We start from the raw sequence: 56446 nt of genomic DNA on the forward strand, positions 1-56446 counted from the left end.
ATGGGGTTTTTTTGTTGTCTGCTGTTTGCCTGTGAGGGCTCTCCTGAGTGGGACAAATTCGTCGGGAACGAATTTGCACAGCACACAGTGCTGCCCGGAATACAACTGCCAGGCATCAAACAAGTGAAGAACCCCGACCATCCGGTCGGGGTTTTTTGCGTTTATACCCGAGCCAACCACAGATATATCCACAACTCTTCTTCCTCTACTCCCATTTTGGCCGTAACCCCCTCGCATTGCTGAGCATGCTAATGAAAATCGTGATATACATCTCAAATAAAGATATAACAATTATGTAACATGTTGTTCACTAATTGTTCGGCTATGACGATGAGGATAGCTTCGTCATCGCCGACCTGGTTTTACGCTGGAGCATAATAACAATGACTGAGAATACACTTTCAGCCCGTGAGTCATTAACGGGAGATGGCACCCGACGCCGGGTCTGGGCTATCGTTGGAGCCTCATCCGGGAACCTGGTTGAATGGTTTGATTTTTACGTCTACTCATTTTGCTCACTCTACTTCGCTCATATTTTTTTCCCAACAGGCAACACAACTACGCAACTGCTGCAAACAGCAGGGGTCTTTGCGGCCGGATTTTTGATGCGCCCTATTGGCGGTTGGCTGTTTGGCCGAATTGCCGATCGTCATGGTCGTAAAAAATCCATGCTCATCTCGGTGTGTATGATGTGCTTTGGTTCCCTGGTGATTGCCTGCTTACCGGGCTACGCAGTCATTGGTACCTGGGCTCCGGCCTTACTTTTATTGGCTCGCCTGTTTCAGGGGCTGTCAGTGGGCGGTGAGTATGGCACTAGTGCAACTTACATGAGTGAGGTGGCAATAGAGGGGCGCAAAGGTTTCTTCGCCTCTTTCCAGTATGTGACGCTAATCGGCGGCCAGCTGCTGGCGTTACTGGTGGTCGTGATCCTGCAGCAGATGCTCAGCAGTGACGATTTACATGCCTGGGGCTGGCGTATCCCCTTCGCGTTGGGGGCGGTTCTGGCGCTGGTTGCGCTCTGGCTTCGCCGTCAGCTGGACGAAACCTCACAGAAAGAAACGCGCATACTGAAAGAGGCGGGGTCGTTTAAAGGGCTGTGGCGAAATCGCAAAGCGTTTCTGATGGTGCTGGGCTTTACGGCCGGTGGATCGCTTGTTTTTTATACCTTCACAACCTACATGCAAAAGTACCTGGTAAACACGACGGGCATGAGCGCCAGCGTTGCCAGCATTGTGATGACCGCGGCACTCTTTGTTTATATGCTCGTTCAGCCGCTGTTTGGTGCACTCTCTGACAGAATGGGTCGCCGTACGTCAATGCTCTGCTTCGGCGGCCTGGCAACGCTCTTTACTGTACCTATCCTCACGGCGCTTCAGCATGTCCATTCGCCTTATGCGGCGTTTGCTCTGGTAATGTGTGCTCTCCTCATCGCGAGTTTTTACACATCAATAAGCGGGATCCTGAAAGCGGAAATGTTTCCGGCGCAGGTTCGTGCGCTGGGTGTGGGATTGTCTTACGCCGTGGCGAATGCGTTGTTTGGCGGCTCTGCTGAATATGTTGCGCTTTCCCTGAAATCCGTCGGTTTCGAAAGTGCATTCTTCTGGTATGTGACCCTGTTGAGCGCGATCGCATTTCTGGTGTCGCTCATGCTGCACAGCAAAGGGAAGGGGTTACGCCTGTAAGTTTACTGATGCGCCATTTGCCAGACCGCATAGCCGGTTGTGGCCCCGGCGATATCCCAGGCAAAGTCTTTCCAGCTCCAGCCGCTGCCAGACGGGCGGCTGTCCCAAAGTTCTTTACCGGCACCGAGACTTATCGAGAACATCAGTCCGTAGGCCGCGCTGCGATCCTTATTGTATCCCTGATGCTGAGCGTATTCGTTACCGGCAGCAGAGAGCATCGCTGAAGCAATGAAATGCTGTGCTTTGTCCTGGCCGCTCCAGGCGTCGTTTGCCATATGGCTACAGCCGCATAGCCATAAGGAAGACAATAGAACTAAAGCACGCATAGTTTCTCCCAAAAAAAGCCCCGACGATGCGGGGCTGGGATTACAGAATACGGCTGATAAGTCTGTCGATGCGGATTCTCCGCAGACGGCGAATCAGCTTGCGAACTTTCACCGGGTAATCGGCAATACTTTGCAGGTCACGGTAGTGTTTTACCACCGTGGTGTGAGTACGAATCAGCGCCAGCTCTTTCTCACGTGCTTCAGCCAACTGCTGTTTAGGATCGTGAATGAGAACGGCATTCTCCAGATCGAGACGCCAGGCGCGCGGGTTGAGGTTGTTGCCGGTCAGCAGCATCCACTCGTCGTCCACCCACATACCTTTCAGATGATAGCTGTTGTCCTCATCTTTCCACAGGCGCACCACCAGCTGATCTGTATTCACGTAATACTGCAGACGGCTCAGGAAGCGGCGCAGATTGATTTCATACAGATAGGGGAGCGCACCGATAATTTTGAACGGCTGATCTTCCGGAATATAGAAGTCGTTTGCTGTTTTATCCCCGACGATGATCTCAACCTTCTTGCCCTGACGCAGAAGATGAATAATGTTACGCACCAGCACGGCGGGCAGATTGAAATACGGTGTGCAGATGGTCAGCTTCTCTTCAGCACACGGCATCAAATGGAAAATAGTTTTATTGAGCATGCTTGATTTGCCGAGCCCGACCAGCGGTGTAACCGACAGCTGTTCGTTATCTGCGTCGCCATGGAAATGATATCCGCTATCGCGAAGCTCCTGGCGATAGAGACGAATATCGTTCTTGATTTCCGGGCTCCTGGGGCGCTCGCAGCTGTCGAGACGATTCACGCCGCGGCCATGCACAAGATTCTGTTCAACCCAGTCAAACATGATATCCGCCATCCGGGCGTTACGGATGGCCTGGTAGCGGTCATAGCGATATTTATCATGCTGATGGAGATAAACGTCGTTCAGACTGGCGCCGCTGTAAAGCACGCAGTCATCAATGATAAAACCTTTGAAATGCAGAACGCCGAGCGCTTCGCGGGTATTGACCGGAACGCCGTAGACGGGCACGTTCACGCCAGGATTTTCCTGCGCCATGCGGCAATACCAGTCGGCATTGGTGTTTGAGGCAGCAGCACCAATACGGCCACGCTGTGCACGGTGCCAGTCAACGAGAATGCGTACGTCGAGCTCAGGCCGTTGACGTTTGGCGTCATAGATCGCCTGCAGAATCGCTTTACCACCGTCATCCTGTTCCAGATAGAGGGCAATAATGCAGATGCGGCGCGTGGCATTGGCGATCTTTGCCAACAGCGCCTGGCGGAAATCCGCAGGGGCGTAAAAGAACTCGACATCATCAACTGACTGAGAAAGCTTGGGTAGTTGAGCAAGGTGTTGTTGATGCTTGTTGCGCTTAAATTTTGACAACATCACAGTGCGATTCTTCTCTGATTAATCAAGGGTCCTCTGTACCATGCAGACGACAGAAGCGAGCAATAATACCACCAGTGCCCGCGAAAGTGGTCAACATTTCCAGCAGCTTAGTCACGAAGGCGGTGAGGATAGTCTCAATGTTAAACCCACAATGCCGTCTTCCAGCTGGATATCCACCTCAAAACCCAGCTTACGCGCCAGGGCAATCATCCCCTGATTATTCGGCATGGTAATGCCATTTAACTGGGTGAGCCCATGTTCACGGGTGTAATCGATCAGTTTCTCAAGCAGCCGACGTCCGAGTCCGAGCCCTTTTAGATCCGATCGCACCAGCACGGCAAATTCAGCATCAATATTGTCCGGATCGGAAATAGCGCGTGTGACGCCAAGGATTTCGCGAGTCTCGCCCGAATCCAGAACTGCGACAAAAGCCATCTCACGATCGTAGTCGATCTGGGTCATGTTGGCTAAATCGTCGTGGGTAAATTCATTGATTTCACTGAAGTAGCGGTAGTACAAATCTTCTTTAGTGACCCGGGAAATAAACTGCATCAGCAGGGGTTCATCTTCAGGCAGGATAGGGCGGAAAAGGCAGCGTTCGCCATTCTTCATCTCCACCCACTCCTCAAATTGTTGCGGATAAGGCCGAACGGCCAGTCGGCTTTCAGCATTGCCTTCAAAAGGCGCGATTTCCAGCGTTACGTCCAGCGCAGTAAATTCGTTAGCCGAAGCCAGCAACGGATGAATATCCAGCCGCTGGATCTCCGGGCAGTCCACAATCAGATTCGACACCTGCACCAGAAGCTGGCTAAGCCCTGCCACATCCAATGGACGAAGCGCGCTCCGGCCACGAATTTTTTTATTTTTGATTGCCTGAATAACCAGGTAGCGGGCGAGGTTCATATTGAGCGGAGGCAGAGCTACTGCAGCTTGATCTTCAGCACGCCACTCAACTCCGCCTTCGCCTAACATGATCAGTGGACCAAACAGAGGATCGTGTTCTACCACCACTCGCAACTCTTGCGCTCCGGCACGATTTGCCATGCTTTGCACCAGAAGCCCGTGGATCCTTGCCTGCGGCCATGCCATTTTCACGCGATCGAAGATGGCGTCAGCGGCTTGTTGTACTTCAGTTGCTGTGCGCAGGTACAGCATCACGCCCTGAACTTCTGATTTGTGGGGAATGTCCGGCGATCGCAGCTTCAGCGCAACCGGATAACCAATCTGCTCGGCAATGTGCACGGCTTCCGCGCTGTCGGCAGCGATCCATGTCGGCAGCGTTTGCATACCGTAGGCCTGGAGGATTGGCTGAACTTCATGCGTATCCAGCGATCTGGCGCCGTCGGTTATCGCCTGCTGTAGCAGGATATGGGCTTCTGCGGTGTTGGCCGTCAGATTGTCCGGCAGAACGGGCGTTTCGCGCAGCTGCTTCTGGTTACGGCGATACTCGACCATATGCATAAACGCGGTGATGGTGCCTTCCGGTGTGCGATAGGTTGGAATACCCGCGTCGCTGAACAGGCGCCTTGCTTCCTGCGAGGAATGCTCTCCGCACCAGTTGGTTAAAATAGTGACGTATTTCCCGCGAGCATGGCGGTTAAGTGTTTCAATCAGCGCCTGCGCGCTTTCGGTGCCGGGGGCAGCGGCGCTCGGAGAGTGAATGACCAGCAGGGCATCATAGTCCTGGCTGTCGAGCAAAATGCTCAGCGCTTTTTGGTAGTGCACACTGCTGGCGTCATCACGCAGATCGAGCGGGTTTGCCGCATTGACGCTGGCGGGAAGCGCTTCCTGAAGTGCTGCGAGTGTGTCTTCGCTGAGCGAGGCCAGCTTACCGTTGCGAAGCCAAAGCTCATCCAGCGCCAGCGCTGCCGGCGCGGCGCCGTTGCTGACGATCATCAGTTTCTCGCCGCGAAGCGGACGCATATGGCTGAGCGTTTCGACGGCGGAAAAGAGCTCGTGTGTATCCTGCACGCGTAACAGACCTGCGCGCTGGATAGCCGCATCCCAGGCGGGATCCATCCCGGAATTGACATGCAAAAGACGCTGAGCCGCCGGGCTGCGGCCGCTTTTGATCACCAGTATTGGCTTATTACGAGAGGCGCTACGCGCCGCTGAAACAAAACGCCGGGCATCGCTGAGATGTTCCAGATAGAGCAGAATGGCGCTGGTTTTGGTGTCACGGGCGAGAAAATCGAGCAGGTCGTCAACGTCGATATCCAGACTGTCGCCGAGCGCGATAAAGTATGAAAACCCCATTTCCCGCTGCTGGGCCCAGTCGAGAATGGTATTGGAAACCGCTGCCGACTGCGAAATAAAGGCCAGCTTGCCGCGCCGAATAGGCACGGGTGAGAAACTGGCGTTCAGCCCTTGCCAGGGGGCGAGCAGACCGAGGCTGTTTGGTCCAAGCAAACGCATCTGATAGCGGGCGGCGCACGCTTTGAGATCGCTAAACTGTTCAGGTGGGGCGGAAAGGATAATACAGGTTTTGCAGCCTTTCTGCCCAAGGGCGTCAAGCAGCATCAGGTTGCGTCTGGCGTGGGTGCAGATAACGGCTAAATCGGGCGTAAAGGGCAGGCTTTCAATGTCCGGCCAGGCCAGTACGCCCAGAACCGCTTTCCAGTTTGGCGTCACGGGTAACACCGGGCCGCCAAACCCCCCCGCCAGCAGGTTGCGCATCATCAAATAGCCTGCGCGCTGAGGCTTCATCGATGCACCGATGACGGCAATAGATTTCGGTCTCAGTAACGCTTCCAGTCCCCGTTGGCTCATCGCACTCTCTCCCGGACGATCGTTCCTGAATGATTTTAAACGCTTTCCGTCTCTGGCACTGTGATGTTTCCCTTATGCTGGGTTTTTCCTGCCAGATAGCGGGTACGGAAGCGCTGAAAATGCTCACCGAGCGCGCTGGCGGCATCGGTATCACGCGCCAGGTCCAGCAGGGCAATGGCCACTTCTGCCGTACAGTATTGACCTTCAGCGTGGACTTCACGCAGGCGATAAGCCGATACGCGTGATAAATCGACGGAGATCACTGGCAGCGAGTCGAGATAAGGGCTCTTGCGGAACATTTTACGGGCTTCCGTCCAGGTACCGTCGAGCATGATAAACAGCGGCGGTTTACCGGAAGGAGGTGCGGTTATCACCTCTCTTTCGGCACCCGCGTAAGAGGCCGGGAAGACCACCATTGGCTGATAATCGGGATGCTGAACCAGATCCAATAAGGCCTGAGGAGGCTCGGTTCTGGACCACTGAAAAGCTTCAGTGTCGGGCAGAATATCGGCAATCAGGCGTCCTGTATTGCTGGGCTTCATCGGCTCAGTATCAAACATCACCAGGCAAAAACGGCTCCGTGCAGCGGAAGGTGCTAAGGTTTCACACAGGCACTGTTTAAGCGGCAGCAGGCAACGCTGGCAGCGGCGGATACGGTTACCACGGGCGAGAAACGGGCGAGTGGCGCGAGCGAGGCGTTCGGCGCGCAGACGAAGTACGGCGTTTTCAGTCATCGGGAAGCTATGCAGGAAAAACGCTATTGTCGCAGAGGGGAAAGTGGGGCACAAGACGTGCCCCGGCAGATTAGGCCTGAGTGGCTTCGTTCAGCCAGCTGTCAAACGGGGCTTTTGGCACAGCGCCGTTCAGCATGTCGATGACTTCGCCTTTATGGAAAATCATGATGGTCGGAATGCTGCGAATGCGAAAACGTGCGCTCAGCTCGCGTTCCGCTTCAGTGTTCACTTTCACAAAGCGCATTTTTCCGCTGCGCTCTTCCGCCACATCTTCAAAAATAGGCGCAAAATTGCGGCAAGGTCCGCACCACGGCGCCCAGAAATCAACCACGACCGGCAAATCATCTTTCAGTAATTTATCCAGCGTGGCGTCGGTTGCGTTGATCACATCGCCGTCAAACAGCTCATGGCCACAGCGACCACATTTTGCCGCATCATTAAGACGATCGTCGGGGATACGGTTAAGCGCCTGGCAACTGGCACAAACGGTATTCATAGCTAACCTCTGGGTAATCGGGTTCAGGAAACGGCCTGTATAGCCGAGATGTTTCTGTAATGTTACGTATTATCGATGAGACTGTTTTAAAGGACAATGTGGTTTATTCGATGAATACAATAGTCGCGGTCTTTGGTACGAAATCATGGCGAAGCCTGGCCACATCGGGTAATCTTCGCGCTTCGCGCAGCGCAGGTGGAGAATTAAGATGAACGACGAACTGAAAAACAAAAGCGGCAAGGTCAAAGTGATGTATGTCCGCAGTGATGATGACTCGGATAAACGCACGGCGAACCCGCGCACCGGTAAAGGCGGAGGCCGCAGCGGTCCGTCCCGTACTGAAGGTGGTCGTCGTCCTGCGCGCGACAGTCGTGATGGTAAACCTCGCGACGGCAAACCTCGTGGCGATCGTTTCCGCGATCGCGACAGTGCTTCCCGCGACAGCCAGCCGCGTGAAAATTCACCGTGGCGCACCATTTCACGTGCGCCTGGCGAAGAAGCGGCAGAGAAACCCGATCACGGCGGGATCAGCGGCAAAAGCTTTGTCGATCCTGAAGTGATCCGCCGTCAGCGTGCGGAAGAAACCCGCGTCTACGGCGAAAATGCTTGTCAGGCCCTGTTCCAGAGCCGCCCGGACTGCATCGTACGTGCCTGGTTTATCCAGAGCGTCACGCCTCGCTTTAAAGAAGCCCTGCGCTGGATGGCGGCGAACCGCAAAGCTTATCACGTGGTCGACGAAGCGGAGCTGGCGAAAGCGTCCGGCACCGAACATCACGGCGGCGTTTGCTTCCTGATCAAAAAACGTAACGGCACAAGCGTAATGCAGTGGGTGAGCGAAGCGGCAGAAGAGGATTGCGTACTGGCGCTGGAAGATGTGGGCAACCCGCACAACCTCGGCGCTATCATGCGTAGCTGCGCGCACTTCGGCGTGAAAGGCGTAGTGGTTCAGGATGCGGCGGTGCTGGAGTCAGGCGCGGCAATCCGCACTGCGGAAGGCGGTGCAGAGCACGTCCAGCCAATCACCGGCGACAGCTTCATCGACGCGCTCGCTCAGTTCCGTAAAGCAGGTTACGCCATTGTCACCACCTCCAGCCATGAGGGTACGCCGCTGTTCAAAGCGACCATGCCGAAGAAAATGGTGCTGGTACTGGGCCAGGAGCGCGATGGTCTGTCCGATGCCGCACTCGATTCGTCCGACCTGCGCGTTGCTATCAACGGCACGGGCAACGTTGAAAGCCTGAACGTCTCGGTAGCAACCGGTGTGCTGCTGGCCGAATGGTGGCGTCAGAATAAAGCCTGATAAGGAAACTCGCGTAGGCCCGGCAAGCGGAGCGCCGCCGGGCATTTTAGCCGGGTGACGACGATGTCTTACCCGGCCTACGATTAATCTCTACTCTTCCTCTGTCGGCAATACCGGCATCCAGTCAATTGGCGGCTCCCCACGCCGGGCAAGCCACTCGTTCGCCTGAACAAAATGATTCGAACCAAAGAAGCCGCGATGGGCAGATAGCGGAGACGGGTGCGGTGCTTTCAGCACGTGATGGCGCTGGCGGTCAATGATGGCCCCTTTCTTCTGCGCATGCGATCCCCAAAGTAAAAACACTACGCCTTCGCAGTGTTCATTGATGAGGCTAATGACCTTATCGGTGAACGTTTCCCAGCCCAGGCTTGCGTGCGAGTGTGCCTGTCCCGCGCGTACCGTCAGCACCGTGTTAAGCAGCAACACGCCCTGTCGCGCCCAGCTTTCCAGATAACCGTGCGTCGGTCGGGTAAAGCCTGGAATGGTGCCTTCCAGCTCTTTGTACATGTTCAACAGGGAAGGCGGGATGCCCACGCCGGGGCGAACGGAAAAGGCCAGACCGTGTGCCTGCCCCGGGCCGTGGTAGGGATCCTGACCGAGGATGACCACTTTTACATCGCTCAGTTCGGTGTAACGAAATGCGTTAAACACATCCTTCTGCGGTGGGTAAATCGTCGTTCCGGCCTGACGCTCGCAGGCCACCGTTGCCAGCGTATTGATGAAATAAGGCTGTTCTTTCTCACTGGCCAGCACGTCGTGCCAGGTTAAGGGCGTCGTCATCTCGCTCTCCTGCGAATAGTTTGGCGTTAGCTTAACGACTTCTCTCTTTAGCGCAAAATTTTGTGACGATTGGCGGTGAACCAGGAATGAAAAACGATCGGTATACGTGCTTTTTATACGCCGGGAAAGTTGATGTAAAACAATAAAATTCATAGATGGACTGAGTACACCTACTAATTCTATTGATTTAAATCAATGATTGCGGGGTGTCAGACTGATATATATACACTCAAGCAACAATGGTTTTACCAATTGGCCAGCGTATGGCCAACGCAAAACGAATAGACGATCCTAAGAGAGGCATCAAATGATTACAGGTATCCAGATTACTAAAGCTGCTAATGACGATCTGCTGAACTCTTTCTGGCTGCTCGACAGCGAGAAAGGCGAAGCTCGCTGCCTGGTGGCAAAAGGCGGCTTCACTGAAGACCAGATTGTTGCTGTCAACAAGCTGGGCGAAATCGAATACCGTGAAATTCCGGTAAACGTACAGCCAGAAGTCCGCGTGGAAGGCGGTCAGCACCTGAACGTGAACGTGCTGCGTCGTGAAACGCTGATGGATGCCGTTGAGCACCCGGAAAAATACCCACAGCTGACCATCCGTGTTTCCGGCTATGCGGTTCGCTTTAACTCCCTGACCCCGGAACAGCAGCGCGACGTTATCGCTCGTACTTTCACTGAAAGTCTGTAATTTCTCAGGGGTGGGAAATAAAAAAGCCGGAGAACTCTCCGGCTTTTTTTTACTCTTCAGTCGTCTTCTTTTCGGTCGCCACGGCGACACTTGGCTTACGACGTTTACCGATGTTTTTAGCATCGCGGTGGCGTTTCTTCACGCGCGGCTTTTCCTGCTCCGCTTTTTTCTTCTCGTCACGCTTCGCCTGCACCTTCTTCGACGGTTTGCCTTTCAGCTTCACGCTTGGTGCCCGCGTGGTCGGACGCAGTTCGTCGATCACACGCGCCTTGAGCGGTTCTTCGATATAGCGACCGACTTTCTCCAGCAGCAGATAGTCGTGCGCTTCGACTAAGGAAATGGCGGTGCCTTTATTACCTGCGCGACCGGTGCGACCGATGCGGTGCAGGTAGGTATCGCCGCTTAGAGGCATATCGAAGTTAAAGACGTGGCTGACGTCAGGAATATCGATCCCGCGAGCAGCAACGTCGGTTGCCACCAGAACGTTTACGCGGCCGTCAGTCAAACGCTTAATGGCTTCGTTACGTTTGATCTGCACCATTTCGCCTTCGAGATAGCAGTTGTTGATGCCTTTATCACGCAGCCAGCCTGCCAGCTCGTGCACGCGTTCACGTTTACGCACAAACACGATGGAGCGGGTGACATCATCCTGCTGCAGCAAATTGATCAGCAGGGCCGTTTTATGTTCGATGTCGTCTGCACGGTAGTACCACTGGTGAATTTTTTTACGCTCGCGGGTGGATGGCGTTGCAGAGACTTCAACAGGATCTTCAAGCAGACGCTCGGCAAAATCTTTAATGGCATCGCCTTCCAGCGTGGCCGAGAACAGCATGGTCTGCTTGCGCCAGCGGGTTTCCCCGGCGATGGTTTCGATATCCTGGGCAAAGCCCATATCCAGCATACGATCTGCTTCATCGAGGATCAGCGTTTCTACTGCGCGGCAGTCGAAGTTTTCTTCCTTAATGTATTGCAGCAGGCGGCCGGTGGTGGCCACCACGATATCCTGGTTTTCGCTGAAGACTTCAGCGTGGTTCATATACGCCACGCCGCCGGTGATGGTGGCGATATCCAGATGGGTATTTTTCGCCAGCTCGCGAGCGTGATCCGCCACCTGCATCGCCAGTTCGCGAGTTGGGGTCAGAATAAGAATACGTGGCGGGCCCGATTTTTTACGCGGGAAGTCGAGCAAATGCTGCAACGCGGGCAGCAGATACGCCGCCGTTTTACCGGTGCCTGTCGGCGCAGAACCGAGGACATCACGGCCTTCGAGCGCAGGCGGGATGGCTGCAGCCTGAATGGCGGTCGGGCGTGTGAAGCCTTTCTCCTGGAGCGCGTCCAGCAGGCTATCGTCGAGTTCTAGCTCGGAAAAAGTCGTTACAGTCATGATCTACCTCTGTGTGGGCCGCTGATTATAGACGGAATGACCGTAATCTTCATCTGTTTGTATGGCTATCTGTTCTCGGGTATTGTGCTCTCCCCGACGCCAGAGGGATTTTTCTGAGAAGGTTGTTGATGATGAGTCAGTCTCCATCCGTGCTTCGTCGCAACGGATTTACGTTTAAGCAGTTTTTTGTGGCCCACGATCGTTGTGCAATGAAAGTAGGGACGGACGGGATCCTGCTGGGTGCCTGGGCACCTATCGTGCGGGTAAAACGCGTCCTGGATATTGGTACCGGCAGCGGACTTCTGGCGCTGATGGTCGCGCAACGTACCGAGGGTTCAGTGGTCATTGACGCCGTCGAGCTGGATGCCGACGCAGCAGCTCAGGCGGCTGAAAACGTGGGTGAATCGCCATGGGCCAGCCGCATTCACATTCATACTGCGGATATTCAGCAGTGGCTGAACGAAGAAAATAGCCGGTATGATTTAATTATCAGCAACCCGCCCTATTACGAGCAAGGTGTGGATTGCGGTACGCCGCAGCGTGAGCAGGCGCGCTACACCTTATCCCTTGATCATGTGACCCTATTGAATTGTGCGGCCAGTGCCATTACGGAAGAGGGATTTTTCTGCGTGGTGTTGCCGGAGGGCATTGGCAACACCTTTACCGAACAGGCGCTGTCGATGGGCTGGCATTTACGTCTGCGAACTGATATTGCAGAAACGGATTTGCGCCCCCCGCATCGGGTGCTGCTGGCCTTTTCGCCACGGCCTGGAGAATGCTTCAGCGACAGGCTGGTGATTCGCGGGCCAGAGCAGCAGTATTCCGAAGGCTACACCGCGCTGACCCAGGCCTTCTATTTGTTCATGTGAACCAGCGGAGAGAGCACGGACGGCAGCGGGTTTTCCAGTAGCTCAGGATAGTCCAGCGTGTAGTGCAGGCCGCGGCTCTCTTTACGCATCATCGCGCAGCGGACAATCAGTTCAGCAACCTGAACGAGGTTGCGTAGCTCGAGCAGGTTGTTGGACACCCGGAAGCGGGAATAATATTCGTCCAGCTCCTGCTGTAGCAGCGTAATGCGGCGCAGTGCGCGCTCGAGGCGCTTCGTTGTCCGCACAATCCCGACGTAGTCCCACATAAAAAGCCGCAGCTCATGCCAGTTGTGCTGAATCACGACCAGCTCGTCCGGATTCTCAACCCGGCTTTCATCCCAGGCGGGCAGCGTTTTAACATCACGCGCATACGGCATGCGCTTTTTGATGTCTTCCGCCGCCGACCAGCCATACACCAGACACTCCAGCAGCGAGTTAGACGCCATACGATTCGCGCCATGCAGGCCGGTGTAGCTGACCTCGCCGATCGCATACAGCCCGTCGACGTCGGTGCGCCCAAAATCATCCACCATCACGCCGCCGCAGGTGTAATGTGCGGCCGGAACGATGGGAACAGGTTCTTTGGTGAGGTCAATCCCGAGGCCCAACAGCTTCTCGTGGATCATCGGGAAATGCTGGCGCACAAACGCTTCCGGCTTATGACTGATGTCGAGATACATACAGTCCACGCCCAGACGCTTCATCTCATGGTCGATGGCTCGGGCGACGATATCGCGCGGGGCGAGCTCGGCGCGTTCATCGAAATCGGGCATAAAGCGTGAGCCGTCAGGGCGTTTAAGCAATGCACCTTCGCCGCGAAGGGCCTCCGTCAGCAGGAAATTGCGCGCCTGAGGGTGATACAGCGCCGTTGGGTGGAACTGATTGAATTCCAGATTGGCGACCCGGCAGCCCGCACGCCAGGCCATCGCAATTCCGTCGCCTGAGGAGATGTCCGGGTTGGTGGTGTACTGATACACCTTCGAGGCGCCACCCGTTGCCAGAACAACGGATTTTGCCGCGCAGGTTTCAACAGTTTCTTTATTGCGATTCCAGATCCACGCTCCGACGACCCGGCGAGTGCCGGGCAGGCCGATTTTATCGGAGACGATCAGGTCCACTGCGTTGCTTCGTTCGAGTACGCGAATGTTAGGATGGCTTAAAGCTTTTCCGACGAGGGTCGTTTCGACTGCTTTCCCGGTGGCGTCTGCTGCGTGGAGAATACGTCGGTGGCTGTGTCCTCCTTCACGCGTCAGGTGGTAGCTGGCTTCGCCATTAGCCTGTACTTCGGTATCGAACAGCACGCCCTGATCGATGAGCCACTGTACGCACGAGCGGGCATTGCTGGCGACAAACGACACCGCGTGGCGATCGCACAATCCTGCCCCGGCAATGAGCGTATCTTCCACATGCGACTCAATGCTGTCCGTTTCGTCAAACACGGCGGCAATTCCGCCCTGAGCATAAAAGGTAGAGCCTTCGCTAATCGGGCCCTTGCTCAGCACAATCACCGAGCTGTGTTCAGCCAGACGTAACGCCAGGGATAAACCGGCAGCGCCACTGCCGACGATCAGCACATCACAGGAGAGATCAGGTGTCGTTGTCATGATTTGTGTTTAATTTACTAAACAATGTCTGGCGAATGTAGCACTGCACAGGGCGGTTTAGCACGCTATTTTTTCATGGTGGTTGTAATGGCTAAACATGCAGGGGAGGGCCGGTGGTTTGTCAATCAACGAAAATTATTGCGAAGCGGGTCGTTAGTCTCAGATTTTAGGATGAAAAAAACGTTTCGTTACGGTACTCTGCGAGTTAATTTCAGACGTTTATTGCGTGCCTGACACTTCATTTAGCGGTGATAGACTTATAATGAGTGATAATGAACTGTCTATTCGCGATCGATAAAAAGCAAAGGCGTAACGGAACTTTACGATAATAGCCCGCTCTAAGCTGTTGCTTGCTCATAGTGCAGTGTACGGAGTGGCGTTCTGATTACGCATGGGAATTAGGTTTGAGGAGACATTACCTCGGATGAGCGAGCAGTTAACGGATCAGGTCCTTGTCGAACGGGTCCAGAAGGGAGATCAGAAGGCCTTTAATTTGCTGGTGGTGCGCTATCAGCACAAAGTGGCGAGCCTGGTTTCCCGTTACGTACCGTCTGGCGACGTGCCTGACGTAGTACAAGAGTCTTTTATTAAGGCCTATCGTGCGCTGGATTCGTTCCGGGGAGATAGTGCTTTCTATACCTGGCTGTACCGTATCGCCGTGAACACGGCAAAAAACTACCTGGTTGCTCAGGGGCGACGCCCGCCGGCAAGTGATGTGGATGCAATTGAAGCAGAAAATTACGAAAGTGGCGGTGCGCTGAAAGAAATTTCGAACCCTGAGAACTTAATGTTGTCAGAAGAACTGAGACAAATAGTGTTCCGTACCATTGAGTCGCTCCCGGAAGATTTACGCATGGCAATCACGTTACGGGAGCTGGATGGTCTGAGCTATGAAGAGATAGCCGCTATCATGGATTGTCCGGTGGGTACGGTACGTTCGCGCATTTTCCGTGCACGAGAAGCTATTGATAATAAAGTTCAACCGCTTATCAGGCGTTGACGATAGCGGAATACTGGAAAAGGTATTAGGCATGCAGAAAGAAAAACTTTCCGCCTTAATGGATGGTGAAACGCTGGATTCGGAGCTGCTCAACGAGCTGACCCGTTCTGCTGAAATGCAAAAAACCTGGGAGAGCTACCATCTCATCCGCGACACAATGCGCGGTGAGACAGCACAGACTCTCAACTTTGATATTTCAGCCCGCGTGATGGCTGCCATTGAGAATGAACCTGTTCGCCTGGCGACGCCGCTCATTCCTGAAGCCCAACCCGCACCGCACCAGTGGCAAAATATGCCGTTCTGGAAGAAGGTTCGCCCTTGGGCTAGCTCTCTGACGCAAATGGGTGTTGCTGCTTGCGTTTCCCTCGCGGTGATCGTCGGGGTTCAGCACTACAATGGTCAATCGGATGCGACTCAGCAACCTGAAACGCCAGTGTTCAATACGCTGCCGATGATGGGTAAAGCCAGCCCGGTTAGCCTGGGTGTTCCGGCTGATGCCAGCGCTCCTGTGGGTTCCGGCCAGCAACAGCAGGTGCAGGAGCAGCGTCGTCGTATTAATGCGATGCTGCAGGACTACGAATTACAGCGTCGTCTGCACTCCGAACAGTTGCAGTTTGAACAGGCACAGACTCAGCAAGCCGCTGTTCAGGTGCCAGGTTATCAAACGTTAGGAACGCAACAGCAGTAATGAAGCAATTTTGGTGTGCCATGTCACTTGTGGCTGGTAGCCTGTTCTTCTCCGCCAACGCCTCGGCTGATGTTTCGTCCGGGGCGTTGTTGCAGCAGATGAATCTGGCCAGCCAGTCTCTCAACTATGAGCTGTCGTTCGTCAGCATCAACAAGCAGGGCGTAGAATCGCTACGCTACCGCCACGCGCGTCTGAACAATCAGGCCCTGGCGCAGCTGCTGCAGATGGACGGCCCACGCCGGGAAGTGGTCCAGCGTGGGAATGAAATCAGCTATTTCGAGCCAGGCCTCGATCCCTTTACCCTGAACGGCGATTACATCGTCGATTCACTGCCTTCGTTGGTGTATACCGACTTTAAGCGCCTTGCACCCTACTATGATTTTATCTCCGTAGGCCGTACTCGCATTGCCGACAGGCTGTGTGAGGTGATCCGCGTTGTCGCCCGCGACGGCACCCGTTACAGCTATATTGTCTGGCTGGATTCAGAAACTAAGCTGCCGATGCGCGTCGACCTGCTGGACAGAGACGGCGAAACGCTCGAACAGTTCCGCGTCGTGGCGTTTAACGTCAGCCAGCAGGTGAGCAGTAATATGCAAACGCTCGCTAACGCCAACCTGCCACCGCTGTTGTCGGTGCCCGCCGGAGACAAAGTCAACTTTAACTGGTTGCCGGGCTGGCTTCCGCAAGGGTTTGTTGAGGTAGCCGGCAGCCGTCGATCGTTGCCGACGATCGAAACCCCGGTTGAATCACGCCTCTATTCCGACGGCCTGTTCAGTTTCTCAGTCAACGTGAACCGTGCCAATGCCAACAGCATTGAACAGGTGCTCCGCACCGGGCGTCGCACGGTCAGCACCTCCGTGCGCGACAACGCAGAAATTACCATCGTCGGTGAACTGCCGCCGCAAACGGCAAAGCGCGTAGCTGACAGCATTAAATTCAAGGCAGCACAATGATTAAAGAGTGGGTCACGGTAGTCTCCTGGGGCGATGGCTTCGCTCAGGTAAGCTGTGACGTAAAATCTTCCTGTAGCAGCTGCGCCTCGCGTGCCGGATGCGGAAGTCGCGTGCTCAATAAATTAGGGCCGCAGACGGAGCATACCATCACCGTGCCAAGCGCAGCGCCTCTGGTTGTTGGCCAGAAAGTGGAGCTTGGCATTAGCGAGGGTAGCCTGCTGACGTCAGCCATGCTGGTCTACATGACGCCGTTACTGGGATTGTTTGTTATGGCTGCGGTATTCCAACTGCTGTTCAGCAGCGATCTTGCCGCGTTTGCTGGTGGCATTCTCGGTGGCGTGGGCGGTTTTCTGGTTGCCCGTGGACTCTCCCCAAAACTCGCCTCCCGCGAAGCCTGGCAGCCGGTGATTATCAGCGTCGGCCTCCCGCCGGATCTGCTGCGAGTAGACGCATCCTCTTCTGAATTGAGCCAGTAATTACGCTGGCTTTTATCTTTATTTACATCTCCAACAGGATCTCCTCCACGCTAACCGCTAAGCTTGCCGGAAGAGCATTTCCTGGCGACGGAGATGTAGTGTAGAATGCGGCGTTTTCGAACGATAAAACGTCAGGCGCAGACCCGCGGCCTCCAGGAATTCGTAAGGCATAATTAACTCTAACTATGAAGAATATACGTAACTTTTCGATCATCGCTCACATCGATAATTGACACCTCGTCACCCTCCGCAAACCTCCGACAAAATCCCCTGAAGATCCCTACCAAATAAGCTCTCACGAAAACAATACTGGTTGCATGTACAGTCAACCTACGACATCATAAGTCATGGTTTTTGTGTCCACCAGTGCGTCCATATCCTATGATGGACACGGAACCTCTCGTTCTGATGGACACACGCAGGGATAAATCATGGCTATTTCAGATAGTTATCTAAAGTCGTGCCTAGGGCGCGAACGCGACAAAGTTGAAGAGAAAGCAGACCGGGATGGACTGTGGGTGCGCATTTCCAAAAAGGGCGCCGTTACCTTTTTCTACCGATTTCGCTTCCTGGGTAAGCAGGACAAAATGACGATCGGCAGCTACCCGGAGTTTGGGCTCAAGGCTGCGCGAGACGAAGTGACGAAGTGGGCCGCGATTCTCGCCCGTGGCGAAAACCCGCGCGTCAGGCAAAGCCTCGATAAAGCCAAAATTAACAGCCAGTACACATTCGAGGAACTGTTCCGCGAATGGCACTCCATGGTCTGCATTCAGAAAGAAACGGCCGGGCAGATCCTCCGCACGTTCGAACTACACGTTTTCCCTAAGCTCGGGAAGTACCCGGCGCATCAGCTGACGCTTCACAACTGGCTCACTGTTCTGGATCGGTTGGCGCAGGGGTACACCGAGATTACCCGGCGTGTAATCAGCAATGGCCGGCAGTGTTATTCCTGGGCGGTTAAACGCCAGCTGCTGGAGGTCAACCCACTGGCTGAGATGTCGGGCCGTGACTTTGGCATCCAGAAACAGATGGGCGAGCGAACGCTGGACCGGAAAGAGCTGGCGATTGTCTGGCGCGCGATAGAGGATTCCCGCCTTATCGAGCGTAACAAGATCCTCTATAAGTTGTCGCTGTTGTGGGCGTGCAGGGTCGGCGAACTCCGGCAGGCTGAAAGCGCGCATTTCGATTTTGAGGAAGGTGTCTGGACTGTGCCGTGGGAAAACCACAAGACAGGCAGGAAAAGCAAAAAGCCGATCATCCGTCCTATCATCCCCGAAATGGTCCCGATGCTCAGGCGGGCCATTGAGCTGGCGCCGGGCCGCTTCGTTTTCTCAAAATACGAAGACAAGCCGATGAGCGAAGGCTTCCACATGAGCATCAGCAGCAACCTGGTGAAGTTCATGCTGAAGGCCTATAAAGAGCAGGTTCCGCACTTCACCATTCATGATCTGCGCAGAACCGCGCGAACGAACTTCTCTGAACTGACAGAACCACACATTGCTGAGATGATGCTCGGCCACAAATTGCCTGGCGTGTGGGCGGTGTACGACAAGCACACTTATATCGAAGAGATGAGGGAGGCATACGGAAAATGGTGGGCCCGACTGATGAGCATCATCGAGCCCGATGTTCTGGAGTTCACGCCGCGTCAAATCGGTTAAACAAATCGCGTCATTTTAGGACATCCTAGGACATCTTAAGACACTATGATGTTGACCCAGTATAACTGCGGTTATAAACTGACTCTAAAATCACCAACGGTGATATGGAGGAAGGTATGACACAGAAACGCGAAGTAAGAACCAGTGACAAACAGCGCCAAACGGTGCGGCGTTCTGCTGAGTACAAAGCACGACTGAGTGCTGCTTCTGCCATGCTGGCCGAAAAAATGGAAGAGAAGCGTAACGCATGGGTTTCAAAATAAGCCGATCGCAAGCACTGACTGATGTCATTACTCAGTTTCCTGTTACTGAGCTTCCAATTGAAGAGTTTGAACAATATAAGCGGGAATGTATTGAATATGATGACATTCCCGCTCCTGCCATTCATATTCAGCTCGAACACCCTGCACACATAGAAACAATTGGCCGAGATAAGCTAATGGAGCGGCCGGTTGAAGCTCGCGCAGAAGAATTACATCATGTTCATATCTGGCAAGAAGGGTGCTGCTGGGAAGATGGTGATGGTCTATTGGTTCAATGGGCTTCGACGAGCGACAGCTATGTTGTTTATTCGTATTTCGTTGACAGAGATAATGATCATCATTTCTACGTCATTGATTACTGCAACGACAAGGCCCATGTATTAATTGAAGACCAGCGGCAGGTTGCCGAGTGGACCCGGCAGGCCAAAGAGTTCAGGATCCAGAACATTTAAACGCCCTTGCTCGGGGCGTTTTTTATTCGTGTGACTCCCGATCCCGTGTGCCACTATCTACTATCGTCTGTTGGGCGACAAAGGCGGCCTTTCTCATCACGAACAAGGTTCAAGTGGGACATGGGGAGGCGGGTTTTACGGCGCATCTCCTTTTTCTGCCACTCGATAACTTTACTCGCCAGCCACTTGTTAGAGCCTCCCATATAAGCGCAGTCAGGATCCGGAAACGGATTTTCGCTCTTTTTGCGTTTACGATAGCGATCAAGTGTTCTTGGCGTAATACCCAGCTGTGAGCAGATATCGCGAGTTTTCATCAGTTCAAGTTCGTTATTCATCATCTTCCTCGATGGCCTCGCGGGCCGTAATTGGTTCAGTGCGCCTGCGCCGGCAGGTTGCGAAGTTTACGAACGCCGATCATTGCGGTCGCGACATAGCTGGTGGCCCGGTTAACCACCTCGACAGTGACTTTTATCCCGTCGACAACGACGGTGTAATTGGTCCTGTGCTTTTGCCTGCCGTAATCACCGTATTTCGCGTGGTGCGATGCCAGCGCGGCTGCGCACGCCCGGCGACCAATAGGTGATTGCTTACTGCGATTAATCAGCTTCATCATCAATGCACTCCCAAAGTGGCTACGACATCACTCGCTGTTTCGCGGGTACTGCCTTTGCTGGATATAGCCCGGCGAGCACTGACGCGGTGCAGAGTGAAGCCGTGCTGTTCGTAAAGTTCAATTACTCGCGGTGCGGTAGAATTGCTGATTACCACTTTTGCCCCCCGCTGGTGGGCTGCCACACAGCTTTCCACAAGCTCTATCTGGCTATCCCATGAGAACCCACCAGCCGCGTAGTTAGTGAAACCAGCGGTGCCGGGAAGCGGTTCATAAGGCGGATCGCAGTAAACGACGTCACCATCACCTGCCAGCGCGAGCGTGCGCCTGAAGCCTGCATTCATGAATACGCATGCGCGAGCCTTCCGCTTAAATGCCTTGATCTCTTCTTCCGGGAAATATGGCGCTTTATATTTCCCAAAGCCGACGTTAAAAAAACCATCCAGGTTGTAACGGATCAGGCCGTTGAAGCAGTGCCGGTTGAGGTAAAGGAATGCTGCTGCGCGCTCGACCGCATCCAGCCGCTGCGCGTTGAATGCTTCACGAATTACCGTGTAGTTTTCGGCATCATTCAGATGTCTGAATGCCTTCATTGCCTCATAGATCACCGAATCGGGGACCACCGCCAGCATCTGATACAGGTTAATCAGGTCAGCGTTAACGTCAGCCAGCAGAAAGCATTCGTGCCTGTCTGAGTTAAGGAACACGGAGCCGCCACCCACGAAAGGCTCGACGAGGCGTTTACCTGCGGGGATCAGGCGATCCAGTTCCGGCAGCAGCGAATATTTGCCACCAGCCCATTTCAGGAACGGACGCTGCCAGTTGCGCGGTGTAGGTTTTTCGACTGGAAGCGCAGCGGCGATACGTTCGCCTATCCAGCGCATGACCGGTACTGCCATGCTGTTGCCGATCGCCTTGTAACGTGGACCGTCCGGACAATCAGCCGCGACTTTTCCGCGCCACGAAATCAGAGTGTGGTTATCGGGAAAACCCTGGAGTCGCTCGCATTCAACGGGCGTTAGGCGGCGAACCTGCATGCCAAACTGAACGACGTCAGCAGATGCACGCGAATCCTGCGTAAAGGCCACGTCTTCCTGATAGCCTTTACCTTGAGGGCCAGCAGCATCGTGGCGACCAATAGACGCGTGCTGGATGCAAATAGCGGGCGGCTGACCGCTGTTTGCATGGCTGGTATCGTGATTACCGGCTCTCAGCGTTGGTGACATATCCACGGTCGCATCAGCGCCATGGTCTTTGTAGCTGAAAGCTATTGCCGGGAAGCCTTGTCCTGGTTTACCTCCGCCAGTGGATAGAGGGCCTGCTATTTGCCCGTCGCCGCCCTGCAAACGAATCTCACCACGACTGTTCTCCGCGAAAGCAATGGCTGGGGCCAAATTGGTGCCTGATTGTGCTGAAGTCAGCGTAGGGGCTTTTTCTTCAGCCCAACCAATGCCACCGGCTTTACTGCCCTGACCGGGTTTAAACCCATAACACACGGCGTTTTCCTGACCATGATTACGTCCCAACGTATGAGCCAACTCGTGATTAGTGTCAGGATCTTGCGTGCCATGGACAGCGAAGGTCTCTGTGTCAAAGTCGATTCTCACACCGTGGGCGGTGCATGCGGTTGCTACGTCGATACTTCCGCCAGTATTGCCTCCGCCATACGACAAAACGTAGGTGTCCAAATCTTCTGCGGTGCTGTCGTTTTCTTTCGCCAACAATGTGCGGGAAATATCGGAATAAGCGTCTGATACAAGTCCAGATCCGCGCTGGCTGAAAATTTCCTGATTGCTGGCGCCAATACCACCAATATTGTTGGACTGGTTCAGGGTTGGGTGTGGATTTGCTGGATTGTCCCAGTGACTACCGCCATCAGAGCGTTTTCCAGCATAGCTGGCAATTTCCGGTTGCGTTTCTCGGCGCGGCGGAGTATCCCGGCGCACGCTGTTGAGCTCAAAAAGTACCGCTGTGGGATCGAAGTCTTTTCGAGAACTTGCGACAACGAACACACGGCGGCGGCGTTGGGCCACTCCGAAAAATTGAGCATCAAGCACGCGCCAGGCGATAATCCTTTGTGGTCCAGACACACAACCTGCGTGCGTCCATTTTCCCCCTGGTGGCTGCAACTCGCTGCTTTCTCCGGCAAGTCCTGCCAAAAAGCAACCAAAGGCGTTGTCTTTGCTGCTGAGGACGCCCGGGACGTTTTCCCAGACGATGATCGCTTCATCTTCTCCGCGCTCGCGGCGTTTGTCGTCGATTGCATTCGCTAATTCCACGTAAGAAAGGGTTAACTGTCCGCGCTCGTCGTCCAGACCATTGCGCAGGCCAGCAATACTGAAAGCCTGACACGGCGTGCCGCCCACCAGCACATCTGGTGCCGCAATATCACCAGTTCGCACCGCAGCGGCGATTTTTGTCATGTCGCCGAGGTTCGCCACCTGCGGCCAGTGATGAGCCAGGACAGCAGACGGAAACGCTTCAATCTCAGCAAACCATGCTGGTTGCCATCCCTGCGACTCCCATGCGACGCTGGCGGCTTCAACCGCAACGACCTGGCCTACGGGATTATCACGAAGGGGCTGAAGAATCTGGCGAAGGAACTGAACTGCATCGTGGTGTTGCTTACCCAGCTGAACCGCGATCTGGAGAAGCGTACCAACAAACGTCCGATGCCGAGCGATTCCCGCGATACCGGGCAGATCGAGCAGGATTGCGATTACTGGATCGGCATTTACCGCGAAGGCGCTTACGACGAGAACGCGAACCAGAGCGAAACCGAGTTACTTCTGCGGCTTAACCGGCATGGCCCGACAGGCGTTGTTTATTGCGATCAGCGCAACGGTGCGATTTACGACTGCGACCAGGCGGCTGCTGAGCAGAAGCGCCGCGCAAATGATGCTAGACCAAACAAAAAGAGGGATTTCTGATGAGCAAAACCAAAGAGCTCGTGGTTGCCGGTCATGCACTGGTTAAAGAACTGCATTGCGCTGAGTCTGCCGCGCTGGTGCGCGAACTGGCTATGCAGCTGGATGTACAGTGCGCACGGGCAGATGCGCTGGCGGTGGAGAATGTGGGGCTGAATAAGTTCATCGATGACGAATGTTACGTTTACGGCCCTCACTACGTTGAACCTGTTGACGCCGCAACTGAGAAACCAGAAACCCCGGCCACCGACCGCTTCGTTGCAGAGATGAAAGCTCAGTACCGCGCAGAAGGCATTAACTATGCCGCTGGTCGCTGCGCTGCTGCGTTCAATCACGGTTTCATCGACAAACCGATGAAAGAAGTTGGTGACGTTGTGCGCATGATTCTGGACACAAAGGCTGAGTTGGCAGATTCACCGGAGCCTGCAGATGATGGTCTGTCTGGTGATTATGCGGAAAAGTCGCTGAAAGATTGGGAAGAGCAGCTGCGGGAGGTGGGCCAGTGAAAGAGCGCGGAATGATTTTTAACGCTGAAATGGTCCGGGCTTTGCTAGACGGGCGGAAAACACAGACGCGGCGGCCGATGAAATCTGACTGTATGGATATAGGCGAGAGGGATGATGGTTCCCGTTGGCCGTGGCGTGAGCACAACGATGGCGGCGATTACTGGTATCCATGTCCGTTTGGTGAAGTAGGCGATCGCATCTGGGTGCGCGAAACGTGGTCTGTTGTGAGCCACTCATTTAATGACGGTGGCCTGATGATTGATTACGTCCCAGATCGCCCGGCAAAGGCAGTGCATGAGCAGCCATTCGGCAATGGTTATTACTCAGGACATGCTATCTACGCTACTGACGGTGACTTTACATGGGGAGATGATGACGGTTGTGTTGATGGTCGGTCATGTTGGAAACCATCCATCCACATGCCGCGCTGGGCCAGCCGTATCACGCTGGAAATCACCGACGTGCGGGTGGAAAGGCTGAACAGTATCAGCCAGGAAGATGCACAGGCTGAAGGCATGGAGTTGACCGGATGGCGGCCAACATACTCTGACCCGGACAGCGGCGGGGAAGTCTGGACTCCATATGACAACTTTGCGCAGCTGTGGGAATCAATCTACGGCGAGGAAGGTTGGAAGGACAACCCATGGGTTTGGGTTATCGAATTCAAACGCGTGAAAGGAGCAACAGCATGACTTCACAACTGACGCCAGAACAGATTGCAGAGCTGCGGGAATTGGCTCAGGCCGCATGGGGTAAGTGGCAGGCTTACAAGCCGCATAAAGGCGCTCGCGGGTATGAAGTTAAAAACGGCGTTGAAGCAGTTGCACAGCACGCGCTGAAGCGAGACGCCGAGTTTATTGCAGCCGCTGACCCTGTAACCATTCTGGTGCTGATGGATGCGCTGGAGGCCAGAGATAAGCGCATTGCTGAGCAGAGAATGCTGCTGAAAGGCGCTGACGCTATCCAGACAGATTACGCCGAAGCGCTCGAATGCCAGGACGATAACGACTCTGTTCTCGCGGCTATCGTCGCACTGAAGAAACGCGCCGAATCAGCAGAGCAGGCGCTGCTGCTGGAGAAGCAGAAAGGGGCAGGAAAGATATTGCCGATTGCACTGCCACCCTCAAAATTCTGCCCGGCGGAATACGCTGGTAGCGTGCTGTGGAATGAAACGGAGATATGGAACAAAGCGATTGAGGCCTGTTCAGACGCTCTTCGCGCGGCTGGCATCAGCCTACAGAAGGGAGATGAGTGATGATCCACTTCCACGGTGGGCCAATCACTCCTGACACATGCGCACTGAAAGCGTGGAAAGGACGACACGCATTCATCTCGTTCGCAAACCCCGGGCAACTCAACCTGGCCTCGGAAGTCACCCAGTCTTTTGCGCTTGATAACGGAGCGTTCAGCTTCTGGACAAAACAGCGTGTTGTTAACTGGGCAGAGTATTACGATTTTGTCGCCCGCTGGAGTAATCATCCGCGTTTTGCATTTGCGGTTATTCCTGACGTCATCGGCGGCACCAGTGAAGAGAACGACGCGCTGATAGATGAATGGCCACACGGGAAGTTTGTTGGCGCGCCGGTATGGCACATGAACGAACCGGATGAGCGCTTCATCAGGCTGTGCACTGAGTTCCCCCGCGTATGTATCGGCTCGATGGGTGAGTATGACGCAAAGCGGCCACGTCGCTGTGTGGCACGACTCAGAGACTTAATCCGGCATATTGTGGACGAGAACGGCTACCCGGTTTGCAAACTTCACGGCCTGCGCATGCTCAACGCTGACATCTTCCGGCACATTCCGTTGTCGTCAGCTGACAGCACAAACGTCGCCAGAAATATTGGCATCGATAAGGCATGGCAGAAATCGGCATACGCGCCGGCAAGCAAAGAAACCCGTGCTGCCGTTCTCGTTGAGCGTATCGAGTCGATAAACAGCGCCAGCGCACTCAACTATGACGCTGACCGGGACCGTTTTATGCCTCAACTGGCATTCGAAATTTAAGGGAGATGAGTGATATGGCTGACACAACTGCCGAATGGAGCCTGTCTTTAGATACGCAATGCCCGCAATGTAAGCACGCTTTTGATTTGCGCCATGAATTGGTAGACAGCGCCGCAAATGTCCAGGCATGCGAGACAGACACTGTGGCTACCCGTGATTATGAAACAGCATGCCCTGAGTGCGGCCATGAATTCACTGTTGATTTTATCTACTGAGGACTAACCATGACCAAAATTACCAGAGAACGCTTACCCGCCAGGTGAAAGCACAGGATACCGGTGCGCTGCTGAAAGAACTCGGCAAGCGTAATGAGCTGGCTGCGCGCCTCACGCCGTTTGTCGGTGCGTTTGCGTGCGATTCCATGGATACCGTAGCGGTCGCCAAATACGGGCTCAAAAAGCTGGGTATCAAAGATGTGGCTGCCGGGCATGAAGTCTCCGCCCTGAACGCTGCGCTGGCAGTGAAAGCCGCTCAGACATCAACCATCGTGGCATTTGGACAGGACGCAGCGCCGACCAAAGCCAATGCCGTCTCATCCGTAATTGACGATCTTTAAGGGGCAACCATGACCTTTCAAACTTCTGTGGCCGACGATATGGCCTGGGGCATTCCTGGCGAGCAGGCGCTGGCCGGTGATGTTCGTGCTGAGCCGGTACAGCTTAAAACGGTATTCAACGGGACGCCCGGTCAGCGCGCGCCATTTGGTGCGGTAGCGCTGACGCAGGCAGCAGGGGAAAACGGTGTCGTGTCGATTGGTGGCGATGGCGTTTTCATCGGGATCCTGTCCTCTCCGAAACAATGGGTGGCGTATTCCGCGCTGGGTGGCAACGCTCCTGGTATTGAAGCGGGTGCGCAGCTCGAAGCCACATCACAAACACCGGGCATGTGGATGGAACTGACCACCGCAGCGGCGGTAGGTGATGCCATTGCTTATAAAGCTGATGGTACGTTGGTTGCCGCGCCCGCCTCTACGGCTCCAGCCAGCTCAACGCTGATCCCCGGCTCTCGCGTTGTTCGTTACAACGTGAATACCGGCATTGCAATCGTTGCGCTTCAGCAACTCCCTGTCCCGGCTCCTGCTGCCGAAACGCCTTAATCGCTGGTGGGCTTCTGGTCCTCCTGCTGCTTATCTAATTGAGGGAACTCAAGAATGGCTCAAAAAATTTCAACGGTGCATAAGCGCCTCTCCCCGGCTGCTGCCGCATTGCTGAAAAGCAAGCTGCGGGGCATTGCGATGGACTCAGCTGATAATGTCCGCTCGCTTGCAAAAGTCGGGATCCATATCTCTGACTTTGCCGCACAGTCCTACGCGCAGGCGTATGGCATGGATGCAGCGGTAAGTATTCCAGGCCTGACCGTTAACGCATCTCAGGGTAACAGCCCGTACATGCAGTTTCTGCAAAGCTGGCTTCCTGGCCAGGTGCAGGTTATCACTGCGGCCCGCAAGGCTGATGAACTGATGGGTGTCGTAACTGCCGGTGCGTGGGAAGATGAGGAGGTTATCCAGGAAATTCTGGAACTGGTTGGCGTGGCCCAGCCTTACACCGACTATGGCAACATTCCGCTGTCGAGCTGGAACCTGACCTACGAAAAGCGCGGCGTTATCCGCTTCGAAGAAGGTATTCAGGTTGGTGAACTCGAAGGTCTGCGTTCTGGCCGTATTGGCGTTGATTCCTCCGCTACCAAACGTAATGCAGCATCGCTGGCACTGGAAATCTCCCGTAACCGCGTGGCGTTTTATGGCTACAACGGGGCAACGTCCTATCCTATCTACGGCTACCTGAACGATCCAAACCTCCCCGCATACATCACTGTGTCTGCAGGCGCGGCGGGGGCAACCTGGGATAAGAAGACCTACGCAGAAATTGTGCGTGATTTGCTTACCGGCCTGTCGGCACTTCGTACCAAGTCGAAAGAAGTTATTGACCCGACATCGACGCCGATCATCCTCTCGGTAGCCTCTGACAAGGTGGATTACCTTTCCACCCCGAACGACCTGGGCGAAACGCCGTATGACTGGCTGAAAGAGAACTATGCGAACGTGACGGTTAAATCAGCGATTGAGCTGAATGACGCCAACGGCGGTGCGGACGTGTTCTATCTCTATGCCGAAAGTGTTGGCGATTCCGGTACTGATGGCGGCGGCGTGATTGATCAGATTGTTCCTTCCCGCTTCCGGGCGTTGGGCGTGACCTCGGCGACACTGTGGCGGTCACGCTGACACTGAAAGAAGTTGTCTGGTTTACTGCGACGATCGAGACGATGCCAGCCAAAGAGGTGGCTGTTTCGTCCAAGTCGGCGAAGACCGGCGGCACAGCCAAACCTGATGCGGACACCGTGAAGCAGGGACAGAAAAGCACTTCGGACGCTACGGCGGCCACGCAGTCGAAATCAAGCTCGGTGCTGAAAGATATGGCGGGGTGGTTCTGATGAAGCAGATCCCATTGAAGGTTTATCCCCGGCAATCGCTGTCTGTGGTGCTGGAGGGCTCTCTCTACGAGCTCAGTTTGAAGGAGTGTAACGGCATCATGGCCGTGTCGGTCATTCGCGATGGCGAGACGATAATCAGCAACCGGCGCGCTGTCGCGGGCATGCCAATTATCCCTTCCCGCTATCTCAATGACGGTAATTTCTTTCTGCTGACGGATAACGACGAACTGCCTTACTACACCGGATTTGAGGGCTCAAACGTTCTGGTGTGGGTGACGAACGAGGAGATCGACAATGCTTGATGGTCGCGTCCTCGAAGTGGGCATTGAGGTTAACGGCGAGATGCAGTTCTACCGCGGTGCGGCAATAGCCGTGAAGATCAACAAATCGACCGACACAAAGCAGAACTCCTGCAGCGTTGAAATCGATAATCTGCTGCTGGACACCATCGATTATCTCGTCACTGAAACTTCACCCTGGAACCCGAGCCAGAAGCCAAAGCTGATCTCAATTCGTGCTGGCCGGCAGGCGACCGGGGTAGAGAACATCTATAACGGCGACGTTGTGCAGGCTGACCCCAGCATGCCGCCAGATCGCAAACTGACGATGAAGGCCCTGACGCAGGACGGCGCAAAGTACAAATGGACGTCCCGGTCGTCGCCCAAGACCATCCAGCTGTCTGAACTGTGTAAGCACGTCGCCTCTGATTACGCCCTGGCGCTGCGCTTTGAGGCCAAAGACAAGACGGTTGCCAACTACGTTTACAACGGTTCCACGGCCCAGCAGATAAAGAAACTGGAACAGGTCGGTGACGTCGATTGCTTTATCGATGATGACTTCCTGGTGGTGAAGGATTACGGCAAAGGCATGAAGGGGGAAGTCAGGCTGATTTCCAAGGATACCGGCATGGTCGGAAACCCGGCACCAGACGACAAAGGCGTGAAGGTGCGCATGCTGTTTGACCCGTCGATTAAGCTGGGCCAGCAGATTGAAATCCGCTCAGACGTGAACAAATCGGTGAACGGCCAGTACGTCATTTACAACATGGCGATCAGCCTGGCTACTCACGAAAATGACTGGTACGCCGATCTGTCCTGCAATAACGACAACATCAAATCCATAACAGAGCAGCGGGAGGCGCAGAAGAAAGCAAATGCCAAATCCAGCACCTAGCCGCAGGCCCGGGCAGGATAATGACCTGTCAGGCGCAATGGATCTTGTTCTGCGCAAATTCTTGCTCGATGTTGACGATATGCTGCCGGCGCGCATTGTTTCCTACGACCGCACTCGCAACCGTGCGCAAATCGAAATCCTCTACCGCGTCACGATGACCGACGGCTCCATGAACCCTCTGACGGCCCCGGCGGAAGTTCCCGCGCTGGTAATGGGCGGCGGCGGCATGTGCCTGACGTTCCCGTTAAAGCCCGGGGACCTCGGCTGGATAAAAGCCAGTGACCGTGACATGTCACTATTCCTTCAGTCCTACGAAGCGGAGCCGGGCAATACAGCCCGGCTTCATTGTTTTGAGGACGGGGTATTTGTTCCTGACGTCATGAAGGATTTCGTTGTCTCGGATGGCGCAGCGGCGACGCTGCAAACCATGGACGGAACAACATCGGTTGCCGTGAAGCCTGGCAGTATCGTCCTGACGGCTGGCTCAACGGTGGTCTCCATCACCGACGCCGGCGTGCAGTCCAATAAGCCAATACAGGCACCGCAGTTTACCGATGGCACGCTGAAGCTTATCGGTCATGATCATTCGAATCCGGAGGGCGGGAACGTCGGACCTGCGAAGAATCCATGAAGACATTCGCCACTAATGGCAACTACGACATTTACCTCGGCCGCGATGGCAACCTGGCTATGGCCACTGATCTCGAGGCTGTAAAACAGACATGTGAACACGTGTCCCGCACCATCCTGGGCGAGCTGCCCTATGCGCAGTCGCGCGGAATACCGTTCAAGCAGCTGTCACTCGATGCGACTTCCAACACCAGTATCTATGACATGTACCTCCGCAAAGCACTGTTGACGGTGCCGGGCGTAACCGGTGTCGGGAGTGTCACATTCCAGCCTGACGGCGACAACCTGAAGTATTCCGCAGAAATCAAAACCATTTACGGAACGGAGAAGGTGAGTGGCAACTTATGAATATCTTTCCCCCCAGGGGATAATCGTTCCTGACACGTCAAAAATTCTCTCTGATACCGAGAGCGAATGGAAATCGACGTTTGGCGAGGATCTCGACGTCACTCCAGATACGCCACAGGGAACCGTCATCGCCAGCGATGTCGCTGTTCGATCGGAAGTGGCGGCCAATAACGCTGCTGTAGCGAACCAGATAAACCCGAACTATGCCGGCGGTGTGTTTCTTGACGATATCTGGGCGCTGACCGGTGGCAAGCGGCGGCAAGCAACTTACACGCTTGTTGATGGTGTGGCTCTTGCTGGAGTCCCGGGAATCGTCATTCCCTCCGGCTCCCGGCGTGCGACAGTTGCTGGTGATCTCTTTCAGTTGTTGACGACTGTCGTGCTGGATAATGCTGGCGGTGGTAAAGGAGATTTTCAGGCGCTGGAGTCTGGCCCTGTTGCATGCCCGGCGCACGCGCTGACGGAGCCAGTGGCGGGATATACCGCCGTAGGCTGGGAAACGTCGGATAATGCCATTGCCGGTACGCTGGGTGCGGAAGAGCAGACTGACTTATCGGCCAGAAAAGAGCGTCGGGAAACGCTGGCGCTTCAGGGGCGCTCAGTCTCCGAAGCAGTCTACTCAAACGTCCGGGCGGTAGAAGGCGTCAAGTCTCTCTCGTTTCGCGAGAATACCGACGCGCTGCCGCAGACCATCGATGATATTTATCTGGTCGGCCACTCCGTCTGGGTATGTGTCGACGGCGGTCTGGACCAGGACATTGCCAATGAGTTGTATTCGTCGAAGACGGGTGGCGCAGCCTGGAATGGCGCGCAAAGTGTCACTGTTACCGATCCGTGGTCAGGGCAGGAAAGCGCTGTGCTGTTCGACCGGCCAACGGCTGTGCCCGTAATGGCCCGCTTCACGGTGCTGGCGAAGGGAACAGGAACAGGAACAGGCGACCCGGCATCTATCATCAAAGACACGGTGATGCAGTATGCCGACGGCCTGCTGGAGAATGGCGAGGCGGGATTTGTGCTGGGCGAAGACGTGTCGCCGTTCGAGCTGGCTGCCGCGGCTAACACGGCATCACCACAAATCTTCATTAAGAGCGTGGAAATCTCCCTGAAGTCGGCCACCCCTACCTGGTCAAAGGATGATATTGCGATCGGCCTGAATGAGAAAGCCACCATTCAGGAGGACGACATCATTGTGGTGACGACATGAAAATCCAGCAATTTGATTTCAGCGTCGACCTTATGAAGGTCGTCAAATGGGAGTATGACCAGGTCCCAAACCTGATAAATCTCCTCAGCCTCAAACAGGAGTGGTACAGCAAAAATCAACAGGCGTTCTGGGAGGACTGGGAGCGGGATGTGTTCAATCTGCTCACCGCCAATGATTTCGGGCTTAACGTCTGGTCGATAATTCTCGACCTCCCGCTTTATTCCGTCTCCGGCGCCAGCCCCTCTGACTACCCGGCCTTCGGGTTTGCCAATTACGGCCTGAACTTCGGCATCAGCAACTTTGCCACAGATGCCGACACGGTGAACAGGCTGAGCGTGGAGCAGAAGAGAAAGCTGCTCAGGATGCGCTGGTGGCAGATCACCTCTGATGGTTCTATGCCATCGATAAATCATGCGCTCAGCGATGTGTTCGGCAGCGATGTTTACGCGCTCGACGGACACGACATGACGATCACCGTGGTCTATCAGAAAGTGCTGCCGGACTTGATGATGACACTCCTGCAAGAATTCGACCTGATCCCGCGCCCGTCAGGCGTGAAGATTAACCACCTGATTAAGCCTCGAGAATCCTTCGGGTTTGCTAACTACGGCCTGAACTTCGACCAACCAAAATCACAATTCGGGAATTAATATGACCTCTCTTATCCGAATCCCCTTTGCTGACTCAGGGGATAAAACAGCCGTGCCTGAAACTGACGCAGGCGGCGGTGTGAATATGACGCAGGGTTACGGCCAGGCGTATTCACTTGACCCGGCAACAGACCCGAGCGCCAAGCGAATCGAACGCGAAAAGATGAACGGACTGTTCAACCTGATTACGTCTGCAATTGGTGAAATTCAGGTGGGCGGTGTTGGCCAGTTCATTACAGCAGACGACAATGGCGGCGTTCCATATTCCTATGGTAAAGGTGCTATTGCGTTACTTGGTGGCGTCGTTTACCAGTCTCTGGTTGATGCCAATACAGACACCCCTCCTTCGAGCAAATGGGGGGTAGTGTCCAGCGCAGGCAACCTCCTTAACGTTAAAGTGATTACCTCCAGCGGAACTTACACCCCATCGCCTGGAACAAAAACAATCATCGTTGAATGCCAGGGCGGCGGCGGCGCAGGCGGCGGGAGCTCGGCAACTACTTCCGGGAATGCGAGCATTGGCGCAGGGGGGGCAGAAGGATGTTACGGAAAAGGAATTTTCACTAATTTATCTTCCAGTTACAGCGTGACTATTGGGGCTGGCGGTGTGGGGGTTTCTGGGAGCTCCGGAGGTGGCGGCGGCACAACTTCCTTTGGCAGTTTAATGTCAGCTAGTGGGGGGTATGGTGGGGCAAGAATGTCTCCTGGCGCGGCCGCATCCATCATTGGGATCGAATCTACATCCCAGCCTGCGCCACCAACAGTAAGTGGAGGAAATATTGTATCAAGTGGCTATCAAGGATCCTATGTCATTGGCTTACGCTTAGCTGCCGCTTACACCTTAGGAGCTATCTCGGGGATGGGGGGGCGCTCGTTTTTCGGAGCTGGAGGAGGGGCAGCATCTTCTTCCGGAGCTGGTGCGACTGCTACTGCCTATGGGTCTGGTGGGGCTGGCTCAAAAAGTTGGTCTGATAGCGGGACGGATATCGCTTACGCAGGCGGGAACGGAGCCAAAGGTGTTGTCATCGTTTGGGAGTATTCATAATGAGCATCTTCGCAGTTATTGACCCATCTGGGGTTATTATTAATACGGTTCTGTGGGATGGCGAAACAGAGTGGCAGCCTCCTGAAGGGGTATCGGTGGTTTTATGCGAAAACGAAAGTGATTGCATTATCGGCGGCACGTACGATGGCAGAACTTTTTATCCGCCGACACCTTCTGAAGAATCCAAGGTTGAAGCAGTGGCAGAAGCGGAACAAACAAAGGCTATCCTACTGGCAGAAGCTACCCTGTCGATCTCTCCGCTACAGGATGCTGCTGAACTGGAAATTGCTACCGAAGATGAAACGGTAATGCTCGCAGCATGGAAAAAATACAGGGTAATGGTTAACCGGGTTGATACTTCTAAAGCTCCATACGTAACATGGCCTGAAAAGCCTGTGTAAGTATTATGCGGTGGTGGTTGAAAATCACCACCGATATTATCTCTTTCCAAATGTGATAAATGGACGTTCAATTAGTTTATATGTGATTGATGATAGACATGCTATCATCATAAATGCTGACAGCAATACGATGTAAAGATTAACTCCATGCATTTTGTTATGTAGTGAGTAATATACAACATAGAGCACCAGTCCTTGTGTTAAATATAAACTGTAGCTAATGTGACCTAATCTCATAACGCCAGTGGTATTAAGCACACCAAAGAAAGAGAACCCTTTAATAACCATAAAGAACATGATGAAAATGAAAACAGTAAAGGCATCACTGTTAGGCGCTGGCTCTACTAGGTAGAACAGCGCAGCAATAGCTAAAAAAGAAAGGTTTAGAGTTCTTTGAGTAATTTCAATTTTATCCTCCAACTCTTTCGCCAATACTCCTGAAAAAAAGAAAGACCAAATGTAACTCACATTGGTATAACTGCCAAGCAGGAACAGGCTTCCAATAAACAAGGTTATAGATGCCTCGTACTTAACTTTTCTAAGCATGAACAGGGCGGGAAGAGTAAAGTAAAACATCCACTCCCAACGTAGTGTCCAAGTTACACCGGCAATAACAATGCGTGATGCGCCGAAATTATTTATTGGTTGTTTTCTGTCAAATATACCTGCATCAAACCACGAAGCAAAATTTGCTAATTCTGATTTTGTTATTAATGGGGTGCCTTTTGATAGGAAAATAATAAATACGGCTAGTATGCTCACAAAAAAACTAAGGGGAGCGATTCGGAAAAAACGTTCTTTATATAAAGAGATCCAGTCAACGGAATTTTTTTCTCTAATTTTACCCCAAAATAAATATGCTGTAATCATAAAGAAAACGGCAACCCCAACCCTTCCCATATAAATAAATAATGTGTTATGTGATACCCATGAACCGTTATCGAAAAAATTACGATAGAAGTCCATGTGGTGGAATATTACAAAAGAGGCTAGGAAGAATCGTAGTCCATCAAGCCCGTTGTTTCTCTTTGATTTTGTGTTTGAGTCAATAAAAATAAATAGTTTAGTGGAAAATAATACTGCCGTTAGAAACATGGTTGTTATTATAAATAACAACTGGATATAAGTATCTTGCATGTCATTTATCTTTTGTAATAAATTAATAAAAACCATATTACTTCACTTCAATGCAACTTCTCAAGTTTATGCGGCATGCCGTTTCTTCAGCGCCAGTTTGGTTATAGAAATGGAACGACGCTGAGCGACATTTCGCTTGTCGTTTGCATAATCTCAGGGCCGTTCCGCAGTGAAGTATGTGATCGGCGATGCCAGGACAGACAGTGCCGATGATACACCTGTGATGTAACATCACATGTTAATCAACAGATCGTATGCTGACGATTTCGGCGCTACAGTGTAATATGCACGCCAGTCGTTGATGGGGTAGTTACTGTGGAGTGTCCACCGCTGTGTCCATCAAGAAAAAATTATCAGCATAGCGAATTGAAAAACACATACATATGAAGAACATAAGAAATTTCTCCATCATTGCTCACATCGACCACGGTAAATCCACGCTGTCCGACCGTATCATTCAGATTTGCGGTGGTCTTTCCGATCGTGAAATGGCGGCGCAGGTTCTCGATTCCATGGATCTGGAGCGTGAACGCGGCATTACCATTAAAGCGCAGAGCGTGACCCTGGATTACAAAGCGACCGACGGCGAAACCTACCAGCTTAACTTTATCGACACCCCGGGCCACGTAGACTTCTCCTATGAAGTGTCGCGTTCTCTGGCTGCCTGTGAAGGTGCGCTGCTGGTTGTTGATGCCGGGCAGGGCGTAGAAGCGCAGACCCTGGCGAACTGCTATACCGCGATGGAAATGGATCTGGAAGTGGTGCCAGTTCTGAACAAAATCGACCTCCCTGCGGCCGATCCGGAGCGCGTGGCGGAAGAAATTGAAGATATCGTAGGGATTGATGCAACGGATGCCGTGCGCTGCTCGGCAAAAACCGGCGTCGGCGTTCCTGATGTGTTAGAACGTCTGGTTCGCGATATTCCGCCTCCGGAAGGCGATCCTGAGGCCCCACTGCAGGCGCTGATTATCGACTCCTGGTTCGATAACTATCTGGGCGTTGTGTCTCTGGTTCGTATCAAGAACGGCACAATGCGCAAAGGCGACAAGATTAAGGTGATGAGTACCGGGCAGGTCTATAACGCTGACCGTCTGGGCATCTTCACGCCGAAACAGGTTGACCGCACAGAACTGAAATGCGGCGAGGTAGGCTGGCTGGTTTGTGCCATTAAAGACATCCTCGGCGCGCCGGTGGGCGATACCCTGACGCTGTCCCGTAATCCGGCTGACAAAGCTCTCCCGGGCTTCAAGAAAGTTAAACCTCAGGTTTACGCGGGTCTGTTCCCGGTCAGCTCTGACGACTATGAAAACTTCCGCGATGCGCTTGGCAAGCTGAGCCTCAACGACGCCTCCCTGTTCTATGAGCCAGAAAGCTCAACGGCGCTGGGCTTCGGCTTCCGCTGTGGTTTCCTCGGCCTGCTGCACATGGAAATCATCCAGGAGCGTCTGGAGCGTGAATACGATCTGGATCTCATCACCACCGCACCGACGGTAGTGTATGAAGTGCAGACCACCAATAAAGAAGTTATTTACGTCGACAGCCCGTCCAAGCTGCCGCCGCTCAACAACATCCAGGAGCTGCGTGAGCCTATCGCCGAATGTCACATGCTGCTGCCGCAGGAGTTCCTCGGCAACGTGATCACGCTGTGTATCGAGAAGCGTGGCGTGCAAACCAACATGGTTTATCACGGCAACCAGGTCGCTCTGACTTATGAAATCCCAATGGCGGAAGTGGTCCTCGACTTCTTCGACCGTCTGAAGTCCACCTCTCGCGGCTACGCGTCGCTGGATTACAACTTCAAGCGTTTCCAGGCCTCCAACATGGTGCGCGTCGACGTGCTGATCAACGGCGAGCGTGTAGATGCACTGGCGCTGATCACCCACAACGACAACGCTCCGTACCGCGGTCGTGAGCTGGTTGAGAAGATGAAAGAGCTGATCCCACGCCAGCAGTTTGATATCGCGATTCAGGCGGCAATCGGCAACCACATTATTGCCCGTTCCACCGTGAAACAGCTGCGTAAAAACGTTCTGGCTAAGTGCTATGGCGGTGACGTCAGCCGTAAGAAAAAGCTGCTGCAGAAGCAGAAAGAAGGTAAAAAGCGCATGAAGCAGGTGGGTAACGTTGAGCTGCCGCAGGAAGCTTTCCTTGCCATTTTGCATGTCGGTAAAGACGGTAAATAACCAATAAGGAGTTGGCATGGCGAACATGTTTGCCCTGATCCTGGTCATTGCGACCCTGGTGACCGGGGTTTTGTGGTGCCTGGATAAGTTCATCTTTGCACCAAAACGCCGTGAACGTCAGGCCGCTGCGCAGGTTGCAGCGGGTGATACCCTGGATAAAAAGACGCTGAAAAAAGTTGGCCCGAAACCGGGCTGGCTGGAAACCGGTGCCTCCGTTTTCCCGGTGCTGGCGATTGTGCTGGTGGTGCGCTCGTTTATTTATGAACCTTTCCAGATCCCGTCTGGTTCAATGATGCCGACGCTGCTGATCGGCGACTTTATTCTGGTGGAGAAGTTTGCCTACGGCATTAAAGATCCTGTTTACCAGAAAACGTTAATTGAAACCGGTCATCCGAAGCGTGGCGATATTGTGGTCTTCAAATATCCTGAAGATCCGCGCCTGGATTATATTAAGCGCACCGTCGGCCTGCCGGGCGACAAAGTCAGCTACGATCCGATTGCGAAAGAAGTGACCATTCAGCCAAACTGTAGCTCCGGTCAGGCCTGTGGCAATGCGCTGCCGGTGACCTACTCCAACGTTGAGCCGAGCGACTTCGTTCAGACCTTCGCTCGTCGTAATGGTGCTGAAGCAACCAGCGGTTTTTGGCAGCTGCCTCAGGGCGAGAGCAAAGATAATGGCGTACGTCTGTCCGGGCGTAACGAAACGCTGGGTGAGGTGACTCACCGTATCCTGACCGTGCCGATCGCACAGGATCAGCTGGGGATGTACTACCAGCAGCAGGGCCAGCAGCTGGCGACCTGGATCGTTCCGCCGGGCCATTACTTCATGATGGGCGACAACCGTGACAACAGCGCCGACAGCCGCTACTGGGGCTTTGTCCCGGAAGCAAACCTGGTGGGTAAAGCCGTTGGCATCTGGATGAGCTTTGAAAAACAGGAAGGCGAATGGCCGACCGGCGTACGCTTAAGCCGCATCGGTGGAATTCATTAATCCCTGACCTTTGATTCATGTCGTCACGTTAAGCGTGGCGACATGAATTATTTCCTATATAAATGCCTCTCAGCTAACGACATCCCCTGTCGTTGCGTATAGAATATCCCCCCGAAGTTTTAGGTTGGTACCCGTAAGGGATCCACGGCACACGAAACCGCGTTGGCTTTCTCAGGTCGGTTTCGTGTGCTGCATTATTGACGCATTCATCTATTGGTAAAGCATGAACCCCATCGTAATTAATCGGCTTCAACGCAAGCTGGGCTACACTTTTCAACATCAGGATCTGTTACAGCAGGCTTTAACCCATCGCAGCGCCAGCAGTAAGCATAATGAGCGCCTCGAGTTTCTGGGTGATTCCATTTTAAGTTATGTCATTGCCAACGCGCTGTATCATCGTTTTCCGCGCGTAGACGAAGGTGACATGAGCCGCATGCGTGCCACGCTGGTTCGCGGCAACACGCTGGCGGAAATCGCCCGTGAATTTGAACTGGGTGAATGTTTACGCCTGGGGCCGGGTGAGCTGAAAAGCGGCGGCTTCCGTCGGGAATCTATTCTCGCGGATACCGTTGAAGCGCTGATTGGCGGCGTGTTCCTCGACAGCGACATTCAGAACGTCGAGAAGCTGATCCTCAGCTGGTATCAGACCCGACTGGACGAAATCAGTCCGGGTGATAAGCAAAAAGATCCGAAAACGCGTTTGCAGGAATATTTACAGGGTCGTCATCTGCCGCTGCCTTCCTATCTGGTTGTGCAGGTGCGTGGCGAAGCCCACGATCAGGAATTTACTATCCACTGCCAGGTCAGTGGCCTGAGTGAACCGGTGGTTGGCACAGGTTCCAGCCGTCGCAAGGCGGAGCAGGCTGCCGCCGAACAGGCGCTGAAAAAACTGGAGCTGGAATGAGCGACGAAAAAAGTTACTGCGGATTTATCGCCATCGTTGGTCGTCCTAACGTTGGCAAATCCACCCTGCTGAACAACCTGCTTGGTCAGAAGATTTCTATCACCTCCCGCAAAGCGCAGACCACGCGTCACCGTATTGTCGGCATCCATACTGAAGGGGCTTATCAGGCGATTTACGTCGATACCCCGGGCCTGCACATGGAAGAGAAGCGCGCTATTAACCGCCTGATGAACAAAGCGGCCAGCAGCTCCATCGGCGACGTTGAGCTGATCATCTTCGTGGTGGAAGGTACGCGCTGGACCGCAGACGACGAAATGGTGCTGAACAAGCTGAAAGGTGGTCGCGCACCGGTGATCCTTGCGGTCAATAAAGTGGACAACGTTCAGGAGAAAGCGGATCTTCTGCCGCATCTGCAGTTCCTCGGTAGCCAGATGAACTTCCTCGATATCGTGCCGATTTCCGCAGAAACTGGCCTGAACGTGGATACCGTAGCGGGCATCGTGCGCAAGCACCTGCCGGAAGCGACGCACCACTTCCCGGAAGATTACATCACCGATCGTTCCCAGCGCTTTATGGCCTCCGAAATCATCCGTGAAAAACTGATGCGTTTCCTGGGCGCTGAGCTGCCGTATTCCGTCACCGTTGAAATCGAACGTTTCCAGAGCAATGAGCGCGGTGGCTACGACATCAACGGTCTGATCCTCGTAGAGCGTGAAGGGCAGAAGAAGATGGTGATTGGCAATAAAGGCGCCAAAATCAAAACCATCGGTATTGAAGCCCGTAAGGACATGCAGGAGATGTTTGAAGCCCCGGTTCATCTGGAACTGTGGGTGAAAGTGAAATCTGGCTGGGCCGATGACGAACGCGCGCTGCGCAGTCTCGGTTACGTCGACGACCTCTAAGTAAACCTCGTGGAAGGCTGGCAGCGCGCTTTTGTTCTGCATAGTCGTCCCTGGAGCGAAACCAGCCTGATGCTGGACGTCTTCACGGAAGAATCGGGACGCGTGCGCCTTGTGGCTAAAGGCGCACGTTCCAAACGCTCTAATCTCAAAGGTGCGCTTCAGCCCTTTACGCCTTTGTTAGTGCGCTTCGGTGGCCGCGGCGATGTCAAAACGCTGCGCAGCGCTGAAGCCGTTTCCCTGGCGCTCCCGCTCACCGGCATTGCGCTCTACAGCGGCTTATACGTCAACGAACTTCTCTCCCGCGTGCTGGAAAACGAAACCCGTTTCTCCGAACTCTTCTTCGACTACCTCCACTGTATTCAGGCGCTGGCCGGGGTTAACGGTACGCCAGAACCGGCGCTGCGACGTTTTGAGCTGGCGCTGCTGGCACATCTGGGGTACGGCGTAGATTTTCTGCACTGCGCGGGCAGCGGTGAACCCGTGGATGACACCATGACCTATCGCTACCGCGAAGAAAAAGGCTTTATTGCAAGCGTGGTGATTGATAACGGCACGTTTACGGGGCACCATCTGAAAGCGCTCGCCAGCCGTGAATTTCCGGATGCCGACACGCTGCGGGCAGCAAAACGATTTACCCGCATTGCGCTCAAACCTTACCTTGGCGGCAAGCCGCTAAAAAGCCGTGAGCTGTTCCGGCAGTTTGTGCCAAAGCGAAGTTGAAGATTGACTGATTCCCCCTCTCCCCGGCCCTCTCCCAAGGGGAGAGGGGGAAAATGAGCCCTGCGATCTGAATGGGGGCACAATCAGTTCCCTCTCTCTATGGGAGAGGGACAGGGAGAGGGAATGCGACGAACCAAAATCAATAACGAGGACTGTCATGGCTGAATTACTGTTAGGCGTCAACATCGACCACATTGCAACCCTGCGAAACGCACGCGGCACGGCTTATCCCGATCCGGTGCAGGCCGCCTTTATTGCTGAACAGGCTGGTGCAGACGGCATCACCGTGCACCTGCGAGAAGACCGTCGCCATATCACCGATCGTGACGTACGCATCCTGCGCCAGACCCTCGATACCCGCATGAATCTGGAAATGGCCGTCACCGAAGAGATGCTGACGATTGCCTGCGAGACGAAACCGCACTTTTGCTGTCTGGTGCCTGAGAAACGTCAGGAAGTGACCACCGAAGGCGGCCTGGATGTGGCAGGTCAGATCGACAAAATGCGCGACGCCTGCAAGCGCCTGGCGGATGCCGGGATCCTGGTTTCCCTGTTCATTGACGCCGATCGCCAGCAAATCAAAGCCGCAGCGGACGTGGGCGCGCCGTACATCGAAATTCACACCGGCTGCTACGCCGATGCCGAAAGCGAAGCGCAGCAGGCGAAAGAGCTGGAGCGTATTGCTCAGGCAGCAACGTATGCCGCAAGCCTTGGCCTGAAGGTGAACGCCGGGCACGGGCTGACGTATCACAATGTTAAAGCCATCGCCGCATTGCCGGAGATGCACGAGCTGAACATCGGCCATGCCATTATTGGCCGTGCGGTAATGAGCGGCCTGAAGGAAGCGGTGGCGGAAATGAAGCGCCTGATGCTGGAAGCGCGCAAATAATGGCCATCGTCGGCATCGGCACGGATATCGTCGAGATTGCCCGTATCGAAGCAGTGATCGCCCGCAGCGGCGATCGCCTTGCGCGCCGGGTGCTCAGTGAGCACGAGTGGAAAATCTGGGAGACGCACCAGCAGCCGGTGCGCTTTCTGGCGAAGCGGTTTGCCGTAAAAGAGGCGGCATCCAAAGCGCTGGGCACCGGGATCCGCAACGGGCTGGCGTTTGAACAGTTCGAAGTCTACAACGATGAACTGGGTAAACCTAAGCTGCGGTTATGGGGCGCGGCGGCAGAATTGGCTGCTAAGCTTGGCGTTGCCCACATGCATGTGACGCTGGCAGACGAACGTCATTACGCCTGCGCCACGGTGATTATGGAAAGCTAAATTTTATCGGCGTGATGCAGCTGAACGAACTTATCCCACAGCTGCTCTTCGTTTTCCAGGTGCGCCGGATCTTTGATGATGGTGTTGGGGATCGGGCACACTTTCTGGCAGGTCGGCGTCTCGTAATGGCCGATGCACTCGGTACAGCGATCGCTGTTAATCTCATAAATGCTGTCGCCCATCGAAATGGCCGTGTTCGGGCATTCCGCCTCGCACATATCACAGTTGATGCATTTTTTGGTAATTAACAGCGCCATACAGAAATTCTCAGAAACAACACAAACAGGGCGGGCATTATACGCTCATTCTCTGTTCAGACCAGTTTTTTCACCAGCGCTTCGCTGTGGCGGATCCTCTCCGGCGCGTGCTCAAGATCCTGCTGTACCAGCCCCATAAACAGCAGGTCGGTCAGCATCATCTGGGCACTGGTGGAGGAGATTGCCGCGCTGCGCGTAGCTTGCTCCTCGGCAATGGTATAGAGGCAATGGCTCGCCCGCTGCTGCAGGGCGTTGGGGGAAAAGCCGGTTATTGCTAAAATTTTACCGCCCACCCGCAGCGTTTCGTCTGCTGCCAGGTTAATCTCCCGCCGCTCGCCGGAATAGGAGATAGCCAGCAGCAAGTCGTCATTCGTCATCGCCTGCACGGTGGCGAGCAGGGCGTGCATGTCCTGCTCAGCAACGGCATTCAGACCAATTTTCATCAGCTTCCAGCTGAAGTTTTGCGCCACCAGCCCCGAAGCGCCAATGCCGGTCACGACGATGCGGCGGGCGCTGCGCAGCAGTCCGATGCTTTCCCGCAGCTTCTCTTCGGTATTGATGTCGAGCGACGCATGCATCGCCGAGACGTTATCTTTAATCAGCTTTTCGCCCACCAGCCGCAGCGGGTCGTCGCCGCGGATCTGGTTATGCACCGGCACCGACTGAGGATGAGGGTTGCTCGCCAGCGCCTCGCTGAGGGCAAGCTTCAGCGCGGGGAAGCCTTTAAAGCCGAGCTTTTGGGCAAACTTCACCACGCTCGACTGGCTGACACCAGCCTCAGCGGCCAGCTGCTGTGAACTGAGATGGCGCGCCTCGTCGGGCTGCGCCAGAATGAAGTCTGCCAGTTTTTTGTCACTTTGCGCAAAACCAGGATAACGCTGGCGGATGCGAATCAAACAATTCATTGCCTCTCCAGAGGGCCTTGCGGCGGCCGCCTGCCAGAAATTTGTCTTTGATTATAGGGGATTGTGATGCCTGCACAGCCCGTGGCGGGAAAAAAGTGCTGCAATCTTAAACAATTCATTATGCTAATCAAAAGGATACGCTCTCCGGAAACGAAGGGAAAGGCACAATGCCGATCGTTTTTGGAAATGTGAGGTTCCGGCTGTTAGGCTAACTAACAGGCATGACGCTTACGCGTTCAACTTTGAGAGGGAAACGGTTTGGCAAGTAATTCGCGTCGGGTAGTGTTTTTTGACCTGGATGGCACGCTGCATCAGCAGGATATGTTTGGCAGCTTTTTACGTTACCTGTTCCGGCACAACCCGCTGAATGCGCTGCTGGTGCTCCCGCTGCTGCCGGTGATTGGCGTCACGCTGCTGGTAAAAGGACGCGCGGCGCGCTGGCCGATGAGCCTGCTGCTGTGGGCCGCCACCTTCGGGCACAGCGAAACGCGGCTTCAGCGCCTTGAGGCGAACTTTGTCCTCTGGTTCCGCGGGCACGTCACTGCGTTTCCGGTGGTGCATCAACGCCTGACCGAATACCTGACCAGCTCTGATGCTGACGTCTGGTTGATTACCGGTTCCCCGAAACGGCTTGTGGAAAAGGTCTATTTCGACACCCCCTGGCTGCCGCGCGTTAATTTAATCGCCAGCATGACCGAACGCCGCTACGGCGGTTGGGTGCTGACGCTGCGTTGTTTAGGCCATGAGAAAGTGGCTCAGCTGGAGCGCAAAATCGGCACGCCGCTGCGCCTGTACAGCGGCTACAGCGACAGCAACCAGGATAACCCGCTGCTCTATTTTTGCCAGCATCGCTTCCGGGTGACGCCGCGCGGCGATCTGCAACAGCTGGAATAGTGTAACGGCCTGCCGGTGTGTATAATGCGCCCCGTTTTTCTACCGGAGTAGCCGCCTTGTCTGACAACGAACTGAACCACGAACGCTGGATGCGTCATGCGCTGACTCTGGCTCAACGCGCCTGGGATGAAGGAGAGGTGCCGGTCGGGGCAGTGCTGGTGTATCAGAATCAGGTGATTGGTGAGGGCTGGAACCGGCCGATTGGTCGTCACGACCCGACGGCGCATGCGGAAATCATGGCGCTGCGCCAGGGTGGGCTGGTATTACAGAATTATCGCCTGATTGATACGACGCTGTACGTAACGCTCGAACCCTGCGTGATGTGCGCCGGGGCAATGGTGCACAGCCGGATTGGTCAGCTGGTGTTTGGTGCGCGGGATGCAAAAACGGGGGCGGCGGGATCGCTGATTGATATACTGCATCATCCGGGCATGAATCACAGGGTTGAAATTACGGAAGGCGTGCTTGCTGAAAGCTGCTCCACCATGCTGAGCGATTTCTTCCGCCACCGCCGTGAACAGAAAAAAGCGCTCAGGCGCGCCGCGCCGTCTCAGTGACGTAACATGTCGACGAGGGTGCCGGGGTGCTTCACGTCAATCTGGCCACTGTGTATGTCCGCCGATAGCGAGATAAACGGCAGCACGCCGACGCTTCCAGTGGTGTGATTCAGCTCGTCCGGCCTGACCGCCGGGTAATCATTCGCATATTCCCTTTCCTGCGCAGCCTTCTTCTCTTTCTCCAGCAGATAGCCCACCAGGCTTATCTGATACTTACGGATATTCTCTACATATGCGTAGGCTTCATGCCCGCGCGCGTAGCCGTACGTCAGGCGCGTGTAGTAGGGTTTCTGGCTCAGTAAAGGCAGACGCTGTTTCACGTCAGCCCAGCTATCCGGATCGCCTTTTTGCTTCGCGGTTAACGCTCTGGCATCCAGCATATGCGCATAGCCCATATTGTAAGCCGCCAGGGCAAACCAGATCCGTTCATCCTTCGGGACGGTCTCCGGCACCTTATCCATCATATCCTGCAGATAGCGCATCCCGCCGCTGATGCTCTGTTCGGCATCGGTGCGGTCCGTCAGGCCCAGGCTTTGCGCAGTGTTCCTGGTCAGCATCATCATGCCTCGCACGCCCGTCGGTGAGGTTGCCATCGGATCCCAGTGGGATTCCTGCCAGGCAATCGCCGCCAGCAGGCGCCAGTCGATTTCCGCCGCATGCTTCTGGAAGAGCGGCTGGAAATCGGGCAGTTGGTTATCCACCGCGCGAAGGAAGGTGCGGGTGTCGAAGTAATCGAAATCGTCGCCATGGCCAAGGTATTTCTCTTCCAGGCGTGCCAGGGTGCCGTCTTCATTAATGTTGTTGAAGAAATCAAGCATTGCGGCGGGCAGGGTGTTGTCGCTGTCCTTCAGGCTAAACCAGGTGACCGGCTGCTCATCGGTAATGTCGAGCGCTACGGCCAGCTCCGGATGGACGCGCTGGAACAGGCTGATCGCGACCGAATCGGCAATGGTATAGTCGAGCCTGCCGTCGAGAACCTCATCCATCAGCTCCACGCTGCCGCGTTTGTCATCGACGGTCCAGCTGAGTTCCGGATACTTCTTCTCCTTCAGCGCCTGCAAATCATTGATTGCCACGTGCCCCGGCGCGATGGTCAGCTGCTGAGCGGTAATATTTTCAAGTGAACGGGGGCGGTAGCTGCCTTTGCGGTAAACCAGCTGCTGCGAAACGGAGTAATAAGCCGGGCCGGCCTGATAGCTTTTGACGCGCTCGCTGTTGTAGACCAGCCCGGCGGCCAGCATGTCGGCTTTGTCATTATCGAGATCGTCAAACAGCTGGCTGATATTCTGGCGGACGGTGACGTTAAGCTTCACGCCGAGGTAGTCCGCGAACTGCTGGGCCAGCTCGTAATCAAGACCGTAATCTTTTTCGTTAATGCTGGCGTAGGTCAGGGGAGAGATGATGGTGCTGACGCGCAGCTCTCCTCGCGCCTGAATCGCCGCGATGCGGTTCTCTGGTTTACTGAACCAGGGAATGGAGGGCCATAGCGCCGCTGCCAGTAGCAGGGTGACAATGCCGATAAACAGATAATTAATCTTTAATTTTTTCAATTAGTTAATTCTCTGCAGCGCGAGCGATCTCAGGCAATAGTTACCATGTTAAAGTTTAGGGACACTAAAGAGTGAGCGGCATTTTGCTTAAACAAGCGCCAGATGGCAACCCATTCGTCACCGATGTCGCACCTGGTGGTAAAACGATGCGGCGGTTTTATTTTGACGCAAACGGTTACGTAGCCGTTCAGGATGCTCTATAATGGCGCCCGTTTTCCGCCATTGCGCACACTGAAACCCAGAAGACGAGAGACTTATGATGGAAATTCTGCGTGGTTCGCCTGCACTGTCAGCCTTCCGTATCACCAAACTGCTGGCACGCTTTCAGGCAGCTAACCTTCCGGTCAGCAACCTTTACGCCGAGTACGTGCACTTCGCCGAACTGAACGCGCCGTTGTCAGAAGAGGAACACACCCGGCTGACAAAACTGCTGCAGTACGGTCCAAGCCTCAACAGCCATACCCCCGCCGGAAAATTACTGCTCGTCACTCCCCGCCCTGGCACCATCTCCCCCTGGTCTTCAAAAGCAACCGACATCGCCCACAACTGTGGCCTGGCGCAGATCGAACGCCTGGAGCGCGGTGTTGCATACTACGTCGAAGCCTCCATGCTGACGGATATGCAGTGGAGCCAGGTTGCAGCTGAGCTGCATGACCGGATGATGGAAACCGTCTACGGTGCGCTGCAGGACGCGGAAAACCTGTTTGCCCATCATCAGCCTGCGCCGGTTGCGAGCGTAGACGTGCAGGGGCAGGGCCGTCAGGCGCTGGTGGACGCCAACCTGCGTCTGGGGTTAGCGCTGGCCGAAGATGAAATTGATTACCTGTTCGATGCCTTCACAAAGCTCAACCGCAACCCGAACGATATCGAACTCTATATGTTTGCCCAGGCGAACTCCGAACACTGCCGTCACAAGATTTTCAACGCCGACTGGGTGATTGACGGCGAGCAGCAGCCGAAGTCGCTGTTCAAAATGATTAAAAACACCTTCGAGACCACCCCGGACCACGTGCTGTCGGCTTATAAGGACAACGCTGCGGTAATGGAAGGCTCGGACGTAGGGCGCTTCTACGCCGATCGTGACGGCCTGCGCTACGATTTCCATCAGGAGCCGACGCACATCCTGATGAAGGTAGAAACCCATAACCACCCGACGGCGATTTCCCCATGGCCGGGGGCGGCAACGGGCTCCGGCGGTGAAATTCGTGATGAAGGCGCGACCGGGCGCGGCGCAAAACCGAAAGCCGGGCTGGTGGGCTTCTCCGTTTCCAACCTGCGTATCCCCGGCTTTGAACAGCCGTGGGAAGAAGACTTCGGCAAACCAGACCGCATCGTGACCGCGCTGGATATCATGACCGACGGCCCGCTGGGCGGCGCGGCGTTTAACAACGAATTTGGTCGTCCGGCGCTGAACGGTTACTTCCGCACCTACGAAGAAAAGGTCAACAGCCACAACGGCGAAGAGCTGCGCGGCTACCACAAGCCGATCATGCTGGCAGGCGGGATCGGCAACATCCGTGCCGATCACGTCCAGAAAGGTGAGATCAACGTCGGCGCGAAGCTGATCGTTCTCGGCGGCCCGGCGATGAATATCGGCCTTGGCGGCGGGGCGGCATCCTCCATGGCGTCCGGACAGTCCGATGCAGATCTTGATTTTGCTTCCGTCCAACGCGACAACCCGGAAATGGAGCGACGCTGCCAGGAAGTGATCGACCGCTGCTGGCAGCTCGGTGAAGCCAACCCGATTCTGTTTATCCACGACGTCGGCGCGGGCGGCCTCTCTAACGCCATGCCTGAGCTGGTGAGCGACGGCGGGCGCGGCGGTAAATTTAATCTGCGCGATATCCTCAGCGATGAGCCAGGCATGAGCCCGCTGGAGATCTGGTGTAACGAATCTCAGGAGCGCTACGTGCTGGCGGTGGCGGCGGATCAGCTGCCGCTGTTCGACGAGCTGTGCAAACGTGAGCGCGCACCTTACGCGGTCATCGGTGAAGCCACCGAAGAGATGCATCTGAGCCTCAGCGACAGCCATTTCGACAATACGCCTATCGATTTGCCGCTGGACGTGCTGCTTGGCAAAACCCCGAAAATGACCCGCGACGTTGAGACGCTTGCCGCCGGTGGCGAAGCGCTGGACAGGCAGGGCATCACGATTGCCGATGCGGTCAACCGCGTTCTGCATCTGCCAACCGTGGCAGAGAAAACCTTCCTCGTGACCATCGGCGACCGCACGGTAACCGGCATGGTTGCCCGCGATCAGATGGTTGGCCCGTGGCAGATCCCGGTAGCGAACTGCGCGGTAACCACCGCGAGCCTCGACAGCTACTACGGCGAAGCGATGGCGATGGGCGAACGTGCGCCGGTGGCGCTGCTCGATTTTGCGGCCTCCGCGCGGCTGGCCGTCGGCGAAGCGCTGACCAACCTCGTGGGGACTCAGGTCGGCGACCTGAAGCGCGTGAAGCTTTCCGCAAACTGGATGGCGGCGGCAGGGCACCCGGGCGAAGATGCGGGCCTCTACGCAGCGGTGAAAGCCGTGGGTGAAGAGCTCTGCCCGGCGCTGGGCCTGACCATTCCGGTCGGCAAAGACTCTATGTCGATGAAAACCCGCTGGCAGGAAGGCAGTGAACAGCGCGAAATGACGTCGCCGCTGTCGCTGGTGATTTCCGCCTTTGCCCGCGTGGAGGATGTGCGCCATACCGTGACGCCGCAGCTTTCCACGGAGGATAACGCCCTGCTGCTGATTGATCTCGGCAAAGGCCACAACGCGCTCGGCGCGACGGCCCTGGCTCAGGTTTACCGCCAGCTCGGTGACAAAACCGCCGATGTCCGCAGCGTGGAGCAGCTGAAAGGCTTCTGGGACGCGATGCAGGTGCTGGTGGCAGAACGCAAACTGCTGGCCTGGCACGACCGCTCCGACGGCGGCCTGATGGTGACGCTCGCCGAAATGGCCTTCACCGGGCACTGCGGCGTGGATGTGGATATCGCAGCACTTAGTGAAGATCGTCTGGCTGCACTGTTCAACGAAGAGCTGGGCGGCGTGATTCAGGTGCGTGCGCAAGACCGCGAGCTTGTGGAAGGCATTTTTGCCAGCCACGGCCTGGCGGACTGCGTCCACTTCCTCGGGAAAGCCACCGAAGGCGACCGCTTTGTTATCACGGCGGGCGGTCATGTTGTCTACAGTGAAAGCCGCACCACGTTACGTATGTGGTGGGCGGAAACGACCTGGCAGATGCAGCGCCTGCGCGATAACCCGGAATGTGCCGATCAGGAGCACGAGGCGAAGCGCAACGACAGCGATCCGGGCCTGAACGTGAAGCTCAGCTTTGATATCAACGAAGATGTGGCTGCCCCGTACATTGCGAAAGGCGCGCGTCCGAAGGTTGCGGTACTGCGTGAGCAGGGCGTGAACTCCCACGTCGAAATGGCTGCGGCGTTCCATCGTGCGGGCTTCGATGCTATCGACGTCCACATGAGCGACCTGCTGGCTGGCCGTACCGGGCTGGCTGATTTCCAGGCGCTGGTCGCCTGCGGCGGCTTCTCCTACGGCGACGTCTTAGGCGCAGGCGAGGGCTGGGCGAAATCCATTCTGTTCAACGAGCGCGTGCGCGACGAGTTTGAAACCTTCTTCCACCGCCCGCAGACGCTGGCGCTGGGCGTGTGTAACGGCTGCCAGATGATGTCCAACCTGCGCGACCTTATCCCTGGCAGCAGCCTGTGGCCGCGCTTTGTACGCAACCACTCGGACCGCTTCGAAGCGCGCTTCAGCCTGGTAGAAGTGACCCAGAGCCCGTCCCTGCTGCTGCAGGGGATGAGCGGTTCACAGATGCCCATCGCCGTTTCTCATGGTGAAGGCCGCGTCGAAGTGCGTGACAGCGCGCATCTGGCGCAGCTGGAAAGCAAAGGCCTGGTGGCTCTGCGCTTCGTCGACCACTTCGGCAACGTGACGCAAAACTATCCGGCGAACCCGAACGGTTCCCCTAACGGGATTACCGCGGTCACCAGCGAAAGCGGGCGCGTCACGCTGATGATGCCACACCCTGAGCGCGTGTTCCGTACAGTCGCCAACTCCTGGCACCCGGAAAACTGGGGCGAAGACAGCCCGTGGATGCGTATTTTCCGTAACGCACGTAAACAGCTGGGTTGAGATCGCGTCAAACCTTTGTAGTGCTGTTTTGCCTGATGGCGCTTCGCTTATCAGGCCTACAAAATCAGAGGTTGATGAGGTCGTTGTAGGCCCGGTAAGCCTGCGCTACCGGGCGTTAACTCAGATGCTTCGTTCGTCTCTTAAGCCCTCCGGAAACTGGAGGGCTTTTTTATGTGAGCAAAAGCGGGAACAGTGTCGGAAAAAGGCGACAGCTGGCATCCTGCGGTGTCTCTAAGTGGAGACATTTATCTATTTGATATTTATAGTTTTTATTGTTTTGTTATTTTGGCGTCTCTTTTTGACGACGGTGTGGTGAAAAAACACGCAAAACGAGATGTCATTCAAAAAGTGATAAAGTTATTATTTATTAATGTGTTAATAAATTGTTTTGTATTATGGCACGCTTACTGCATATAATTAACCAGTGGCTCATTCACCCTATTATGTCAGCCCCTTCGGGACGCGCTACATAAACTTCGAATGACGCACAACAAGGTGCCTGCCGTCCAACTGTTGATATCAGCTTGCTATATCAAACCCCGGGCGAAACGTGGAGTTAGGCACCGCCTTATTCAGTGACAACGCCGGGCTTTGACCCGGCGTTGTTGTTTCCGCTTCCTGCCTCAGTTACCCTGCCATTATCATTATGTTCAGGGGCAAACTCATTGAAACGCTGGTCACTTTTCCCCCGCTCGCTGCGTCAGCTGGTTATGTTGGCGTTTCTGCTGATCCTGTTGCCGCTGCTGGTCCTTGCCTGGCAGGCCTGGCAGAGCCTGAATGCGCTGAGCGATCAGGCCGCCATGACCAACCGCACCACGCTTGTGGACGCTCGCCGCAGCGAAGCGATGACCAACGCCGCGCTGGAGATGGAGCGCAGCTACCGCCAGTACTGCGTGCTGGATGACGCAACTCTGGCGAAGGTGTATCAGGGCCAGCGTAAGCGCTATAGCGAAATGCTGGATGCCCACGCAGGCGTGCTGCCGGATAACAAAATCTGGCAGGCGCTGCGTCAGGATCTGAACGATCTGGCAGAGCTTCACTGCAAAAACAGCGGCCCGGATGAAGCCTCTGCTGCAAAGCTTGAGGCCTTTGCCTCGGCGAATACCGATATGGTCCAGGCCACCCGCGCAGTGGTGTTTTCCCGGGGGCAGCAGCTCCAGCAGGAGATTGCCGAGCGTGGGCAGTTCTTCGGCTGGCAGGCGCTGGTGCTGTTCCTGGTCAGCCTGACCATGATGCTGCTGTTCACCCGCATGATTATCGGCCCCGTTAAAGCCATTCAGCGGATGATTAACCGTCTTGGTGAGGGAAAATCGCTCGGCAGCACGGTGATGTTTACCGGGCCGCGCGAGCTGCGATCCGTCGGGCAGCGCATTGTCTGGCTGAGCGAACGGCTCTCCTGGCTTGAATCTCAACGTCACCAGTTTCTGCGTCATCTTTCCCATGAGCTGAAAACGCCGCTTGCCAGCATGCGCGAAGGGACCGAGCTGCTGGCCGATAAGGTCGTTGGCCCGCTGACGACCGAGCAGGAAGAAGTGGTCGCCATTCTGGATGACAGCAGCCGTAACCTGCAAAAGCTGATTGAGCAGCTGCTGGATTACAACCGAAAGCTTGCCGACACGCCGGTTGAAATGGAGAAGGTCGAGCTGGTACCGCTGCTGGATATCGTTGTCTCTGCCCACAGTTTGCCCGCACGAGCTAAAATGATGCATACCCGCGTCGAGCTTGACGTGCGTGAGTGCCAGGCTGAACCGGTGCTGTTGATGAGCGCGCTGGATAATCTCTACTCCAATGCAGTGCACTACGGCAGTGAATCCGGTACTATTTTTCTGCGCAGTCGCCAGCAGGGAAACCGGGTGTTTCTTGAGGTGGAAAACAGCGGAACACCGATCCCTGAGGCTGAAAAAGCCATGATTTTTGAGCCCTTTTATCAGGGCAGTCATCAACGTAAAGGGGCTGTGAAGGGAAGCGGTCTGGGACTGAGTATCGCCCGGGATTGCGTCCGCCGGATGCGGGGCACCCTGCAGTTGGTCGACGCGCCAACGGGCCATGTCTGTTTCCGCATTGAGCTTTCTCTTTCAGACACGGATAAACCCATTAAATGAAGCAACGTCTGGTGAATATGTCCCCTCGTTTCCTCTCGCTCCTTGCCGGAGCGTCCTGTTTATGGCTGGCCGGGTGCGTCAGTGCGCCGCAAACCGCCAGCACGGGCGATGAAGATAAGCTGCCACAGCAGCAGGTCGCCGATTTCCTCTCCACGGACTGCGCCGACGTCTGGTCGCTTCACGGTGCAGCAACGGAGAAAAACCCGCTGTACTGGCTGAGAAGCATGGATTGTGCCGAACGTCTGTCGCCGGAAATGGCCCGCAGCGAAGCCCGCCTGCATAGCGATGAGTCCTGGCAGGACGCGCTGCGTCGCGGCATTCTGCTCGGCAGCGCCAAAATCACCCCGCTGGAGCGCCGTGAAATGGTGACCCGCCTCGATACGTTCAGCCCGCAGATCCCGACTCAGGTGCGTCCGCTGTATCAGTTCTGGCGTGACGGGCAGTCGCTACAGCTTCAGCTTTCGGATGAGCGCTCCCGCTACAGCAAACTACAGCAGACGACGGATGCCGAGCTGGATATTCTGCGCCAGCAGCAACAGCACCTCAGCAGCCAGCTGGAACTGACGACCCGCAAGCTGGAAAACCTGACCGACATTGAGCGTCAGCTTTCCAGCCGCAAACCGGCGGGCAGCAACTTTACGCCGGATGCCGGGCATGCAGGTGATGCCGCTCCGGCGCAGAAGGACGCTCCGTCCACAGAGGAGAAACCATGACAGGACGTAAACCCGCTCACCTTTTACTGGTCGACGACGATCCGGGCCTGCTGAAGCTGCTGGGCATGCGCCTCACCAGCGAAGGTTTTTCCGTGGTTACCGCTGAAAGCGGACAGGAAGGGCTGCGCGTGCTGGCGCGGGAAAAAGTCGATCTGGTGATAAGCGATCTGCGCATGGATGAAATGGACGGCCTGCAGCTGTTTGCGGAGATCCAGAAAGTACAGCCTGGCATGCCGGTGATCATTCTCACCGCCCACGGATCCATTCCCGATGCCGTAGCGGCCACGCAGCAGGGCGTGTTCAGCTTCCTGACCAAGCCGGTTGATAAAGATGCGCTTTACAAAGCCATCGACGATGCGCTGGTGCATACCGCTGCCGCCACCGATGACAGCTGGCGCGAATCCATCGTCACCCGCAGCCCGGTAATGCTGCGCCTGCTCGAACAGGCGCGGATGGTGGCGCAGTCGGACGTCAGCGTGCTGATTAACGGCCAGAGCGGCACCGGGAAGGAGATTTTTGCCCAGGCGATTCACAACGCCAGCCCGCGCGGCAAATACCCGTTTATCGCCATTAACTGCGGTGCGTTGCCGGAACAGCTGCTGGAGTCTGAGCTCTTCGGCCATGCCCGCGGCGCATTTACCGGCGCGGTGAGCAATCGCGAAGGGCTGTTTCAGGCCGCGGAGGGCGGTACGCTTTTTCTTGATGAGATTGGCGACATGCCTTCTCCGTTACAGGTTAAGCTGCTGCGCGTCTTGCAGGAGCGCAAAATTCGCCCGCTCGGCAGCAATCGCGATATCGACATCAACGTGCGCATTGTCTCCGCCACCCACCGTGATTTACCCAAAGCGATGGCACGCGGCGAGTTTCGCGAAGATCTTTACTATCGTCTCAACGTTGTCAGCCTGAAAATTCCCACACTGGCAGAGCGTACCGAAGACATTCCGCTGCTGGCAAACCATCTTCTGCGTCAGTCTGCCGATCGGCACAAGCCGTTCGTACGGGCATTTTCGACGGATGCGATGAAGCGGCTGATGACCGCCAACTGGCCGGGGAACGTGCGCCAGCTGGTGAACGTGATTGAGCAGTGTGTGGCGCTGACCTCGTCGCCGGTGATTGGCGATGCGCTGGTGGAGCAGGCGCTGGAGGGCGAGAACACCGCACTGCCGACGTTCGTTGAGGCGCGAAACCAGTTTGAGCTGAACTACCTGCGCAAGCTGCTGCAAATCACTAAAGGTAACGTCACCCATGCCGCGCGCATGGCGGGGCGCAACCGTACTGAATTCTATAAATTGCTCTCGCGTCACGAACTCGACGCCAATGATTTTAAAGAGTAGCCCGGCGTGCGCGGCGACGTTATGATAGGGTAAGCAACCGGTTACGCGGATAAGACAGGAAACCATGAAAAAGATTGATGCGATTATAAAACCCTTCAAACTCGATGATGTGCGCGAAGCGCTGGCGGAAGTCGGTATCACCGGGATGACGGTAACGGAAGTGAAAGGCTTTGGTCGTCAGAAAGGCCACACCGAACTGTATCGCGGTGCGGAGTACATGGTCGATTTTCTGCCGAAGGTGAAAATTGAAATCGTGGTCACCGATGATATCGTCGACACCTGCGTGGATACCATTATCCGCACGGCGCAGACCGGTAAAATCGGCGACGGCAAAATCTTTGTCTTCGACGTGGCGCGCGTGATCCGTATTCGTACCGGCGAAGAAGACGACGCGGCAATCTGATTTGTTTGCACTGCCCGCACTTTATGCGGGCAGCGCTGTTTCTACTCCTCAGCCATTTCCGGCGCACGACTCCCCAGCAGCTTTCTGAAGATAACCACCAAGAGCATCACGCCCACGCAGCCAAGCGTCCCTTCGCCCATCTGCGAGAAGAAGTGCCCGTAGGCCGCCACGGCGGTTTCGCTGATTTGTGATTCGGTAGTTTGCTGTGCCACTACGCCCGCCAGCCAGTTCGCCACGGCACCCGTCGCCAGCATATAAATGCCGGTGAGCACCCCGGTCACGCCCGGCATGTTGAGGCGCGTGATTTGCGCCATTGCCACGGGGTCGATAAACAGCTCAGCGAAACCCATCAGCGCCAGGCCTGCCACCATCATGCTCATTGATGCCTGACCGTGGAGCTGCCCCTGATGAGCGTTTAGTGCCAGCAGCATAAAGCCCGCGCCCATGAGCGTCAGGCCGAGGGCAAACTTCAGCCACACGCGTAGCGCCGTGCTGGCTCCCGGACGCACCAGCCACGCCAGCACCACGCCTGCTGCCATGACCGCCACCGCGTTCACCGACTGGAACAGTGCCGTCGGCACCTCAAAGCTCATCCAGCGGCGCTTCACGAAGCGATCAATGAACAGGCTGATGGAACTGCCGCCCTGCTGGGCCAGCACCCAGAACAGCGTCCCGGTGAGCATCAGCAGCACAATCTGTGACAGCGCACGACGGTGCTGTGGCGAAGCGATCATAATGCGCGCCACCATTTGCGCGGCAAAGATACAGACGACGGCCAGCAGATAACCTGCCCAGTTCTTTTCCAGCAGGAGAGTAAAGAACACCGGAGAGAGGCATAGCATTACCAGCAGCCAGCCCCATGTGGGCAGCACGAAACGTCTTGCCTGTAGCGCCGTTTTGTTGATGCCGTGCGTCTTGCGGAAATGGCGATGCCCGCTCAGAAACACCATTAGCCCGATAAACATGCCGATGCCCGCCAGCGCAAAGCCGACGTGCCAGCCGTACCATTGCGCCGCCAGCCCGCAGACGATAGGTGCGGCGATGGAGCCGATATTGCCCGCCGCGTAGAGCAGCGAGAAACCGCCGTCGCGACGGCTGTCGCTGGCGTCATAGAGTTCGCCCAGCAGGCAGCTGATGTTGGATTTAAACAGGCCATAGCCGCAGATAATGATGGCGAGCGCCAGGTAGAGGCTCATCGTGGAGTCTGAACCCAGCCCTAGCACTACGTGGCCCAGCGTCATCAGCAGAGCCCCGGCAATGACCGCCACGCGGTTGCCGAGCAGGCGGTCGGCAATCCAGCCGCCGAGAATAGGGGTGACATACACCAGTGAAGCGTAGGCGCTGAACAGACCAATCGCATGGCTGTCGTCAAAGGCGAGTTGATGGGTGAGGTAGAGGATGAGCAGGGCACGCATGCCGTAGAAGCTGAAGTATTCCCAGATTTGAATCGCTACGATGTAGTAAATCGCGCGCGGTTGTGAGGGTGTTTGCATGTCGTCTCCTTGCGCACAAGTTGGCGTTGCCCGGCGGCGCTGTGCTTGCACGGGCCTACAGATATGGAGTGCTCTTAGGTCGGGTAAGCGCAGCGCCACCCGGCAAAAAAGGGAAGTGGCAAGCCACTTCCCTTTGTCTCTTATTGAGTGTTTTTCAGCACTTTCACGGTGTAACGCCCGTCGGCCTGACGATAGGCGCCGTGGATGTCGGTTTCGAAGCCCGGATAGTGAGCACCGATTTCGCACAGCATCTGCAGGAACTCCAGCACCGGACGGCTCTCCTCGGTGATCATCTCACCAGGCATGACCAGCGGGACTCCAGGAGGGTACGGCAGGATCATGTTGGCATTGACGCGGCCAACGGTCTCTTCCATATACACCTCTTCGGTTTCACCGTGCAGCTCTTTCTGGAACGCGGCGTACGGGGTCATTACCATTGCTGGCAGCACTTCGAACGCACGGAACATCAGGTCCGGCAGGTTGTGTTTCTCAACCAGTTTGTGAATATTCTGCGCCAGTTCCTGAATACG

Annotated in this window: 60 protein-coding genes and 2 pseudogenes (1 of these 62 cut by a window edge); 44 read left to right on the plus strand and 18 right to left on the minus strand. The window is 55.2% G+C overall.

Going from position 1 to position 56446, the window contains the following annotated elements; all coding sequences use genetic code 11:
• A partial coding sequence (locus tag RTU33_RS01915; RefSeq protein ID WP_312624923.1) for a hypothetical protein occupies positions 1–192 on the minus strand: 192 nt, incomplete at its 3' end.
• A gap of 191 nt (positions 193–383) precedes the next feature.
• Between RTU33_RS01915 and RTU33_RS01920 the strand changes: the two genes are divergently transcribed.
• A complete protein-coding gene (locus tag RTU33_RS01920; protein WP_312624925.1) occupies positions 384–1682 on the plus strand; it encodes an MFS family transporter in 1299 nt (432 codons plus the stop codon).
• 2 nt (positions 1683–1684) lie between these two features.
• Here the strand turns inward: RTU33_RS01920 and RTU33_RS01925 are convergent, their stop codons facing one another.
• From RTU33_RS01925 to trxC, 5 genes are all read right to left on the minus strand, one after another.
• Positions 1685–2008: a YfiM family lipoprotein gene (locus tag RTU33_RS01925; protein WP_312624927.1), complete on the minus strand. Its 324-nt coding sequence runs from the start codon at positions 2006–2008 to the stop codon at positions 1685–1687.
• A gap of 40 nt (positions 2009–2048) precedes the next feature.
• Complete coding sequence (gene pssA / locus RTU33_RS01930; protein WP_312625276.1) at positions 2049–3404, minus strand: CDP-diacylglycerol--serine O-phosphatidyltransferase; 1356 nt, start codon at positions 3402–3404, stop codon at positions 2049–2051.
• Positions 3405–3518: 114 nt separating this feature from the next.
• Positions 3519–6176: a GNAT family N-acetyltransferase gene (locus tag RTU33_RS01935; RefSeq protein WP_312624929.1), complete on the minus strand. Its 2658-nt coding sequence runs from the start codon at positions 6174–6176 to the stop codon at positions 3519–3521.
• 35 nt (positions 6177–6211) lie between these two features.
• A complete protein-coding gene (gene tapT, locus RTU33_RS01940) occupies positions 6212–6910 on the minus strand; it encodes a tRNA-uridine aminocarboxypropyltransferase (RefSeq protein ID WP_312624930.1) in 699 nt (232 codons plus the stop codon).
• A 70-nt stretch (positions 6911–6980) separates the two neighbouring features.
• On the minus strand, positions 6981–7406 hold the full coding sequence (trxC, locus tag RTU33_RS01945; RefSeq protein WP_097163319.1) for a thioredoxin TrxC: 426 nt from the start codon (positions 7404–7406) through the stop codon (positions 6981–6983).
• Positions 7407–7614: 208 nt separating this feature from the next.
• Here trxC and RTU33_RS01950 point away from each other — a divergent pair, with 208 nt between their 5' ends.
• Positions 7615–8706, plus strand: a complete 1092-nt coding sequence (locus RTU33_RS01950; RefSeq protein ID WP_312624932.1) for a tRNA/rRNA methyltransferase — start codon at positions 7615–7617, stop codon at positions 8704–8706.
• A 90-nt stretch (positions 8707–8796) separates the two neighbouring features.
• Here the strand turns inward: RTU33_RS01950 and ung are convergent, their stop codons facing one another.
• Positions 8797–9486, minus strand: coding sequence for a uracil-DNA glycosylase (gene ung, locus RTU33_RS01955; protein ID WP_312624933.1), 690 nt, complete (start codon positions 9484–9486; stop codon positions 8797–8799).
• A 307-nt stretch (positions 9487–9793) separates the two neighbouring features.
• Here ung and grcA point away from each other — a divergent pair, with 307 nt between their 5' ends.
• Positions 9794–10177, plus strand: coding sequence for an autonomous glycyl radical cofactor GrcA (gene grcA, locus RTU33_RS01960; RefSeq protein ID WP_312624934.1), 384 nt, complete (start codon positions 9794–9796; stop codon positions 10175–10177).
• Between the two features lie 49 nt (positions 10178–10226).
• On the opposite strand, the gene srmB is transcribed toward grcA, so the two are convergent.
• Positions 10227–11561, minus strand: a complete 1335-nt coding sequence (srmB, locus tag RTU33_RS01965; RefSeq protein ID WP_312624935.1) for an ATP-dependent RNA helicase SrmB — start codon at positions 11559–11561, stop codon at positions 10227–10229.
• A gap of 131 nt (positions 11562–11692) precedes the next feature.
• Between srmB and trmN the strand changes: the two genes are divergently transcribed.
• A complete protein-coding gene (gene trmN, locus RTU33_RS01970; RefSeq protein WP_312625277.1) occupies positions 11693–12430 on the plus strand; it encodes a tRNA(1)(Val) (adenine(37)-N(6))-methyltransferase TrmN in 738 nt (245 codons plus the stop codon).
• Here the strand turns inward: trmN and nadB are convergent.
• Complete coding sequence (gene nadB / locus RTU33_RS01975; protein WP_312624936.1) at positions 12415–14034, minus strand: L-aspartate oxidase; 1620 nt, start codon at positions 14032–14034, stop codon at positions 12415–12417. The genes trmN and nadB overlap by 16 nt on opposite strands.
• Before the next feature lie 359 nt (positions 14035–14393).
• On the opposite strand from nadB, the gene rseD reads away from it, so the two are divergent.
• The 8 genes from rseD to RTU33_RS02015 all read left to right on the plus strand — a co-directional run bounded on the left by rseD (position 14394) and on the right by RTU33_RS02015 (position 19527).
• The gene (gene rseD / locus RTU33_RS01980) at positions 14394–14462 is read left to right on the plus strand and encodes a rpoE leader peptide RseD (RefSeq protein ID WP_312625278.1); all 69 of its coding nucleotides are present in this window, start codon (positions 14394–14396) and stop codon (positions 14460–14462) included.
• Entirely contained in the window at positions 14459–15034 is a 576-nt protein-coding gene (rpoE, locus tag RTU33_RS01985; RefSeq protein WP_097163311.1) for an RNA polymerase sigma factor RpoE, read from the plus strand. The genes rseD and rpoE overlap by 4 nt, the downstream gene beginning before the upstream one ends.
• A gap of 31 nt (positions 15035–15065) precedes the next feature.
• Complete coding sequence (gene rseA / locus RTU33_RS01990) at positions 15066–15722, plus strand: anti-sigma-E factor RseA (protein ID WP_312624937.1); 657 nt, start codon at positions 15066–15068, stop codon at positions 15720–15722.
• Complete coding sequence (gene rseB, locus RTU33_RS01995; RefSeq protein WP_312624938.1) at positions 15722–16675, plus strand: sigma-E factor regulatory protein RseB; 954 nt, start codon at positions 15722–15724, stop codon at positions 16673–16675. Before rseA ends, rseB begins: the two co-directional genes overlap by 1 nt.
• The gene (gene rseC, locus RTU33_RS02000) at positions 16672–17151 is read left to right on the plus strand and encodes a SoxR-reducing system protein RseC (RefSeq protein ID WP_312624939.1); all 480 of its coding nucleotides are present in this window, start codon (positions 16672–16674) and stop codon (positions 17149–17151) included. The genes rseB and rseC overlap by 4 nt, the downstream gene beginning before the upstream one ends.
• 431 nt (positions 17152–17582) lie before the next feature.
• Entirely contained in the window at positions 17583–18812 is a 1230-nt protein-coding gene (locus RTU33_RS02005; RefSeq protein ID WP_312624940.1) for a site-specific integrase, read from the plus strand.
• A gap of 116 nt (positions 18813–18928) precedes the next feature.
• Positions 18929–19075, plus strand: a complete 147-nt coding sequence (locus tag RTU33_RS02010) for a hypothetical protein (protein WP_312624941.1) — start codon at positions 18929–18931, stop codon at positions 19073–19075.
• On the plus strand, positions 19060–19527 hold the full coding sequence (locus RTU33_RS02015; protein WP_312624943.1) for a type II toxin-antitoxin system YafO family toxin: 468 nt from the start codon (positions 19060–19062) through the stop codon (positions 19525–19527). The genes RTU33_RS02010 and RTU33_RS02015 overlap by 16 nt, the downstream gene beginning before the upstream one ends.
• Before the next feature lie 53 nt (positions 19528–19580).
• Here the strand turns inward: RTU33_RS02015 and xis are convergent, their stop codons facing one another.
• From xis to RTU33_RS02030, 3 genes are read right to left on the minus strand one after another with little or no spacing between them, the layout of a single operon-like run.
• Positions 19581–19862, minus strand: coding sequence for an excisionase Xis (gene xis / locus RTU33_RS02020; protein ID WP_312625279.1), 282 nt, complete (start codon positions 19860–19862; stop codon positions 19581–19583).
• A 35-nt stretch (positions 19863–19897) separates the two neighbouring features.
• Positions 19898–20137, minus strand: coding sequence for a DUF4060 family protein (locus RTU33_RS02025; protein WP_312625280.1), 240 nt, complete (start codon positions 20135–20137; stop codon positions 19898–19900).
• A 2-nt stretch (positions 20138–20139) separates the two neighbouring features.
• Positions 20140–22728 (minus strand): Dam family site-specific DNA-(adenine-N6)-methyltransferase, encoded by a 2589-nt coding sequence (locus RTU33_RS02030; protein ID WP_312625281.1) that lies wholly within the window; start codon positions 22726–22728, stop codon positions 20140–20142.
• Here RTU33_RS02030 and RTU33_RS02035 point away from each other — a divergent pair.
• From RTU33_RS02035 to RTU33_RS02120, 18 genes and pseudogenes are all read left to right on the plus strand, one after another.
• A pseudogene (locus RTU33_RS02035) lies at positions 22678–23067 on the plus strand (DnaB-like helicase C-terminal domain-containing protein); the annotation flags it as partial. The gene RTU33_RS02030 and the pseudogene RTU33_RS02035 overlap by 51 nt on opposite strands.
• Positions 23067–23570: a hypothetical protein gene (locus RTU33_RS02040; RefSeq protein WP_409438216.1), complete on the plus strand. Its 504-nt coding sequence runs from the start codon at positions 23067–23069 to the stop codon at positions 23568–23570. The pseudogene RTU33_RS02035 and the gene RTU33_RS02040, both read left to right, overlap by 1 nt.
• Complete coding sequence (locus tag RTU33_RS02045) at positions 23567–24262, plus strand: hypothetical protein (RefSeq protein WP_312624944.1); 696 nt, start codon at positions 23567–23569, stop codon at positions 24260–24262. The genes RTU33_RS02040 and RTU33_RS02045 overlap by 4 nt, the downstream gene beginning before the upstream one ends.
• Positions 24259–24825, plus strand: coding sequence for an ead/Ea22-like family protein (locus RTU33_RS02050; protein WP_312624945.1), 567 nt, complete (start codon positions 24259–24261; stop codon positions 24823–24825). The genes RTU33_RS02045 and RTU33_RS02050 overlap by 4 nt, the downstream gene beginning before the upstream one ends.
• The gene (locus RTU33_RS02055; RefSeq protein ID WP_312624947.1) at positions 24825–25577 is read left to right on the plus strand and encodes a hypothetical protein; all 753 of its coding nucleotides are present in this window, start codon (positions 24825–24827) and stop codon (positions 25575–25577) included. Before RTU33_RS02050 ends, RTU33_RS02055 begins: the two co-directional genes overlap by 1 nt.
• A gap of 14 nt (positions 25578–25591) precedes the next feature.
• Complete coding sequence (locus tag RTU33_RS02060; protein WP_312624948.1) at positions 25592–25792, plus strand: hypothetical protein; 201 nt, start codon at positions 25592–25594, stop codon at positions 25790–25792.
• Between the two features lie 44 nt (positions 25793–25836).
• A complete protein-coding gene (locus RTU33_RS02065; RefSeq protein WP_312624949.1) occupies positions 25837–26133 on the plus strand; it encodes a hypothetical protein in 297 nt (98 codons plus the stop codon).
• A gap of 9 nt (positions 26134–26142) precedes the next feature.
• A complete protein-coding gene (locus tag RTU33_RS02070) occupies positions 26143–26673 on the plus strand; it encodes a hypothetical protein (protein WP_312624950.1) in 531 nt (176 codons plus the stop codon).
• A 54-nt stretch (positions 26674–26727) separates the two neighbouring features.
• Positions 26728–27798 (plus strand): major capsid family protein, encoded by a 1071-nt coding sequence (locus tag RTU33_RS02075; protein WP_312624952.1) that lies wholly within the window; start codon positions 26728–26730, stop codon positions 27796–27798.
• Positions 27783–28007 (plus strand): hypothetical protein, encoded by a 225-nt coding sequence (locus tag RTU33_RS02080; protein ID WP_312624953.1) that lies wholly within the window; start codon positions 27783–27785, stop codon positions 28005–28007. Before RTU33_RS02075 ends, RTU33_RS02080 begins: the two co-directional genes overlap by 16 nt.
• On the plus strand, positions 28007–28309 hold the full coding sequence (locus tag RTU33_RS02085; protein WP_312624955.1) for a phage baseplate plug protein: 303 nt from the start codon (positions 28007–28009) through the stop codon (positions 28307–28309). Before RTU33_RS02080 ends, RTU33_RS02085 begins: the two co-directional genes overlap by 1 nt.
• The gene (locus RTU33_RS02090; protein ID WP_312624957.1) at positions 28302–29180 is read left to right on the plus strand and encodes a baseplate hub protein; all 879 of its coding nucleotides are present in this window, start codon (positions 28302–28304) and stop codon (positions 29178–29180) included. The genes RTU33_RS02085 and RTU33_RS02090 overlap by 8 nt, the downstream gene beginning before the upstream one ends.
• 37 nt (positions 29181–29217) lie before the next feature.
• Positions 29218–29811, plus strand: coding sequence for a Gp138 family membrane-puncturing spike protein (locus RTU33_RS02095; RefSeq protein WP_312624958.1), 594 nt, complete (start codon positions 29218–29220; stop codon positions 29809–29811).
• Entirely contained in the window at positions 29808–30158 is a 351-nt protein-coding gene (locus RTU33_RS02100) for a hypothetical protein (RefSeq protein ID WP_312624959.1), read from the plus strand. Before RTU33_RS02095 ends, RTU33_RS02100 begins: the two co-directional genes overlap by 4 nt.
• On the plus strand, positions 30145–31362 hold the full coding sequence (locus tag RTU33_RS02105) for a baseplate J/gp47 family protein (protein WP_312624960.1): 1218 nt from the start codon (positions 30145–30147) through the stop codon (positions 31360–31362). Before RTU33_RS02100 ends, RTU33_RS02105 begins: the two co-directional genes overlap by 14 nt.
• Complete coding sequence (locus RTU33_RS02110; protein WP_312624961.1) at positions 31359–32012, plus strand: DUF2612 domain-containing protein; 654 nt, start codon at positions 31359–31361, stop codon at positions 32010–32012. Before RTU33_RS02105 ends, RTU33_RS02110 begins: the two co-directional genes overlap by 4 nt.
• A gap of 79 nt (positions 32013–32091) precedes the next feature.
• Positions 32092–33057: a hypothetical protein gene (locus RTU33_RS02115; protein WP_312624963.1), complete on the plus strand. Its 966-nt coding sequence runs from the start codon at positions 32092–32094 to the stop codon at positions 33055–33057.
• Positions 33057–33458, plus strand: a complete 402-nt coding sequence (locus RTU33_RS02120) for a tail fiber assembly protein (protein ID WP_312624965.1) — start codon at positions 33057–33059, stop codon at positions 33456–33458. The genes RTU33_RS02115 and RTU33_RS02120 overlap by 1 nt, the downstream gene beginning before the upstream one ends.
• Positions 33459–33494: 36 nt before the next feature.
• Here the strand turns inward: RTU33_RS02120 and RTU33_RS02125 are convergent, their stop codons facing one another.
• The gene (locus RTU33_RS02125) at positions 33495–34595 is read right to left on the minus strand and encodes an acyltransferase (protein WP_312624966.1); all 1101 of its coding nucleotides are present in this window, start codon (positions 34593–34595) and stop codon (positions 33495–33497) included.
• A 383-nt stretch (positions 34596–34978) separates the two neighbouring features.
• Between RTU33_RS02125 and lepA the strand changes: the two genes are divergently transcribed.
• The 7 genes from lepA (at position 34979) to acpS (ending at position 41564) form a co-directional block, all read left to right on the plus strand.
• Positions 34979–36778 carry a translation elongation factor 4 gene (gene lepA / locus RTU33_RS02130; protein WP_312624967.1) on the plus strand — a complete coding sequence of 600 codons (1800 nt, stop codon included), beginning with the start codon at positions 34979–34981 and terminating at the stop codon, positions 36776–36778.
• 16 nt (positions 36779–36794) lie between these two features.
• Positions 36795–37769 carry a signal peptidase I gene (lepB, locus tag RTU33_RS02135; protein WP_312624968.1) on the plus strand — a complete coding sequence of 325 codons (975 nt, stop codon included), beginning with the start codon at positions 36795–36797 and terminating at the stop codon, positions 37767–37769.
• 223 nt (positions 37770–37992) lie between these two features.
• Positions 37993–38673, plus strand: coding sequence for a ribonuclease III (gene rnc, locus RTU33_RS02140; RefSeq protein WP_097163305.1), 681 nt, complete (start codon positions 37993–37995; stop codon positions 38671–38673).
• Positions 38670–39575, plus strand: a complete 906-nt coding sequence (gene era / locus RTU33_RS02145; protein ID WP_312624970.1) for a GTPase Era — start codon at positions 38670–38672, stop codon at positions 39573–39575. Before rnc ends, era begins: the two co-directional genes overlap by 4 nt.
• Before the next feature lie 9 nt (positions 39576–39584).
• The gene (gene recO, locus RTU33_RS02150; RefSeq protein ID WP_312624971.1) at positions 39585–40295 is read left to right on the plus strand and encodes a DNA repair protein RecO; all 711 of its coding nucleotides are present in this window, start codon (positions 39585–39587) and stop codon (positions 40293–40295) included.
• 157 nt (positions 40296–40452) lie between these two features.
• Positions 40453–41184 (plus strand): pyridoxine 5'-phosphate synthase, encoded by a 732-nt coding sequence (gene pdxJ, locus RTU33_RS02155; RefSeq protein ID WP_312624972.1) that lies wholly within the window; start codon positions 40453–40455, stop codon positions 41182–41184.
• A complete protein-coding gene (gene acpS, locus RTU33_RS02160; protein WP_312624974.1) occupies positions 41184–41564 on the plus strand; it encodes a holo-ACP synthase in 381 nt (126 codons plus the stop codon). The genes pdxJ and acpS overlap by 1 nt, the downstream gene beginning before the upstream one ends.
• Here acpS and RTU33_RS02165 read toward each other — a convergent pair.
• Positions 41561–41821, minus strand: a complete 261-nt coding sequence (locus RTU33_RS02165; RefSeq protein ID WP_097163300.1) for a YfhL family 4Fe-4S dicluster ferredoxin — start codon at positions 41819–41821, stop codon at positions 41561–41563. The genes acpS and RTU33_RS02165 overlap by 4 nt on opposite strands.
• A gap of 56 nt (positions 41822–41877) precedes the next feature.
• Entirely contained in the window at positions 41878–42726 is an 849-nt protein-coding gene (locus RTU33_RS02170; RefSeq protein WP_312624977.1) for a MurR/RpiR family transcriptional regulator, read from the minus strand.
• Positions 42727–42984: 258 nt separating this feature from the next.
• On the opposite strand from RTU33_RS02170, the gene yfhb reads away from it, so the two are divergent.
• Both yfhb and tadA read left to right on the plus strand, forming a co-directional pair.
• On the plus strand, positions 42985–43620 hold the full coding sequence (yfhb, locus tag RTU33_RS02175; protein WP_312624979.1) for a phosphatidylglycerophosphatase C: 636 nt from the start codon (positions 42985–42987) through the stop codon (positions 43618–43620).
• A gap of 17 nt (positions 43621–43637) precedes the next feature.
• The gene (gene tadA, locus RTU33_RS02180; RefSeq protein WP_312624980.1) at positions 43638–44177 is read left to right on the plus strand and encodes a tRNA adenosine(34) deaminase TadA; all 540 of its coding nucleotides are present in this window, start codon (positions 43638–43640) and stop codon (positions 44175–44177) included.
• On the opposite strand, the pseudogene mltF reads toward tadA, so the two are convergent.
• Positions 44171–45760, minus strand: a pseudogene (gene mltF / locus RTU33_RS02185) (membrane-bound lytic murein transglycosylase MltF). The gene tadA and the pseudogene mltF overlap by 7 nt on opposite strands.
• 223 nt (positions 45761–45983) lie before the next feature.
• Between mltF and purL the strand changes: the two are divergent.
• The 5 genes from purL (at position 45984) to glnB (ending at position 54423) form a co-directional block, all read left to right on the plus strand.
• Positions 45984–49871, plus strand: coding sequence for a phosphoribosylformylglycinamidine synthase (gene purL / locus RTU33_RS02190; protein WP_312624981.1), 3888 nt, complete (start codon positions 45984–45986; stop codon positions 49869–49871).
• A gap of 665 nt (positions 49872–50536) precedes the next feature.
• Entirely contained in the window at positions 50537–51973 is a 1437-nt protein-coding gene (qseE, locus tag RTU33_RS02195; RefSeq protein WP_312624982.1) for a two component system sensor histidine kinase QseE/GlrK, read from the plus strand.
• Positions 51970–52686 (plus strand): two-component system QseEF-associated lipoprotein QseG, encoded by a 717-nt coding sequence (qseG, locus tag RTU33_RS02200; protein ID WP_312624983.1) that lies wholly within the window; start codon positions 51970–51972, stop codon positions 52684–52686. The genes qseE and qseG overlap by 4 nt, the downstream gene beginning before the upstream one ends.
• Positions 52683–54020 (plus strand): two-component system response regulator GlrR, encoded by a 1338-nt coding sequence (gene glrR / locus RTU33_RS02205; protein WP_312624984.1) that lies wholly within the window; start codon positions 52683–52685, stop codon positions 54018–54020. The genes qseG and glrR overlap by 4 nt, the downstream gene beginning before the upstream one ends.
• Before the next feature lie 64 nt (positions 54021–54084).
• Positions 54085–54423, plus strand: a complete 339-nt coding sequence (gene glnB / locus RTU33_RS02210; protein ID WP_002914032.1) for a nitrogen regulatory protein P-II — start codon at positions 54085–54087, stop codon at positions 54421–54423.
• Between the two features lie 41 nt (positions 54424–54464).
• Here glnB and dtpD read toward each other — a convergent pair whose 3' ends face one another.
• Both dtpD and cadA read right to left on the minus strand, forming a co-directional pair.
• Entirely contained in the window at positions 54465–55916 is a 1452-nt protein-coding gene (gene dtpD / locus RTU33_RS02215; RefSeq protein WP_312624989.1) for a dipeptide permease DtpD, read from the minus strand.
• 140 nt (positions 55917–56056) lie between these two features.
• A protein-coding gene (cadA, locus tag RTU33_RS02220; RefSeq protein WP_312624991.1) for a lysine decarboxylase CadA crosses the window boundary here: on the minus strand, positions 56057–56446 show its 3' portion. The gene runs 1752 nt beyond the window's last position; only the last 390 of its 2142 coding nucleotides appear in the window; its start codon lies off the right edge, out of view — the gene reads right to left on this strand; the stop codon is at positions 56057–56059.

The organism is Scandinavium sp., from assembly GCF_032012665.1.
GTDB lineage: Bacteria > Pseudomonadota > Gammaproteobacteria > Enterobacterales > Enterobacteriaceae > Scandinavium.

Excerpts from the sequence above, each read along its gene's own strand:
- RTU33_RS01920 (WP_312624925.1), top strand. The coding sequence starts at position 384 with ATGACTGAGAATACACTTTCAGCCCGTGAGTCATTAACGGGAGATGGC.
- RTU33_RS01925 (WP_312624927.1), bottom strand. The coding sequence starts at position 2,008 with ATGCGTGCTTTAGTTCTATTGTCTTCCTTATGGCTATGCGGCTGTAGC.
- pssA (WP_312625276.1), bottom strand. The coding sequence starts at position 3,404 with ATGTTGTCAAAATTTAAGCGCAACAAGCATCAACAACACCTTGCTCAA.
- RTU33_RS01935 (WP_312624929.1), bottom strand. The coding sequence starts at position 6,176 with ATGAGCCAACGGGGACTGGAAGCGTTACTGAGACCGAAATCTATTGCC.
- tapT (WP_312624930.1), bottom strand. The coding sequence starts at position 6,910 with ATGACTGAAAACGCCGTACTTCGTCTGCGCGCCGAACGCCTCGCTCGC.
- trxC (WP_097163319.1), bottom strand. The coding sequence starts at position 7,406 with ATGAATACCGTTTGTGCCAGTTGCCAGGCGCTTAACCGTATCCCCGAC.
- RTU33_RS01950 (WP_312624932.1), top strand. The coding sequence starts at position 7,615 with ATGAACGACGAACTGAAAAACAAAAGCGGCAAGGTCAAAGTGATGTAT.
- ung (WP_312624933.1), bottom strand. The coding sequence starts at position 9,486 with ATGACGACGCCCTTAACCTGGCACGACGTGCTGGCCAGTGAGAAAGAA.
- grcA (WP_312624934.1), top strand. The coding sequence starts at position 9,794 with ATGATTACAGGTATCCAGATTACTAAAGCTGCTAATGACGATCTGCTG.
- srmB (WP_312624935.1), bottom strand. The coding sequence starts at position 11,561 with ATGACTGTAACGACTTTTTCCGAGCTAGAACTCGACGATAGCCTGCTG.
- trmN (WP_312625277.1), top strand. The coding sequence starts at position 11,693 with ATGAGTCAGTCTCCATCCGTGCTTCGTCGCAACGGATTTACGTTTAAG.
- nadB (WP_312624936.1), bottom strand. The coding sequence starts at position 14,034 with ATGACAACGACACCTGATCTCTCCTGTGATGTGCTGATCGTCGGCAGT.
- rpoE (WP_097163311.1), top strand. The coding sequence starts at position 14,459 with ATGAGCGAGCAGTTAACGGATCAGGTCCTTGTCGAACGGGTCCAGAAG.
- rseA (WP_312624937.1), top strand. The coding sequence starts at position 15,066 with ATGCAGAAAGAAAAACTTTCCGCCTTAATGGATGGTGAAACGCTGGAT.
- rseB (WP_312624938.1), top strand. The coding sequence starts at position 15,722 with ATGAAGCAATTTTGGTGTGCCATGTCACTTGTGGCTGGTAGCCTGTTC.
- rseC (WP_312624939.1), top strand. The coding sequence starts at position 16,672 with ATGATTAAAGAGTGGGTCACGGTAGTCTCCTGGGGCGATGGCTTCGCT.
- RTU33_RS02005 (WP_312624940.1), top strand. The coding sequence starts at position 17,583 with ATGGCTATTTCAGATAGTTATCTAAAGTCGTGCCTAGGGCGCGAACGC.
- RTU33_RS02010 (WP_312624941.1), top strand. The coding sequence starts at position 18,929 with ATGACACAGAAACGCGAAGTAAGAACCAGTGACAAACAGCGCCAAACG.
- RTU33_RS02015 (WP_312624943.1), top strand. The coding sequence starts at position 19,060 with ATGGGTTTCAAAATAAGCCGATCGCAAGCACTGACTGATGTCATTACT.
- xis (WP_312625279.1), bottom strand. The coding sequence starts at position 19,862 with ATGAATAACGAACTTGAACTGATGAAAACTCGCGATATCTGCTCACAG.
- RTU33_RS02025 (WP_312625280.1), bottom strand. The coding sequence starts at position 20,137 with ATGAAGCTGATTAATCGCAGTAAGCAATCACCTATTGGTCGCCGGGCG.
- RTU33_RS02040 (WP_409438216.1), top strand. The coding sequence starts at position 23,067 with ATGAGCAAAACCAAAGAGCTCGTGGTTGCCGGTCATGCACTGGTTAAA.
- RTU33_RS02050 (WP_312624945.1), top strand. The coding sequence starts at position 24,259 with ATGACTTCACAACTGACGCCAGAACAGATTGCAGAGCTGCGGGAATTG.
- RTU33_RS02055 (WP_312624947.1), top strand. The coding sequence starts at position 24,825 with ATGATCCACTTCCACGGTGGGCCAATCACTCCTGACACATGCGCACTG.
- RTU33_RS02060 (WP_312624948.1), top strand. The coding sequence starts at position 25,592 with ATGGCTGACACAACTGCCGAATGGAGCCTGTCTTTAGATACGCAATGC.
- RTU33_RS02070 (WP_312624950.1), top strand. The coding sequence starts at position 26,143 with ATGACCTTTCAAACTTCTGTGGCCGACGATATGGCCTGGGGCATTCCT.
- RTU33_RS02075 (WP_312624952.1), top strand. The coding sequence starts at position 26,728 with ATGGCTCAAAAAATTTCAACGGTGCATAAGCGCCTCTCCCCGGCTGCT.
- RTU33_RS02085 (WP_312624955.1), top strand. The coding sequence starts at position 28,007 with ATGAAGCAGATCCCATTGAAGGTTTATCCCCGGCAATCGCTGTCTGTG.
- RTU33_RS02090 (WP_312624957.1), top strand. The coding sequence starts at position 28,302 with ATGCTTGATGGTCGCGTCCTCGAAGTGGGCATTGAGGTTAACGGCGAG.
- RTU33_RS02095 (WP_312624958.1), top strand. The coding sequence starts at position 29,218 with ATGGATCTTGTTCTGCGCAAATTCTTGCTCGATGTTGACGATATGCTG.
- RTU33_RS02100 (WP_312624959.1), top strand. The coding sequence starts at position 29,808 with ATGAAGACATTCGCCACTAATGGCAACTACGACATTTACCTCGGCCGC.
- RTU33_RS02110 (WP_312624961.1), top strand. The coding sequence starts at position 31,359 with ATGAAAATCCAGCAATTTGATTTCAGCGTCGACCTTATGAAGGTCGTC.
- RTU33_RS02120 (WP_312624965.1), top strand. The coding sequence starts at position 33,057 with ATGAGCATCTTCGCAGTTATTGACCCATCTGGGGTTATTATTAATACG.
- RTU33_RS02125 (WP_312624966.1), bottom strand. The coding sequence starts at position 34,595 with ATGCAAGATACTTATATCCAGTTGTTATTTATAATAACAACCATGTTT.
- lepA (WP_312624967.1), top strand. The coding sequence starts at position 34,979 with ATGAAGAACATAAGAAATTTCTCCATCATTGCTCACATCGACCACGGT.
- lepB (WP_312624968.1), top strand. The coding sequence starts at position 36,795 with ATGGCGAACATGTTTGCCCTGATCCTGGTCATTGCGACCCTGGTGACC.
- rnc (WP_097163305.1), top strand. The coding sequence starts at position 37,993 with ATGAACCCCATCGTAATTAATCGGCTTCAACGCAAGCTGGGCTACACT.
- era (WP_312624970.1), top strand. The coding sequence starts at position 38,670 with ATGAGCGACGAAAAAAGTTACTGCGGATTTATCGCCATCGTTGGTCGT.
- pdxJ (WP_312624972.1), top strand. The coding sequence starts at position 40,453 with ATGGCTGAATTACTGTTAGGCGTCAACATCGACCACATTGCAACCCTG.
- acpS (WP_312624974.1), top strand. The coding sequence starts at position 41,184 with ATGGCCATCGTCGGCATCGGCACGGATATCGTCGAGATTGCCCGTATC.
- RTU33_RS02165 (WP_097163300.1), bottom strand. The coding sequence starts at position 41,821 with ATGGCGCTGTTAATTACCAAAAAATGCATCAACTGTGATATGTGCGAG.
- RTU33_RS02170 (WP_312624977.1), bottom strand. The coding sequence starts at position 42,726 with ATGAATTGTTTGATTCGCATCCGCCAGCGTTATCCTGGTTTTGCGCAA.
- purL (WP_312624981.1), top strand. The coding sequence starts at position 45,984 with ATGATGGAAATTCTGCGTGGTTCGCCTGCACTGTCAGCCTTCCGTATC.
- qseG (WP_312624983.1), top strand. The coding sequence starts at position 51,970 with ATGAAGCAACGTCTGGTGAATATGTCCCCTCGTTTCCTCTCGCTCCTT.
- glrR (WP_312624984.1), top strand. The coding sequence starts at position 52,683 with ATGACAGGACGTAAACCCGCTCACCTTTTACTGGTCGACGACGATCCG.
- glnB (WP_002914032.1), top strand. The coding sequence starts at position 54,085 with ATGAAAAAGATTGATGCGATTATAAAACCCTTCAAACTCGATGATGTG.
- dtpD (WP_312624989.1), bottom strand. The coding sequence starts at position 55,916 with ATGCAAACACCCTCACAACCGCGCGCGATTTACTACATCGTAGCGATT.